This is a genomic window from Allobosea sp. 05T439 (genome assembly GCF_056396005.1).
Map to the genome: position 1 here is coordinate 345,591 of NZ_JBFTKP010000001.1, position 57,671 is coordinate 403,261.

At 64.8% G+C, this 57,671-nt stretch carries 53 protein-coding genes (2 of these 53 cut by a window edge); 22 read left to right on the forward strand and 31 right to left on the reverse strand.

Annotation, left to right across the window (positions count from 1 at the left end; translation table 11 throughout):
* The 10 genes from AC1DIO_RS01530 to AC1DIO_RS01575 form a co-directional block, all read left to right on the forward strand.
* Positions 1-200, forward strand: the end of a protein-coding gene (locus tag AC1DIO_RS01530) for an RNA polymerase sigma factor (RefSeq protein WP_476853081.1). It extends 496 nt beyond the left edge of the window; only the last 200 of its 696 coding nucleotides appear in the window; its start codon lies off the left edge, out of view; it ends in the stop codon at positions 198-200.
* Positions 201-295: 95 nt separating this feature from the next.
* Positions 296-820 (forward strand): DUF4142 domain-containing protein, encoded by a 525-nt coding sequence (locus AC1DIO_RS01535; RefSeq protein WP_441504266.1) that lies wholly within the window; start codon positions 296-298, stop codon positions 818-820.
* 10 nt (positions 821-830) lie between these two features.
* Positions 831-1,151 carry a cupredoxin domain-containing protein gene (locus tag AC1DIO_RS01540; protein ID WP_441504501.1) on the forward strand — a complete coding sequence of 107 codons (321 nt, stop codon included), beginning with the start codon at positions 831-833 and terminating at the stop codon, positions 1,149-1,151.
* 73 nt (positions 1,152-1,224) lie between these two features.
* Positions 1,225-2,130: a patatin-like phospholipase family protein gene (locus AC1DIO_RS01545; protein ID WP_441504265.1), complete on the forward strand. Its 906-nt coding sequence runs from the start codon at positions 1,225-1,227 to the stop codon at positions 2,128-2,130.
* 154 nt (positions 2,131-2,284) lie between these two features.
* On the forward strand, positions 2,285-3,187 hold the full coding sequence (locus AC1DIO_RS01550; RefSeq protein WP_476853054.1) for an amino acid ABC transporter permease: 903 nt from the start codon (positions 2,285-2,287) through the stop codon (positions 3,185-3,187).
* Positions 3,188-3,197: 10 nt separating this feature from the next.
* Positions 3,198-3,962 carry an amino acid ABC transporter ATP-binding protein gene (locus AC1DIO_RS01555; RefSeq protein WP_441487809.1) on the forward strand — a complete coding sequence of 255 codons (765 nt, stop codon included), beginning with the start codon at positions 3,198-3,200 and terminating at the stop codon, positions 3,960-3,962.
* Positions 3,963-3,982: 20 nt separating this feature from the next.
* On the forward strand, positions 3,983-4,813 hold the full coding sequence (locus AC1DIO_RS01560; RefSeq protein WP_441504263.1) for an ABC transporter substrate-binding protein: 831 nt from the start codon (positions 3,983-3,985) through the stop codon (positions 4,811-4,813).
* A gap of 124 nt (positions 4,814-4,937) precedes the next feature.
* On the forward strand, positions 4,938-6,335 hold the full coding sequence (argH, locus tag AC1DIO_RS01565; RefSeq protein WP_476853055.1) for an argininosuccinate lyase: 1,398 nt from the start codon (positions 4,938-4,940) through the stop codon (positions 6,333-6,335).
* Positions 6,336-6,421: 86 nt separating this feature from the next.
* On the forward strand, positions 6,422-7,531 hold the full coding sequence (locus AC1DIO_RS01570; RefSeq protein ID WP_476853056.1) for an aminotransferase class I/II-fold pyridoxal phosphate-dependent enzyme: 1,110 nt from the start codon (positions 6,422-6,424) through the stop codon (positions 7,529-7,531).
* A 5-nt stretch (positions 7,532-7,536) separates the two neighbouring features.
* Positions 7,537-8,889: a M20/M25/M40 family metallo-hydrolase gene (locus tag AC1DIO_RS01575; RefSeq protein WP_441504261.1), complete on the forward strand. Its 1,353-nt coding sequence runs from the start codon at positions 7,537-7,539 to the stop codon at positions 8,887-8,889.
* 62 nt (positions 8,890-8,951) lie between these two features.
* Here AC1DIO_RS01575 and AC1DIO_RS01580 read toward each other — a convergent pair whose 3' ends face one another.
* The 4 genes from AC1DIO_RS01580 to AC1DIO_RS01595 form a co-directional block, all read right to left on the reverse strand.
* Positions 8,952-9,926: a Rossmann-fold NAD(P)-binding domain-containing protein gene (locus AC1DIO_RS01580; RefSeq protein WP_476853057.1), complete on the reverse strand. Its 975-nt coding sequence runs from the start codon at positions 9,924-9,926 to the stop codon at positions 8,952-8,954.
* Entirely contained in the window at positions 9,919-10,536 is a 618-nt protein-coding gene (locus AC1DIO_RS01585) for a helix-turn-helix transcriptional regulator (protein ID WP_441487803.1), read from the reverse strand. The genes AC1DIO_RS01580 and AC1DIO_RS01585 overlap by 8 nt, the downstream gene beginning before the upstream one ends.
* Positions 10,537-10,561: 25 nt before the next feature.
* Entirely contained in the window at positions 10,562-11,677 is a 1,116-nt protein-coding gene (locus AC1DIO_RS01590; protein ID WP_441504259.1) for an aminotransferase class I/II-fold pyridoxal phosphate-dependent enzyme, read from the reverse strand.
* 284 nt (positions 11,678-11,961) lie between these two features.
* Positions 11,962-15,012: an aminotransferase class III-fold pyridoxal phosphate-dependent enzyme gene (locus AC1DIO_RS01595; RefSeq protein WP_476853058.1), complete on the reverse strand. Its 3,051-nt coding sequence runs from the start codon at positions 15,010-15,012 to the stop codon at positions 11,962-11,964.
* A gap of 146 nt (positions 15,013-15,158) precedes the next feature.
* Here AC1DIO_RS01595 and AC1DIO_RS01600 point away from each other — a divergent pair, with 146 nt between their 5' ends.
* Positions 15,159-15,587, forward strand: a complete 429-nt coding sequence (locus AC1DIO_RS01600) for an Lrp/AsnC family transcriptional regulator (protein WP_441504257.1) — start codon at positions 15,159-15,161, stop codon at positions 15,585-15,587.
* 58 nt (positions 15,588-15,645) lie between these two features.
* Here the strand turns inward: AC1DIO_RS01600 and AC1DIO_RS01605 are convergent, their stop codons facing one another.
* Positions 15,646-16,185, reverse strand: coding sequence for a phosphatase domain-containing protein (locus AC1DIO_RS01605; protein ID WP_476832221.1), 540 nt, complete (start codon positions 16,183-16,185; stop codon positions 15,646-15,648).
* A 186-nt stretch (positions 16,186-16,371) separates the two neighbouring features.
* On the opposite strand from AC1DIO_RS01605, the gene AC1DIO_RS01610 reads away from it, so the two are divergent.
* The 3 genes from AC1DIO_RS01610 to AC1DIO_RS01620 are packed head-to-tail and all read left to right on the forward strand — an operon-like array spanning position 16,372 to position 19,278.
* Positions 16,372-17,466 carry an amino acid ABC transporter permease gene (locus tag AC1DIO_RS01610; protein WP_441504255.1) on the forward strand — a complete coding sequence of 365 codons (1,095 nt, stop codon included), beginning with the start codon at positions 16,372-16,374 and terminating at the stop codon, positions 17,464-17,466.
* Between the two features lie 2 nt (positions 17,467-17,468).
* Positions 17,469-18,566: an amino acid ABC transporter permease gene (locus AC1DIO_RS01615; protein ID WP_441487797.1), complete on the forward strand. Its 1,098-nt coding sequence runs from the start codon at positions 17,469-17,471 to the stop codon at positions 18,564-18,566.
* A gap of 25 nt (positions 18,567-18,591) precedes the next feature.
* The gene (locus AC1DIO_RS01620; protein ID WP_441487796.1) at positions 18,592-19,278 is read left to right on the forward strand and encodes a GntR family transcriptional regulator; all 687 of its coding nucleotides are present in this window, start codon (positions 18,592-18,594) and stop codon (positions 19,276-19,278) included.
* Here the strand turns inward: AC1DIO_RS01620 and AC1DIO_RS01625 are convergent.
* Both AC1DIO_RS01625 and AC1DIO_RS01630 read right to left on the reverse strand, forming a co-directional pair.
* Positions 19,254-19,718 (reverse strand): protein-tyrosine phosphatase family protein, encoded by a 465-nt coding sequence (locus AC1DIO_RS01625; protein ID WP_441504254.1) that lies wholly within the window; start codon positions 19,716-19,718, stop codon positions 19,254-19,256. The genes AC1DIO_RS01620 and AC1DIO_RS01625 overlap by 25 nt on opposite strands.
* Before the next feature lie 354 nt (positions 19,719-20,072).
* Positions 20,073-21,116: a transporter substrate-binding domain-containing protein gene (locus AC1DIO_RS01630; RefSeq protein ID WP_441504253.1), complete on the reverse strand. Its 1,044-nt coding sequence runs from the start codon at positions 21,114-21,116 to the stop codon at positions 20,073-20,075.
* 513 nt (positions 21,117-21,629) lie between these two features.
* Here AC1DIO_RS01630 and pepT point away from each other — a divergent pair.
* The 6 genes from pepT (at position 21,630) to AC1DIO_RS01660 (ending at position 29,610) form a co-directional block, all read left to right on the forward strand.
* Positions 21,630-22,886, forward strand: a complete 1,257-nt coding sequence (gene pepT, locus AC1DIO_RS01635; protein WP_476853059.1) for a peptidase T — start codon at positions 21,630-21,632, stop codon at positions 22,884-22,886.
* 282 nt (positions 22,887-23,168) lie between these two features.
* Complete coding sequence (locus tag AC1DIO_RS01640) at positions 23,169-24,035, forward strand: helix-turn-helix transcriptional regulator (protein WP_441504251.1); 867 nt, start codon at positions 23,169-23,171, stop codon at positions 24,033-24,035.
* A gap of 314 nt (positions 24,036-24,349) precedes the next feature.
* The gene (locus AC1DIO_RS01645) at positions 24,350-26,422 is read left to right on the forward strand and encodes a TonB-dependent siderophore receptor (RefSeq protein ID WP_441504250.1); all 2,073 of its coding nucleotides are present in this window, start codon (positions 24,350-24,352) and stop codon (positions 26,420-26,422) included.
* 11 nt (positions 26,423-26,433) lie between these two features.
* Positions 26,434-27,291, forward strand: a complete 858-nt coding sequence (locus tag AC1DIO_RS01650; RefSeq protein ID WP_441504249.1) for an alpha/beta hydrolase — start codon at positions 26,434-26,436, stop codon at positions 27,289-27,291.
* A complete protein-coding gene (locus tag AC1DIO_RS01655; RefSeq protein WP_476853060.1) occupies positions 27,288-28,469 on the forward strand; it encodes an ABC transporter substrate-binding protein in 1,182 nt (393 codons plus the stop codon). Before AC1DIO_RS01650 ends, AC1DIO_RS01655 begins: the two co-directional genes overlap by 4 nt.
* 52 nt (positions 28,470-28,521) lie before the next feature.
* The gene (locus tag AC1DIO_RS01660; protein WP_441504247.1) at positions 28,522-29,610 is read left to right on the forward strand and encodes a DUF2218 domain-containing protein; all 1,089 of its coding nucleotides are present in this window, start codon (positions 28,522-28,524) and stop codon (positions 29,608-29,610) included.
* Positions 29,611-29,710: 100 nt separating this feature from the next.
* On the opposite strand, the gene AC1DIO_RS01665 is transcribed toward AC1DIO_RS01660, so the two are convergent.
* The 12 genes from AC1DIO_RS01665 to AC1DIO_RS01720 form a co-directional block, all read right to left on the reverse strand.
* The gene (locus tag AC1DIO_RS01665; RefSeq protein WP_441504246.1) at positions 29,711-30,667 is read right to left on the reverse strand and encodes a VOC family protein; all 957 of its coding nucleotides are present in this window, start codon (positions 30,665-30,667) and stop codon (positions 29,711-29,713) included.
* The gene (locus AC1DIO_RS01670; protein ID WP_476853061.1) at positions 30,664-31,770 is read right to left on the reverse strand and encodes a 5-methyltetrahydropteroyltriglutamate--homocysteine S-methyltransferase; all 1,107 of its coding nucleotides are present in this window, start codon (positions 31,768-31,770) and stop codon (positions 30,664-30,666) included. Before AC1DIO_RS01670 ends, AC1DIO_RS01665 begins: the two co-directional genes overlap by 4 nt.
* Before the next feature lie 27 nt (positions 31,771-31,797).
* Positions 31,798-32,508: an ABC transporter ATP-binding protein gene (locus AC1DIO_RS01675; RefSeq protein ID WP_476853062.1), complete on the reverse strand. Its 711-nt coding sequence runs from the start codon at positions 32,506-32,508 to the stop codon at positions 31,798-31,800.
* On the reverse strand, positions 32,501-33,253 hold the full coding sequence (locus tag AC1DIO_RS01680; RefSeq protein ID WP_441504243.1) for an ABC transporter ATP-binding protein: 753 nt from the start codon (positions 33,251-33,253) through the stop codon (positions 32,501-32,503). Before AC1DIO_RS01680 ends, AC1DIO_RS01675 begins: the two co-directional genes overlap by 8 nt.
* Positions 33,250-34,251: a branched-chain amino acid ABC transporter permease gene (locus AC1DIO_RS01685; protein WP_441504242.1), complete on the reverse strand. Its 1,002-nt coding sequence runs from the start codon at positions 34,249-34,251 to the stop codon at positions 33,250-33,252. The genes AC1DIO_RS01680 and AC1DIO_RS01685 overlap by 4 nt, the downstream gene beginning before the upstream one ends.
* The gene (locus tag AC1DIO_RS01690; RefSeq protein ID WP_441504241.1) at positions 34,248-35,105 is read right to left on the reverse strand and encodes a branched-chain amino acid ABC transporter permease; all 858 of its coding nucleotides are present in this window, start codon (positions 35,103-35,105) and stop codon (positions 34,248-34,250) included. The genes AC1DIO_RS01685 and AC1DIO_RS01690 overlap by 4 nt, the downstream gene beginning before the upstream one ends.
* A 27-nt stretch (positions 35,106-35,132) precedes the next feature.
* Positions 35,133-36,308: an ABC transporter substrate-binding protein gene (locus tag AC1DIO_RS01695; RefSeq protein ID WP_441504240.1), complete on the reverse strand. Its 1,176-nt coding sequence runs from the start codon at positions 36,306-36,308 to the stop codon at positions 35,133-35,135.
* A 45-nt stretch (positions 36,309-36,353) separates the two neighbouring features.
* The gene (locus AC1DIO_RS01700) at positions 36,354-37,037 is read right to left on the reverse strand and encodes a 4-carboxy-4-hydroxy-2-oxoadipate aldolase/oxaloacetate decarboxylase (protein WP_476853063.1); all 684 of its coding nucleotides are present in this window, start codon (positions 37,035-37,037) and stop codon (positions 36,354-36,356) included.
* Positions 37,034-37,759 carry a PIG-L deacetylase family protein gene (locus tag AC1DIO_RS01705; protein ID WP_441504238.1) on the reverse strand — a complete coding sequence of 242 codons (726 nt, stop codon included), beginning with the start codon at positions 37,757-37,759 and terminating at the stop codon, positions 37,034-37,036. Before AC1DIO_RS01705 ends, AC1DIO_RS01700 begins: the two co-directional genes overlap by 4 nt.
* Positions 37,760-37,785: 26 nt before the next feature.
* Positions 37,786-38,901 (reverse strand): 4-oxalomesaconate tautomerase, encoded by a 1,116-nt coding sequence (locus AC1DIO_RS01710; protein ID WP_441504237.1) that lies wholly within the window; start codon positions 38,899-38,901, stop codon positions 37,786-37,788.
* 3 nt (positions 38,902-38,904) lie between these two features.
* Positions 38,905-39,891: a Bug family tripartite tricarboxylate transporter substrate binding protein gene (locus AC1DIO_RS01715; protein WP_476853064.1), complete on the reverse strand. Its 987-nt coding sequence runs from the start codon at positions 39,889-39,891 to the stop codon at positions 38,905-38,907.
* 182 nt (positions 39,892-40,073) lie between these two features.
* A complete protein-coding gene (locus AC1DIO_RS01720; RefSeq protein ID WP_441504236.1) occupies positions 40,074-40,985 on the reverse strand; it encodes a LysR family transcriptional regulator in 912 nt (303 codons plus the stop codon).
* Positions 40,986-41,488: 503 nt separating this feature from the next.
* Here AC1DIO_RS01720 and AC1DIO_RS01725 point away from each other — a divergent pair.
* Positions 41,489-42,652 (forward strand): MFS transporter, encoded by a 1,164-nt coding sequence (locus AC1DIO_RS01725; protein ID WP_441504500.1) that lies wholly within the window; start codon positions 41,489-41,491, stop codon positions 42,650-42,652.
* 273 nt (positions 42,653-42,925) lie between these two features.
* Here the strand turns inward: AC1DIO_RS01725 and AC1DIO_RS01730 are convergent, their stop codons facing one another.
* Positions 42,926-44,239, reverse strand: a complete 1,314-nt coding sequence (locus AC1DIO_RS01730; RefSeq protein WP_441504235.1) for an aspartate aminotransferase family protein — start codon at positions 44,237-44,239, stop codon at positions 42,926-42,928.
* Positions 44,240-44,374: 135 nt separating this feature from the next.
* On the opposite strand from AC1DIO_RS01730, the gene AC1DIO_RS01735 reads away from it, so the two are divergent.
* Positions 44,375-45,166 carry an IclR family transcriptional regulator gene (locus AC1DIO_RS01735; RefSeq protein ID WP_441492102.1) on the forward strand — a complete coding sequence of 264 codons (792 nt, stop codon included), beginning with the start codon at positions 44,375-44,377 and terminating at the stop codon, positions 45,164-45,166.
* Between the two features lie 65 nt (positions 45,167-45,231).
* Here the strand turns inward: AC1DIO_RS01735 and AC1DIO_RS01740 are convergent, their stop codons facing one another.
* The 11 genes from AC1DIO_RS01740 to AC1DIO_RS01790 all read right to left on the reverse strand — a co-directional run.
* Positions 45,232-46,179: an ABC transporter permease gene (locus AC1DIO_RS01740; protein ID WP_441504233.1), complete on the reverse strand. Its 948-nt coding sequence runs from the start codon at positions 46,177-46,179 to the stop codon at positions 45,232-45,234.
* Positions 46,176-47,045 carry an ABC transporter permease gene (locus AC1DIO_RS01745; RefSeq protein WP_441504232.1) on the reverse strand — a complete coding sequence of 290 codons (870 nt, stop codon included), beginning with the start codon at positions 47,043-47,045 and terminating at the stop codon, positions 46,176-46,178. The genes AC1DIO_RS01740 and AC1DIO_RS01745 overlap by 4 nt, the downstream gene beginning before the upstream one ends.
* A 79-nt stretch (positions 47,046-47,124) precedes the next feature.
* Positions 47,125-48,666, reverse strand: coding sequence for an ABC transporter substrate-binding protein (locus AC1DIO_RS01750; RefSeq protein ID WP_441504231.1), 1,542 nt, complete (start codon positions 48,664-48,666; stop codon positions 47,125-47,127).
* A gap of 33 nt (positions 48,667-48,699) precedes the next feature.
* On the reverse strand, positions 48,700-50,208 hold the full coding sequence (locus tag AC1DIO_RS01755; protein WP_441504230.1) for a M81 family metallopeptidase: 1,509 nt from the start codon (positions 50,206-50,208) through the stop codon (positions 48,700-48,702).
* Between the two features lie 191 nt (positions 50,209-50,399).
* On the reverse strand, positions 50,400-51,434 hold the full coding sequence (locus tag AC1DIO_RS01760) for an ABC transporter ATP-binding protein (protein WP_441504229.1): 1,035 nt from the start codon (positions 51,432-51,434) through the stop codon (positions 50,400-50,402).
* The gene (locus tag AC1DIO_RS01765; RefSeq protein ID WP_441504228.1) at positions 51,431-52,249 is read right to left on the reverse strand and encodes an ABC transporter ATP-binding protein; all 819 of its coding nucleotides are present in this window, start codon (positions 52,247-52,249) and stop codon (positions 51,431-51,433) included. Before AC1DIO_RS01765 ends, AC1DIO_RS01760 begins: the two co-directional genes overlap by 4 nt.
* The gene (locus tag AC1DIO_RS01770) at positions 52,246-53,115 is read right to left on the reverse strand and encodes an ABC transporter permease (protein ID WP_476853065.1); all 870 of its coding nucleotides are present in this window, start codon (positions 53,113-53,115) and stop codon (positions 52,246-52,248) included. The genes AC1DIO_RS01765 and AC1DIO_RS01770 overlap by 4 nt, the downstream gene beginning before the upstream one ends.
* 5 nt (positions 53,116-53,120) lie before the next feature.
* Positions 53,121-54,062, reverse strand: coding sequence for an ABC transporter permease (locus AC1DIO_RS01775; protein ID WP_441504226.1), 942 nt, complete (start codon positions 54,060-54,062; stop codon positions 53,121-53,123).
* A gap of 37 nt (positions 54,063-54,099) precedes the next feature.
* Positions 54,100-55,698 carry an ABC transporter substrate-binding protein gene (locus AC1DIO_RS01780; RefSeq protein ID WP_441504225.1) on the reverse strand — a complete coding sequence of 533 codons (1,599 nt, stop codon included), beginning with the start codon at positions 55,696-55,698 and terminating at the stop codon, positions 54,100-54,102.
* 222 nt (positions 55,699-55,920) lie between these two features.
* Positions 55,921-57,231 carry an alanine racemase gene (locus tag AC1DIO_RS01785; protein WP_441504224.1) on the reverse strand — a complete coding sequence of 437 codons (1,311 nt, stop codon included), beginning with the start codon at positions 57,229-57,231 and terminating at the stop codon, positions 55,921-55,923.
* Positions 57,222-57,671 carry the 3' portion of a M81 family metallopeptidase gene (locus AC1DIO_RS01790; RefSeq protein WP_476853066.1) on the reverse strand. The gene runs 1,014 nt beyond the window's last position, so only the last 450 of its 1,464 coding nucleotides appear in the window; its start codon lies beyond the right edge, outside the window; its stop codon occupies positions 57,222-57,224. The genes AC1DIO_RS01785 and AC1DIO_RS01790 overlap by 10 nt, the downstream gene beginning before the upstream one ends.

Here is a 57,671-nt window from a genome sequence, read left to right on the forward strand (position 1 = left end):
GCCTGAGCGTCGAAGAAACGGCGGAATTGCTCGGTCTGCGGCCCGAAACCGTCAAGACCCGTCTGCACCGGGCCAGACACCTCCTGCGCAAGCAGCTGGACGAACAGATCGGTCCCGTCCTGCTCGACGCCTTTCCATTTGCCGGCCGGCGCTGCGAGCGCCTGACCGGCGCGGTGATGAAACGGCTCGGCTTTCCCTGATCAATCCGGGAACGTTTTCGATCCCGCAGCATCCAATGATCGTCAATTGAAAGACAAAGCCTGAAGCAATTAAGCGATCAGGCAAAGGAGGTTCCATGTTCACGCGACAGAACACGGCATTGGCCGCACTTGGCCTTCTCGGTGCGATGTCCTTGGCGCAAGCCGCCGACACGCCGACCGATCCGCAGATCGCGCACATCGCCTATACCGCCGGCACGATCGACGTCGAGGCGGCAAAGCAAGCCATCGCGAAATCCAAGAACAAGACCGTCGTAGCCTTTGCCCATGACATGGTTCGAGACCATGAAGCGGTGAACAAGCAGGCGCTCGACCTGGTCAAGAAGCTGAAGGTCAGCCCTGAAGACAACGATACCAGCCGCGCCTTGTCTCAGGCCGCGACAGCGGAGCGGAGCAAGCTCTCGAAACTCCAGGGCGCAGCCTTCGACAAGGCCTATGTCGATAACGAAGTGGCCTACCACAAGCAGGTGAACGGCGCGCTCCAGACACTGCTGATCCCCTCGGCAAGCAACACCGAGCTGAAGGGCCTGCTCGAAACCGGCCTGAAGATTTTCCAGGGCCACGAGCAGCACGCCGCACATGTCGCAGCCGAACTCCGGTGAGGACAAGATCATGTCGTTGAAGCGGCGCCTCTGGGCCATTGCCGGACTGTCGCTGACTCTGGGCGCTGTTCCGGCACAAGCGGAAACCATTCAGGTCGGGATCGACCGGCTGGTGTTTTCGCCTGCGGAGATCACCATGAAGGTCGGGGACACCGTCGAGTGGCTCAACAAGGACATTCTCGCCCACACCGCGACCGTGAAGGGCGGGATGGACGTGATGATCCAGCCGAAGAAATCGGCGAGTCTGGTCCTGCAGAAGATGGAAACGGTCGAGTATTACTGCCGCTTCCACCCCAACATGAAGGGCCGCATCACGGTGTCGGCGCCATAGCCGCCGACATCCTGGCTTCGCGGTCGCGACAGCACCCGGCGTCACGACCGCGGAATCCGAGGAGGCCCTGCCCATGACCAGCGCCGCTGCCCGACCAGCAACCGCCTTCGTCCTTGCGGGAGGTGGCAGTTTCGGCGCCATCCAGGTCGGCATGCTGCGATCGCTCGCGAGCCAGGGCATTGCAGCCGATATGGTCGTTGGTTCAAGCGTCGGAGCGCTGAATGGCGCCTATTACGCGGGGAACCCCACGCTTGAAGGTGTCCAACGACTGGAGACGATCTGGCGCGGACTGCGCCGGCGCGACGTGTTCCCGTTGAGCTGGCGCACGATGCTCGGCTTCCTGTACCGGCGGGACTTCCTTATCGCCTCGGATCCGTTGCATCGGCTTGTTGAGCGCAATCTCTCTTACGCCAATCTGGAGGACGCAAAGATCCCGATGCATGTCGTCACGACCGACATTCTCTCGGGCGAGACGGTCGTGCTTTCGGAGGGCTCGGCTGCGCAGGCCATCATTGCGAGCGTGGCGATACCGGCAGCCTTCGCGCCGGTACGGTTCAACGGCCTCTATCTCGCCGATGGCGCGATATCGAGCAACACGCCGGTCAAGGTCGCAATCGCATGCGGCGCCAAGCGCCTGATCGTTCTCCCCACCGGCTACGCCTTTGCTCTTGACAAGCCACCGGTCGGGGCCGTCGCAAGCGCGCTGCATGCCTTGACGCTGCTGATCGTGCGGCAACTTTTCAGCGAGCTGCAAGGGCTCGACGGCAGCATCGATTTCTTCGTCCTGCCGCCGCTCTGCCCACTCGCCGGATCGCCCTATGATTTCTCGATGACCAGCGAGCTGATCGAACGGGCGGCGAAGAGCACCGACGCCTGGATTGCCGACGGCGGCCTCGACCGGCCGGGCGCTCTTGCCCATTTGAGCACACACAAGCACTCGGGATCACAGGGTGAATGCGGCAGCGTGCTCTCTCATTGAGGCCGCTCCTCTCGAAGAATCCTAGCGCGTCAAGCGCGAGGCAGCGCGCTTGACACCCATGCCTCAGATTAGACAAAAATATTTGATTTGGAATTTACAGTCCATCTACCGCCTGTTATGGCTCCCGCAACGATCGGGAAGATCGGGGGGATGAATGGCTGCCGACAGGGTTGTTTGCCGGAAKGGCGCGATTTACGGCGACGAGATCCTGGAGGTCGCGGCGCTTCCCACGATCCGCAGACGCCATTACGGCCGCGTCGTCGGCGTCGCCCTGATCGTCGTCGCCCTGGCCTTCATCGCCAAGGCCTTCTCCGAGGGCCAGATCGAATGGAAGATCGTTGGCCAGTTCTTCACGGCCCCGGCCATCCTCTTCGGCCTTCTCAACACGATCTGGATGACCTTGTACGCGATGGCGCTGGGCATCGTGCTCGGCGTGATCTTCGCGATCATGTACATGTCGCCCAATCCCGTGATCAGCCGCTGCGCGGTCGCCTATATCTGGTTCTTTCGCGGCACGCCGCTGCTGCTCCAGCTTCTGCTCTGGTTCAACCTCGCTCTGGTCTTCCCCACCATCTCGATCCCCGGACTCTTCGAAGCCCGCATGGTCGAGGTGATGACACCCTTCGTCGCGACGCTGCTTGGGCTCGGCCTGAATCAGGGCGCCTACACGGCGGAGGTCGTGCGCGGCGGCATTCTCTCGGTCGATACGGGCCAGGTCGAGGCGAGCAAGAGCATCGGCATGACGCCGCTGGCGACGCTGTTCTACATCGTGCTGCCGCAGGCGATGCGGGTCATCGTGCCGCCGGTCGGCAACGAGGTCATCAGCATGGTCAAGCTGACCTCGATCGCCAGCGTGATCGGCTATAGCGAAGTCCTGCGCAACTCACAGGACGTCTATTACGCGAATGGCCGCGTCATCGAGCTCCTGATCGTCACCGCGTGCTGGTATCTCGCGGTCGTGACCTTGCTCCAGATCGGCCAGCACTTCATCGAGCGCTATTTCTCCAAGGGTTATACCCGGCGCAACGGGGTGCCCGCTCCGGCCGCGTCGGCGTGAGGTGGCCATCATGAACGAGATGGTCCGCGCCGCCGGCGTCAACAAGGTCTTCGGAACATTCGCAGCACTGAAGGACGTCTCGCTTGCGGTCTCGCGCGGCGAGGTGACCTGCATCATCGGCCCCTCGGGCTCGGGCAAGAGCACGTTCCTGCGCTGCATCAACCAGCTTGAGCGCCCCGATTCCGGTGCGATCGTCATCGACGGCGAGCTCATCGGCTATCATCGCACCAAACAGCACCTGCTGGAGCTCGCCGACAAGGAGGTTGCCCGGCAAAGGCTGATGACCGGCATGGTCTTCCAGCGCTTCAACCTCTTCGCGCATCTGACGGCACTGCAAAACGTGATGCTCGGGCCGATCAAGGTCCAGGGCAGACCGCGGCGCGAGGTCGAGAAGGAAGCGGTGACGCTGCTTGAGCGGGTCGGTCTCGCCGATAAGCGTTTCAACTATCCCAGTGAACTCTCCGGCGGCCAGCAGCAGCGCGTCGCGATCGCCCGCGCGCTGGCAATCCAGCCGAAGCTGCTGCTTTTCGACGAACCGACATCGGCGCTCGACCCCGAACTGGTGGGTGAAGTCCTGAACGTCATGCGCGATCTGGCCCGCTCCGGAATGACCATGATCGTGGTGACGCATGAGCTCGCCTTCGCCCGCGAGGTCGCCGACCATGTCGTCTTCATGGATCAGGGCGCCATCGTCGAACGAGGTGCCCCCGGCGCTATCCTCGTCGATCCGCAGCACCCCCGGACACAGAACTTTATCAAAGCGGTCCTGAAGTGACCGAGCAGGAGGAAAGCCCCATGAAAAGATCGATTGCCCTTGGCGCCGGGTTGGCAGCGCTGCTCGCCTGCTCAGTTGCCCATGCCGACGACTCGCTCACGAAGGTCAAGCAGGCCGGCAAGCTCGTCATCGCGACGATGCCGAACTATCCGCCGATCACCTACAAGGATCCCGCCACGAGCAAGCTGACCGGCTTCGACATCGACCTCGGCGAGGCCATTGCCGCAGAGCTCGGCCTCAAGGTCGAGTGGCAGGAAATCGCCTTCGCCCAGATGCTCCCCTCGCTCCAGACCGAGCGCGTCGACACAGCTCTCGCCGGAATGAGCGACACCGTTCCGCGGCGCGAGATCGTCGACTTCGTCGACTATATGCGCTCCGGCACCCAGTTCTATACGGGCGCCCAGCAGGCAGCCAAGATCAAGACCCCGGCCGATCTGTGCGGCAAGAAGGTCGGCGCCAGCCGCAGCACCAACAACCCGCAGCGCATCGCCGAATGGAGCACCGCAAACTGCGAGTCCAAGGGAGCGCCTGCGATCACCGTGGTCGGCACCGAAGGCTCGGTCGACGCGCGCAACCAGCTCAAGACCCAGCGCATCGACGCCTCCGTGCAGGGCAATGAGACCCTGCCCTATTTCCAGGCAATGGAGCCGAACACCTATGTCCTGCTCGGCGAACCCTTGACCGAGGAGATCACCGGTCTGCCGGTGCTGAAGACGAAGCCGGCACTGCGCGATGCCATCAAGGATGCGCTCGACAGGCTGGTGAAGAACGGCACCTATGCCAAAATCCTGGACAAATACGGCCTCGCCCGGAACGGTATGAGCGAGATCAAGATCAACAGCGCCAAGTGACACCCAATAGGTGACACGCAAAGGGGCGGCGCCTGCCGCCCCTTTCACCTATCCCCCGCCTGAGCCTTGCCCTGTCTGTGCGGGGCTCAGGCCACCACGTTCTGAACAACAGGAAGCTGAAGAGATGTCGGAGCAGAAGAGTGGCGCCAACAAGATGTGGGGCGGACGCTTCACGACGGCGCCGGCGGAGATCATGAAGAAGATCAATCCGTCGATCGGCTTCGACTATCGCCTCTACCGGCAGGACATCGCCGCCTCGAAGGTCCATGCCCGGATGCTGGCGCGGCAGGGCATCATCGGCGAGACGGACAACGAGACAATCCAGGCAGGGCTCGACCAGATCCTCCGGGAGATCGAGGAGAGCCGCTTTACCTTCAGCGTCGATCTCGAGKACATTCACATGAATGTCGAGGCGCGGCTGAAGGAGATCGTCGGCGAGCCGGCGGGCCGGCTTCATACCGCTCGCAGCCGCAACGACCAGGCCGTCACCGACGTCCGCCTGTGGATGCGCGATGCGATCGACGGGCTCGATGCGGTCGTGCAGGAACTGCAGCGCGCCCTGATCGAACGCGCCGGCGAGCATGTCGAGACCCTGATGCCGGGCTTCACTCATATGCAGGTCGCGCAGCCCGTTACCTTCGGCCACCATCTCATGGCCTATGTCGAGATGTTCGGCCGCGACCGGCAGCGGCTGGCAGGTGCTCGCGAGCGCACCAATATCTGCCCGCTGGGCGCCGCCGCCCTGGCCGGAACCGCCTTCCCCATCGACCGGCATTTCACGGCCGAGCAACTCGGCTTCTCCGCCCCGACCGAGAACTCGATGGATTCGGTCGCCTCGCGCGATCACATCGTCGAGCTGCTGTTTTGCTGCTCGATGCTGGCCGTGCATCTCTCGCGCATCGCCGAGGAGATCACCTTGTGGTGCAGCGACGGCTTCCGATTCATCGCCCTGTCGGACGCCTTCACGACCGGCTCCTCGATCATGCCGCAGAAGCGCAATCCCGATGCGGCCGAACTCGTACGCGGCAAGACCGGGCGTGTCGTCGGCTCGCTGAATGCCCTGCTCATGACCGTCAAGGGTCTGCCCATGACATTCATGAAGGACATGCAGGAAGACAAGGAGCCCATGTTCGACGCATTGGAGACAGTCCAGCTCTGCGCCGAGGCCACGACCGGCATGATACGCGACCTGACCGTCCGCCCGGACCAGATGCGCAGCTTCCTGGAACGCGGCTTTCCGACCGCGACGGACCTCGCCGACTGGCTCGTTCGCGAGGGCGGCATCCCCTTCCGCGACGCCCATCACATCACCGCCAAGGTCGTCGCCAGGGCCGAGGCCAAGGGCTGCACCTTGAGCGCGCTTGATATCGAGAGCATGCGGGACGTCGATCCGCGCATCACCGAGAAGGTCTACTCGGTGCTTGCGCCGGAGCATTCGGTGAACAGCCGCCGCAGCTATGGCGGAACCTCGCCGGATGTCGTGCGGGAAGCGATCGCACGGGCAAACGCGCGCTGGCTGTGACGCCCGGCATCTGCGCGAAACCAGGGGGAAGTGCTGCCGTTCCGCAGTGAGCCTGCAGCCTTTCCGTTCGATGGAAGGAATGAGCCTTGAAATTCGATATCTTCCAGATGGAGCGCAATCAGACGCTCTTCGAGAACGAGGTGGAGATCAATCTCACCGAGAGCGGCGTTCATCCCTGGGCGATCGAGGACATCCTCCCGCCAAGCGAGATGCAGGACCTGCTCAAGCTGCCATTGGGCTATGGCTGGACCGATGGCCGGCCTGACCTGAGGGCGAATATCGCCTCATGGTATCCGGGAGCCGGGCCGTCCAACGTTCTCGTGACCAATGGCTCCTCCGAGGCGACGATGATCGCGCTGATGACGCTCGTCGAGCCCGGCGAGCGCATCGTCTTTGCCGTCCCCAATTTCATGCAGGTGGATGGTCTTGGCCGCGCACTCGGATTCGACGTCCAGCGACTTGAACTGAGCGGTGACAATGGCTGGCAGTTCGACCCCGCCAGCCTCGATGCGGCCGCGGCGGGAGCCAAGGTCATCGCCGTCACCAATCCGGCCAACCCGACCGGCAGCGTGCTGACGCAGGAAAGCCGCGACGCGCTTGTCGCTGCGGCAAGGCAGAGCGGTGCCTGGCTGCTGGTGGACGAGATCTATCGCGGAGGCGAGATCGACGGGCCTGAAACCCGGACGCTCTGGGGCACCTATCCGCGACTGGTGGTGACGAGCAGCCTGTCGAAATCCTTCGCCTGTCCGGGCCTGCGCCTCGGCTGGATCGTCGCACCAGTCGACGTGGTTGCCGGCGCCGCGGAACGTCAGGACTATACGACGATCGGCAGCGGCATCCTGAGCCAGATCCTTGCGGCAGCAGTCATGAAGCCCGATACGCGCAGCCGTCTCCTGTCGCGTGGCCGCGACCTGCTGCGAACCAATGCCAATCTCGTCGGCGACTGGATGTCGCGTCATCCCGGCTGGTCGTGGAAGCGGCCGGAGGCGGGCGGCATGGCCTTCCTGCGCTATCCTCTCAACCTGCCGTCCGAGGAATTCTCCCGCCTGCTTCGTGAGGAGGAGAGCRTCTTCGTCGTCGCCGGCAGCTGGTTCGGGATCGAACAGCACATCCGGATCGGCATCGGCGTGCCGACCGAAACGCTCGCCGAGGGGCTGAAGCGCCTCGACCGGTTTCTGGTCCATCACGCGGGGTGAATGCGGTGGATGACGCGGTCAGCCGTGGACGGGACGATCTGGCCCGTCTCGTTGCCATTCCCTCGGTCAGCGCCGAGGGACGCGGCCTGAACGAGGCGGCGACCCTCGTCCGGGATCTGCTCGACGACGCTGGCTTCGTCACCGAGATCCACCCTGGCTCGGTCGGTCCCTTCGTCGTCGGCACGGCTGGCGAGGGACCGCTGACCGTCGTGATCTACAATCACTCCGACGTGCAGCCGGAGGGTGACGCGGCGCTCTGGCTGAGCCCGCCCTACACCCTGACGGAACGCGATGGCCGCCTCTATGGCCGCGGCGCGGCCGACGACAAGGGCGAATTCGCCAGCCGTCTTGCCGGCTGGCGCCGCTTCCAGGCCCAGCAGGGCGGGCCGCTTCCGTTCCGGCTGATCTGGATCGTTGATGGCGAGGAGGAGATCGGCAGTCCTTCGCTCGATGGCTTCCTGGCGAAGCGCTTCGCCGGCGAGCGCGCCGATCTGTGCTGGTGGGAATTCGGCGAGATCGATGCCTCCGGCCGGCCTGTCATCCTGTGCGGCTTCAAGGGCATCACCGCGATCGAGCTGCGCTGCCGCACCGCGAGGGGCGACCTGCATTCGAGCTACGGGGCCGTCTACGATAACGCGCTCTGGCGCATCTGCGCCGCCGTCGCCTCGATGCGCGATTCTGCGGGGCGGATCACGATCGATGGCTTTTATGACGATGTGCGGGCGCCCTCGGCTGCGGAGCGCGCTACCGTACTGCCGCCGCCCTTCTCGCTTGCCAGCGTCAGTGCTGCGACGGGCGGGGAGCGTACGCTGAACGGCGTCGACGACCAGAACTTCTTCTCCGCGATGAATTTCGCTCCCTGCCTCAATGTCAATGGCATCGGCGGCGGCTATCAGGGCGAGGGAGCCAAGACCGTGCTGCCCGCGGAGGCTTTCGCCAAGCTCGATTTCCGACTTGTGCCAAATCAGGCTCCAACGCGCGTCGTCGAACTTGTGCGAGACCATCTCGAACGCATCGGCATGGCGGATATCGAGGTCATCGTTCACGACGCCATCGTCAGGCCGGTGCGCAGCGACGCCGGTCACTGGTTCGTCGCCGCCTGCTCGGAGATTCTTGAAACTGAGTTCGGCCGCCTCCCGATTGTCCAACCCAGCTCCCCGGCGTCGGGCACCGCCCATCCCTTCATCGACCATCTCCGCACGGATGTATTCGGGATCGGCCTCACCCACCACGGGGCGCAGTTGCACGCGCCGAACGAAAACATCGAGATCGATCATTTCGAACGGATGGTCGCGGCGTCCTGCGCCATCTTCAGGATGCTGGCGCGCCGTGCGAATGCGGACCAGGCCGCCATCTAGCGCGGCCTGTCATTCACCGGCTACCCTGGGTCGAGACACCTGATCTGCGGTGCCCGCAGACACTATCGGGCACCCGGCCTCAGCGAGGCGCCGCAGCCTTCGAGGACGACGCGCGCGATCGCGATGTCCTGAACGGCAAGCCCGGTCAGATCAGCAATCGTGATGTCGCGGGCGTCGTTGCGTCCGATCGCGTGCCCGGCAAGGACCGCACCAAGTTCAACGCAAGCCCTGCGCTCGATCAATCCCTCGCGGGCCGCGGCGGCAAATTCGCCATGGTCGAGGCACTGATCGAGGGAATCGGCGATTCTGATATCGGCTGCCGCGACCAGGCCGCTCTCGAGCTCCTGCTTGCCCGGCGCATCCGCCCCCATGGCCGTGATATGTGTGCCTKGCCGGATCCATGCCGCCTTGAGCAGGGGGCTCGTGGCCGGCGTCGTGGTGATGATGGCGTCCGTCTCGGCACACAGAGCCTMGGGCGATGTCGCGAGGGTAACAGCAATGCCTTCGGCCAGCAGCTCCGCCTGCACCGCCTCGGCGCGCTCCGCCGAGCGCGCCCAGATCGCGAATTGCGGCGCCCGTTCGCGCATCAGGTGGGCGGCGGCACGGATCTGAAAGCGGGCCTGCGTGCCGGCACCGACAACGCCGATGCGACGCGCGTCGCTGCGGGCTCCGGCTCTGGTCGCGATGGCACCGGCGAGCGCGGTGCGCAGATCGGTCAGCCACCCCTCGTCACGCAAGATCGCCACKACCGCACCGGTCTCGGCCGAGAGCGCGATCATCATGCCGCTGCTGGTCGGCAGGCCGCGCCTCGGATTGTCGTAGAAACCGGTCGCGATCTTCACCACGAAGATCGGATCCCCGGTGATGTGACCGAATTTGATATGGCAGTCGCCGTGATGCGCGGGAAAGCCGAGATAGCCGACGGGCGGCATCTGCACCCGTCCCGCCGAGGCGGCCTTGAACCCCTCCTCCAGCGCCACGACGGCCCGATCGAGATCAATGGCGGCTTCGATCTGGGCCCGCGCCAGATCAAGCATCGGTCGGTCCGTTCGCCTGGTTCAGATAGTTGTAGACGGTGGCGCGCGCGAGCCCGAGGACGCGCGAGATATAGGCTGCAGCATTGCGCCCGCCAAAGGCGCCGCTCGCGGCAAGATCGGCCACCAGTTGCCGCTTCTGCTCGCGGCTCAGCGCGGTCACGATCAGGCCGCGCTCCTGCGTCCATTGCTGGACATACTCGTTGATGCGCTCATGCCAATCCTCCTTGAACAGGACGGGCGGCTTGTCGGCTCCGGCGGGCACGGCCACGAGCGCGCCGAGCGTCTGCATCACGGCGTGGAAATGCGAGACGTCGACATTGATGCAGAGCACGCCGATCGCCGCGCCATTGGCGGTGAGGACGACGCTGATCGATTTGATCCGGCGGCCGTCCCAGTTGATCTTCTCGTAGGGACCGATCGTCGTCTCGGCCTCATCGAAACCGATCTCGTTCAGGAGCGATGGCTCGCCCAGGACGCGCTGCGAGAAGTTGCCGGCGATATGGACCACKGTCTGCGAGCCGAGATCGTGCAGCACGACCTCGGCATAGGGACGGAACAGCAGGGCGACGGCGTCGCAGATCGGCGCATAGGCCATGAGTTCGGTCGGCATGATCCAGGTCCTTGGCAGCCCCGGTCTAGCGCGGCTGCGACTTCAGATAGTCGCTCAGGCGTTCGAGACCGGCCTCCAGATGGTCGCCCGGAGCCCCGATTCCGATACGGATATAGCCGTCGAGACCGTAGACGTCTCCGGGCAGGAGCATGATGCCGCGTTCTTCGCGCAGCCGATGCACGAGTTCCGTCGAGTTCATCGAATGCGCATATTTCACGAAGGCCATGCCGCCGGCCTTGGGCGGAACGAAGGAGAAGAACTCGCTGTTGCGCTCGACCCAGCTCGTCAGGAGCGCCAGGTTCTGTCTCAGGATGGTCTTGCTGCGCTGGAGGATCTCGGCGCGCTTGGCCGGCTCGACGACGATGCGGGCGACATACTCGCTGATCGCGCTCGTGGTGATCGAGGTGTAGTCCTTGCGCTGCCAGGCGGCGTAGATATCGGCGGTGGGGCCGACCAGCCAGCCGATGCGCAGGCCCGGCAAGGCCATCGCCTTCGACAAGCCGCTGGTGATGATCGCCTTCTCGTAGAGATCGGCAAAGCTGGGCGGTTCCTCACCCTCGAGCTCGGCGCCCTTGTAGACCTCGTCGGCATGCAGATAGGTGCCGTTCTGGCGGGCAATGGCGACGAGCCCGTTCATCGTTTCGCGCGAGAGCAGGCTGCCGGTCGGGTTGTTCGGGTGACAGATCGTCATCAATTTGGTGCGTGGCGAAATGGCCTTGCGGACGTCGTCGAGATCCGGGGTCCAGCCCAGTTCCTCGCGCAGCGCGACTTCCTTCACCGTGACCCCGATGGCCCGGGCCCAACCCCAGATCTGCAGATAGTTGGGCACGAAGACGACGATCTCGTCGCCGGGCTCGAGCAGCGACATCACCATCAGGAAATTGGCCTCGGCCGAGCCATTGGTGACGATGACCTCGTCGGATGTCCGGCCGCGATAGAGCCGCGCCACCGCTTCGCGCAACTCGACGGCCCCGTTCGTCCAGCCATAGCCCAGTTCGACATCGAGCAACGCATTGCGCTGGCCTTCGTCGAGCAGCCCGTTCAGGCTGTAGGGGTGAACGCCGCTATCCGAGAGATTGAACTCGACGGTGTTCTCGTAAAGCGACTGGATCCGCTCCAGGCTGAATTCTTCGATCTTCATGACGCTCGTCCAAACGCGGGTTCGAGCTGTCTAGCATATGGGGCAAAGACAAAAAAGTCTAAATTAGAAGCGTTGTCTAATTTGATGGATCCTGGGCCGCTCGAGCCCCTCTTCGCGACGGAGCCGATACACCATCGTCGGCGTCGCGCGCAGGAATTCGCGTTTTCGTCATCGCAGCCGGGTTGCGTAGGCGCCCCCAAGATTGCCCCGGCGGAGGTTGCCCACCGCCGGGCCTGTTTCAGCGAGCGACGCGCCTCGCCTGCTCGGTGCGCCGATCAGTAGCTTCAGCCCAGCGTGTCGCGCATCGCCTCGTCGAGGGTCTCGAGCAGGATGTCTGCATGCTCGCGCCGGAAGGTCATGGGGGGGCGCAGCTTGATGACGTTGTCGAAGGGGCCGTCGGTCCCCATCAGCACGCCGAGCTCCCTGGCCCGATTGACGATGGCCGAAGCGGGTTCCCCGGCATGCTCCTTGGTTGCCCGGTCCCGCACGAGTTCAAGGCCGAGGAACAGGCCCCGCCCGCGCACGTCGCCAATGACCGAATGACGGTCCATCAACTTGCCCATGCCGGCGAGGAGATAGTCTCCCTGCTCCACGGCGTTTGGCAGAAGACGCTCGTCTTCGAGCACATCGAGGACAGCGAGCCCCGCCGCGCAGGACACGGGATTGCCGCCGAATGTATTGAAATACTCCATCCCGTTGGCGAAGCGTTCCGCGATCTCGCGGCGCATCGCGACAACGGCAAGGGGATGACCGTTGCCGATCGGCTTGCCCATCGTGACGATGTCCGGCACGACACCGTGCTCCTCGAAGGCCCACATCGATTGGCCCACGCGGCCGAAGCCCACCTGGACCTCATCCGCGATGCACAGGCCACCGGCGCGACGAACGGCATCGTAGATCGCACCGAGATATCCCGGCGGCAGGAAGACCTGCCCGGCGACGCTTGGGATCGTTTCGGCGATGAAGGCGGCGGGCGCATGCCCGCCCTTCACGAGCCGGTCGATGATCTCGCAGGCATGCTCGCCATAGCGCTTGCCGATCTCGCCCTCCGGCCACTCGGCCGGCGCGCGATATGGATCCGCGACAGGCAGCACATGCGTATGCTCGGGCCGCCCGCTGCCTCCCCCCTTGCGCTTGAACTTGTAGGGGCTGATGTCGATCAGGCCCTGTGTGTGGCCGTGATAGGCCCAGTCCAGGACGATCATGTCGCGTCGCCGCGTATAGGCTCGGGCCGCGCGCAGCGCGAGTTCGTTCGCCTCGCTCCCCGTGCACACCACGAAGAACGTATCAAGCTCACTTGGCAGCGTCTTCGCCAGGCGCTCCGTGTAGTCGATGATGTTGTCGTGGAGATAGCGCGTGTTGGTGTTGAGGCGCTGGGCCTGCCGCGTGATCGCATCCACCACGCGCGGGTGGCAATGCCCGATATGGGCGACGTTGTTGTAGCAATCGAGATGGGCCCGGCCGGTCTCGTCGATCAGCCAGACATCTTCGCCGCGAGCCATCTTGAGCGGCCTGCGATAGGACAGCGACAGATTTGGGCCCAGTCGCTTCTTGCGCGCCGCCTGCAGGGCATCCTTTTCCTGTCCGGTCCTGTCGAAGGTCTCCGGCGGCAGGCCCGCGAAATCATAGGGCGAAGGAAAGAGGTCGTTCCAGACGCCAGGAAAAGCCGACTCGCCAACGCCCGGAATGACGCCGACGTCATCATAATCCGCGGCGACGAGTTGCAGATGGAGATGCGGTATCCAGCCGCCATTCTCTGCATAGTCGCCAAGCCGCGCCACACAGGCGCCGGCCGGCAGTTCCTCGCCGACGCGGCGCTCGCGAACCGACGCATGATCCAGGTGACCCCAGAGGCTGCGGAAGCGCAGGCCGGGTTCCGGCTCATGCTCGAGCAGCAGGAGCCCGCCATAATCTTGCGGCGCAGGATTGATCGTGGCCGCCACCACCTTTGCCGGCAGCGGGGTAAAGAGCGGCGCACCCGCAGGCGCGAAGATATCGAGGCCGAGATGGATGTTCCGGCGCGCGCCGTCGATCAGGGTCGAGTCGAAAAAGGGCGCCGTATAGACGGTGCGCAGTTCGCCATACGGCCCGAGGCCGAGCGTAAAGCCGTGTTCCCTCTGCAGATCGGCATAGGCCCGGTCCGCGGCAGCATGATCCTGCGCCGCGCTCGCCCGCGCCAGCGGCGCCTCGGGATTGCCGAGATCGACCACATGCTTCTGCTGGCGCGCCGGATGCGGGTGCATGAGCGGCGCCAGCGTCCGGCGGTTTGCGGCCAGCCAGCCCCGCAGGCGCCCGGCCCCGGGCGTCGCCTCAAGGCCACAGGCGTTGCGCAGGATCGCCGTGGCGATACGGCGATCGACCTTGCCGAGCCGCTCCAGGAGAGTCCAGGCCGGCCTTTCGCTGACGAGGAGATAGGGATTCTCGATCGCTTCGGCATGACGCGTCGCCGAAATCGACACGCTCACCGCCAACCGTGCGGCGATCAGATCGAGCAGGATCTCGAACTCGGCGTCCTGCAGCGGCAGTTCCGCGTGATAGCCCGCAGTGATCATGGCGGCTGTTTCGATCGGGCTCTTCTCGTCGAGCATCGCATACGTGCAGGCGACGGCGAGCTCGGCGATAAGCGGCGAATGGGCCGCGTCACCAAAATCGATAAGACCCGCGATCGCGCCCTTCTCGGGATCGGCGACCAACAGGTTCCAGTCATTGGCGTCATTGTGGATGACACCATGGCGCAGGCGCCGGAGCGTCGGCGCGACCCGGGAATCATAGGTGTCGAGCACCTTCTCCAGGCAGCGCCGCTGTGCCGCATCGGACACATGGGACAGGCGCTGGCGCGCCCGCGGCGTCTCGCGGATCTCCCAATCGAAGGCGACATGCGCACCGGGATGACCGAAGCTGCCGAGCACCCGGTCGAGCTGCCCGAGGACACGGCCGATGTCGCGCAGCGTTTCCGGCGTCTTGGCAACCTCGGCCAGCGGCGTGCCGGGGAGATAGGAGACGAGACGGACACAATGACGCTCGCCGCCGCGGCCGGTCAAAAGGCCGAATTCCAGCCCATCGCGGGTCGGCACCACACGCGGCGTCGGCAAGCTCGGATCGTTGATTTCGACGTGCCGCAGCAGCGCGGTCTGGAATTCGATCGCCGTGAGCGGCTCGGCCCCATTGACGATCTTCAGGATGAAACGCTGCCCATCGTCCGCCCGCACGTCGAAATTCTGGTCGCGCTCACTGGGCAGGCCATCAAGGCGGCCGACAACGCCGAAGCGTTGCCGCAAGACCTCCGCCGCCTCGTCGAGGGAGAATGTCGGGCGTGGGTGGTTGACGAAGGTCATCGCAGGCTTTCCGAATTGTCGCTCTGCCATCAATCTGACATTGATGCGGTGGCGGCCGCGCTGCTCCAATCGGCKGTTTTGCCGCCATTGTGGCGGTAGCAACCTGCTATCGCCGCCACACGGATATCTGCGAGCCCTTGATGGCGATGGACGAGACGAACGCGAAGATTCTGCGGCTGCTCCAGGACAATGCGCGGCTGCCGATCAAGACGATTGCGGGAAGCGTCGGGCTCGCCCGCAGCTCCGTGCGCGAGCGCATCGCCAAGATGGAGACCGACGGCACCATCCGCGGCTACACGGCAACCGTCATGGAGGGCCGTTCGGGTGTTGACGCATTCCGCGCCTTCCTGATCATCCGCCTCACCAAGACGCCGGCACGCGACACGGTGGATCGGATTGCCGTGCTCCCGGCGGTCAGGCGGTGCTACTCGATCGGCGGCGAGATCGACGTCATCGCCGAAATCGAGGCGGAGACGACCCGGGCGTTGAACTCCGTGCGTGACGAGATTGCGTCGATGCCGCATGTCGCCGACCTGACGACGGCAATCGTGCTCGCAGACGAGAAGCCAGCCTGAGCGATCGACGGACGCCGGCGGTCAGCTCTTCGTCACGCCCGCGCCGCGACAGCCCGCATCACATGCGAGACCGCGCATGAGCGATCAGGTACTCGACCTGCGCGGGCGTCTCGATCGCGCCGGCTGCGTGTTCATGCCGGATTTTCGCGATCGCGGCCTCGGCTTCGAGGCCGCATTCGATGAGCAGCAGCGCTGCGACCGTCCCGGTGCGCCCAAGCCCCGCCTTGCAATGGATGGCCCAGTTCTCCCCCGCCGCGAGGCGACGCAACAGCGCAAGCTTCTGCCAGTCCTCGGCGAAGGCCGCAGTCGGCGCGCTGTAATCGGGAATGGCTGCATGGGCCCACTCCAGTCCGGTCTCCCGGACAGCCACGGAAAACAGCTTCTGCTCGCAAGGCAGCTCATGCGCCTCGACGAGACTGAGGAGCCCACCGGCTCCGAGCCTGGCGAGATGATCGAGATCCTGGGCGAGAGCCAGCACGGGATCGGCGCCTGGCAAGGGGCGCCCTCGCCACGATCCCGGACAAGGGGCCAGCACCAGCTTTCCGGCGATCCCGGGCAGCGCGATGATCGATGCTGGCTTCGAAGCTGACTTGTCCAAGCAGACCCCTCCGGGCCGCGCGCAAAGCGCGCAACGCCCATCAATTGACTCAGTGATATAGCTGTGTACAGCTATATCACTATGGAGTCCATGTCAGCCCCTCCGCCCAACACAGTGAGTTCCATGCCGCCTCCGCCACGGACGAGGCGTGAGCGGCTCGCGGCCGTGCTTTGGCCGGCGGCGACAATGCTCGGGATCGCCCTTCTCGGTCTCCTCGCGGCTCGCAACGTCTCTGCGAACCTTGCGGCTGCGGGAATGGAAATCGACTTCTCGTTCCTCTGGCAGGAAGCGGGTTTCGATGTCAGCGAAAGCCTGATCGGCTATTCGCCCCGCGACACCTACGCTCGTGTGCTGCTCGTCGGCATCTTGAATACCCTCGCCGCGGCGGCCCTCATCCTCGTCCTGGCAAGCGGCATCGGGCTGTTCGTCGGCATCGCCATGACCAGTTCCAACTGGCTCGTGCGCACGTTGGCGCGCACCTATGTCGAGTTGCTCCGCAATCTGCCGAAGCTCCTGATCGTGATCGCGCTCTATGTGGCGATGGTGCGCAACCTGCCCCATATCCGCTCGGCCTGGACCAGCCCCTTCGGCGCGATGCTGAGCAATCGCGGTCTCGTGCTGCCCTGGCCGATCATCGAGCAGGGCGGCCAAGCGCTTGCTATGGCAGCCTGCCTCTGGCTCGCAGGCGCGTTTCTGTGGCTCCGCGCCGCCCGGCTGCACCAGGACCGCACAGGCAAGCGCCGCCCGGTCTTCCTGCCTGTGCTCGCTGCCGCGGCGAGCCTCTACGCGGCGCTCGACCTGACAGGGACACTCCATGTCACCTGGTCTGTGCCGAAGCTGGCGGGCTTCAATGTCACCGGGGGCGTGAGCCTGTCCTTGCAGTTCACCGCGCTAGTGGTGGCCCTGTCGGTCTATCACGGCGGGCAGATCGGCGCGATCGTGCGCGGCGGCATCATCGCCACTTCGCACGGGCAGCGCGAGGCAGCACAGGCGCTCGGCCTCGACTGGTTGAAGACGATGCGGCTCATCGTGCTGCCCCAGGCACTGCGCGTGATCACGCCGCCGCTGGGTAATCAGTACTCCAACCTGCTGAAGAACACCTCGATCGCGCTGGCGATCGGATACTCCGATTTGCTCAGCGTCGTGAGCACATCGGTGAATCAGACATTCCGCCCGATCGAACTGATGGCGCTCGTGGCCGCCTTCTTCCTGATCGCGAACCTGCTGATCTCGGCCTTGGTGAACTGGTGCGACCATGCCTTCCGGCTGAAGGCGCGCTGAGAATGACGCTGACAGTCGAGACGATCGCCCGCGCGAATGCCCTTCCCCGGAAAGGGCTCGCGCCCATCCAGGGCTGGCTGCGCCAGAATCTGTTTTCGAGCTGGTGGAACACGGTGCTGACCGTCGTCACGCTCGCTCTTCTGGTCCTGTTCGCCTGGAGCGCGCTGACCTGGGTGGTGCTCGAGGCGGTCCCGTTTTCCGGCAACCGGGCCGAATGCCTGAATGCCTCGGGAGCCTGCTGGGCCTTTCTCAGCGAGAAGGCCAATCTCGTCCTGACCGGGACCTACCCGGCCGCCGAGCGCTGGCGCGCGCAACTCGCCAGCGGCCTGATCATCGTGACGATCCTCGTCTTTGCACTTGTTCCGATGAGGCTTGCGATCCGGGCAGCCATGGTCGTGGGCACTGCTGTGCTCTCCTACCTGCTTCTGCGCGGAGGTTTCGCTGGCCTGCCCTTCGTCGAATCCCACCGCTGGAACGGCCTCCCCCTCATCCTGTTCCTGTCTGCCTTCACGATGGCCGCAGCATTTCCGCTCGGCATCCTGCTGGCGCTGGCTCGCTGGTCGCAGCATCGCGCGCTGAACCTTGCCGCCGTCGCCTATATCGAGACGGTGCGCGCCATTCCGATGGTCGCGGTCTTGTTCGCCGGCATTTTCGTATTGCCGCTGCTGCTGACGCGCGGCGCGACCATAGAGCCCGTCGCCGCCATCCTGATCGTGCTGACCCTCTTCTATGCGGCCTATTTCGCCGAGGACATTCGCAGCGGGCTGCAGGCGCTGCCCAAGGGGCAGATCGAGGCGGGAGCCAGCCTCGGCCTCACCGCCGCGCAACGCATTCGCCTGATCGTGCTGCCCCAGGCCTTGCGGACGGCCATCCCCGGCATGACGAACACGATTATCGGCAGCTTCAAGGACACCTCGCTCGTCGCCATCGTCGGCATGCATGATTTGCTTTCGACAGCCCGCATGGCATATGCCGATCCTCTCTGGCAGGCCTATGCTTTGGAGGCGAACATTGCGATCGGGCTGTTCTATTTCCTCTGCTGCTGGATGATCTCCGAACGAGCTCGGCGGCTCGGGCACGGCGCCGGCAAGCTCGGCTGAGACCGGCCTTGCGACAGGGAGAGCTATGACGATCGAACTCACCAGCCCCGAGGCGCAGCAGCTTCGCCAGATGGTCCGCTCGCGCAACGACGTGATCTTCGAGATCGTGCGCGACCGCATCTGCCTGCGTGAATATGACGAAGGGCATGTCATCCACGAAGCAGCACTCGCCGCGGAGTTCCACGTCAGCCGCACGCCGATCCGGCAGGTCCTGCAGCGCCTTGTCTACGAACAGCTCGCGGAGACGCGAAACGGCGTCGGCACCATCGTTTCCTATGTCGATCATCACGCTGTCGACATGCTGCGTTTCCGCATCGGCCTGACGGGTCTGATCGCCGATCTCGTGCCGCTGCAGCTCCCGACTTCGCTCCGGTCCGACTATGCGCGGTTGCGCTCATTGGCCGAGGGGCTGCGTGACACCTCCCCCGTCAAGGATGTCTGGGGCGTCTGGCGCGCCCATCACGAGGCGCGCAACGCCTTGATCGGCGACGAGGCGCTGCGCCAGATGGACGACATGATTTTCTTCCGCATCGCGCGAAGCTGGGTCAGCTGGCTGAAATGCGATCCGGAGCTCGTGCGCGCCCTGCTCGTGCAGGAAATCGCGGCGACGGCCGAGAAGACCGAAAGCCTGCCGGCATCGGAGCTGTTTCGCCTGCATGCGGCGCATCTCGAATTGCTGCTCGCACGCTATGGCGAGGACGATAGCAAGTAGGAGACCTGGGCCTCGCTTTCGATTGCGCCCGGCCGAGCCGAGCGCACCGCGGCGATCGCGTCCTGCGGCGGCATTCCGGTCTCGATCAGCACGCGCGCGGCCATCATGCCGCTGCGGCCATATCCAGCGAGACAACAGAAGGCGGCACCCCGGCCGAGGCTTAGCTCGCCAAGGATCGCCTGGGCCAAACGCGGCCAGTCCAATGTCTCGTCCGGCGCGGAAAAATCCAGGATAGGCGCACAAACGAGGCGGATCCCGCGCAGCTCCGCAGCGCGTTGCAGATGTTCGCTGTCATCGGCATCGCATTCCGTCTGGTCCAGGAGGCTCACCAGGAGCGTCGTTCCCCTCGACTTCAGAACATCGAGAACCTGCTCCTGCTGATCCGCGTCGATGGTCCGTTCGCCCCGCCGGAGGATGACGAGCCCCGGCAGCGGCAACATGCCCACGGCTCCGGCATGCCCGCGGACCGTAACCCATACCGGCCCTTCCTCCATGCCCGCCCCCTGCAAACCTTGCCGGATCCAGTGTTCCGATCGGTGCCGACTAGAGGCAGATCAGGCGGAACTGTCCAGAACAATGGCATCGGCCGTCTCGGAAGAGCAGGCGACGGCGGTGCCGGAACGCATTCCGGCTCGCCGAGCGGTCGGCGAGCCGGAAGAAGGACACGCAGTCGCACTGCGGTTGAACGACGGCCTAGAGCATCGGCCCGAAAAGTGGATTGCGGTTTTCGGGAAAGCCGATGCAAAGACAAAGGGTTAGATCATCGGACTGGATACGATATCCGGTCCGATGATCTAGCGGACGGGGAACGCGAAGATCAGTCCGCCATCCCTGGCCAGGCGGTTCGGAGACGCTGAGCGGTCCATGGCGAGGGGCGAGCCCTTGCCGATATGCTTTTCGAAAACCTCGCCGTAATTGCCGACCTGCTTGATGATCTGCGCACTCCAGTCGGGACGCAGGCCAAGCTTCTTCGCCATGTCGGCAGTTGGCCCGGTCGGGGAGATCAACCGTTGCTCGTCGACTGGCAGATCCTTGAGCGAGGCGAGCTTGGCATCGATATTCTGCGAGGTGACACCGAATTCCTCGGCGGCGATCATGATCTGGACGCCCCAGAACAGCGTCTTCTCCAGCTCCGTATCCGGGCGCGACACAAGGGCGAGCGGCTCGGTGGCTGAACGTTGGGGAACGATCACGTAATCGTCCGGCTTCGGTGCCAGCAGACGATCGGCGGCCAGGGCCGATACCGAGCTCGCCACCGCATCGCATTTTCCGGAGAAGAATGCCTGCAGGCGTGCGGTCTTGTCGGCGATGTTCTCGACCTTGTAGGGCAGCTTCGCGGTGCCGAACCAGTCGGCGAGATAAAGCAGCGTCGTCGAGCCTTCTTCGGCACAGACGGTCGCGCCGGACAGGTCAGCGAGCTTCGTCATGCCGAGGCTTTTCGGCACCATGAAGCCCTGCCCGTCATAGAAGGTGGTCGTCACGAAGGACACGCCGGGATCGGCGTCGCGGGTGCCGGTCGCGGTGATGCCGCGCGAGGCAATATGTGCGCTGCCGCTGATGATCGCCTTCAGGCTGTCGGAGAACCCGATGCCGCGCAGCTCGGCCTTGGCCCCATCGCCGAAGATCGCAGCCGCCGCCATGCGGCAGAAATCGACATTGAAGCCGCGGAATGCGCCCTGGCTGTCGGGGACGGAGAAGCCGGGTGAATTCGGATTGACCAGGCAGACGAACTTTCCGTCCTGCTTGATCTTGTCGAGGACCGGGCCAGCCTGTGCGCCCGGCGCAGCGGCAAGCAGAACGGCCGCGGACAAGGCCATGCGGAGCACGTGAAACGCCATATCAATCCCCCTCTTCCCTCTGGAAGCTTATAGCTATCTACCTGTATACAGCAACGCAGCAAACCGTCAAACCCACGGCATCGCTCGCGGCGCTTTCCGTCGCGATGCCTCCCCATTCTGAAGACCCAGATCGAAGAGCCCCTCCCGGGGGTTCCGGTATGGCGCCTGAATCGAGGGCGGCCAGACCGGGCCATGGCAGACCAACGATGGCCTGTGCCTCCTGGTCGGGCCTTGAAGAGGGCGGCAGTTGCGAGGACCGTTGCTGGCGCGTCGGGGCCTGCTCGTCCCGGTTCGGTGCACAATCGCGACGCCCCGCCACACCACCCGGATTGCGGCACACGAAGGGGAGACCAGCCGGGCCGCCCCTGTCCGGCAGCCGCCATTGCGCTTGGTTCGTCGCAGCGGGAGCAGCCAATGGCCGGCCGCGATCGCGCCGGTTGCTTTCGGGGAACGGAAACGCCGACATACCGCCTGACACGGCATCAGAGCCTCGAAGAGTCCAATGGAGCAGGAATGAGCATTCGCGAGCAACTGGTCGAACGATTCTTCCGCTATCTGGCGGTTGAGAGTCAGAGCGACGCCACAGCGACGACGCTGCCGACCACTCCGGGCCAGCAGCGGCTCGCCGCATTGCTTGCAGAAGAGCTGCGCGCACTTGGACTTGAAAGGGTCGTGCTTGACGACCACGCCACCGTCACCGCCATGAAGCCGGGCACGAGGCCGGGCGCGCCGAGGATCGGCTTCATCGCGCATCTCGACACGATCGACACCGGCCTCTCGCCGACGATCCGCCCGCGCATCCTGCGCTTCGAGGGCGAGGATCTTTGCCTGAACCCGGAAAGGGACGTCTGGCTGCGCGTGGCGGAGCATCCCGAGATCCGCTCCTGGGTCGAGCAGGACATCATCGTCGGTGACGGAACGAGTGTGCTCGGAGCCGACAACAAGGCCGCGATTGCCGTAATCATGACGCTGCTCGAGCAGCTCGGCGCCGGGAGCCAGCATGGCGACATCCTGGTCGCCTTCGTTCCTGACGAGGAGATTGGCCTGCGCGGCGCGAAGGCACTCGACCTCGCCCGCTTCGACTGCGATTTCGCCTATACGATCGATTGCTGCGAACTTGGCGAGGTCGTGATCGAGAATTTCAACGCCGCTGCAGGCGAGATCGTCTTCACTGGCGTTACCGCCCACCCGATGTCGGCGAAGGACATCCTCGTGAACCCGCTGCTGATGGCGCTCGACTTCATCAGCCAGTTCGACCGCGCGGAAACGCCCGAGCACACCGAGGGCCGCGAAGGCTATTTCTGGTTCAACGACATCGTCGCCAATGCCAGCGAGGCGCGCCTGCGCGTCTTGATCCGCGACTTCGACAGGGAGCAGTTCGAGCGGCGCAAACGGCGCATCCGCAAGGTTGCCGACCTGATTGCCGCGCAATATCCCAAAGGCCGTGTCGACTGCCAGGTGACCGATACCTACAGCAACATCCATGACAGCCTGGGCGATGACCGCCGCTCGGTCGACCTGCTCTTTGCGGCGCTGAAGGCACTGCAGATCGAGCCGAAGCTGATCCCGATGCGCGGCGGAACAGACGGCGCAGCGCTCTCGGCCAAGGGATTGCCGACCCCCAACTTCTTCACGGGCGCGTACAACTTCCACTCGCGCTTCGAGTTCCTGCCTGTTCCCGCCTTCGAGAAATCATGGGAGGTCGCGCGCATGATCTGCACCTTGGCAGCGCAATCAAACGGCCCACTCGAGGTAACCCGCCCGGATTGAACGGGTCCGCGCTGAGCGTCGTCGGTAGCAAAAGGGTTCATGCTCCCGACGACACCAGCGGGCAGATCGGATCGGGCGCCCGGACGCGTCYTGGCAAGGGGACCTTCGCCGGACGTCAGCGGCGCGCCTCGTCGCGCTCGACATCTACGCTGCCACGGCCGCCCGAACGGCAGACCGCGTGTAAGTCCAGGATCATTAGAATTCTTACAAACTATTGATATTGAAGAGATTTACGTTTCTCGTCTATGACGGATCCCAGGGTACGGATGCCATGGGGCAGGAATGGACGATAGGCTCGATCAGGATCGGTCGTCGGCTTCGATGCAGTTGTTCTCGAAGCGGCTGAAGGTGTCCGCCGGAACGTTTCGGCACGGGCGGGGCGAACAGGTCGTCGGGCCGATGAAGCGGGGGCTCAAGGTCGTCGTCATGCTGCAGGGACATCAGTCCTATGAGCTCGACGACAGGCCGCCTCTGACCATCAACAGCCCGATGCTGCTGGTCGCCGCCAATGACGGCGATCATGTCCAGAAACGGACCTGCCTGTCGGGCGAGGGCGTGCGCTGCGCGATCGTGCAGCTCGATGCCGACTTCGCGCAGGACGAACTCGGCGCCAGCTTCTCAGGTCTGATGGGACAGATGCAGGGCAGCGGGATCGGCCCGGGACTATGGGCGCGCGCTGCCGGCGCCGATCTGCGCGGGATCGCGCTGCAGATGGCGGAGTGCCGGATCGAAGGCGCGATGCGCAATCTCTACATGGCCGGGAAGGCGCTCGAACTCGCGGCCACAGTTGTGGACCAGATCGTCAACGAGCGGCCGCAGCGAGCCGCGCGGCTGTCGCCGCGAACGATCGAGCAACTGCGTGCGGCGCACGCTCTGCTTCTTCAATCGGCCCGCAATCCCCCGACACTGGGGGAACTCGCCAGGAATACCGGCCTCAATGTCACCAAGCTGACGGCTGGATTTCGTCAGCTCTACGGAGCGAGCGTTTTCGACTATCTCCAGGCCCATCGCCTGCAACAGGCCTACGACCTGATCCGCAGCGGCGAGAAGAGCGTCGCCGAGGCGGCCTACCACGTCGGATACAACCCTGCGCATTTCTCGGGGATTTTCCGGAAGCGCTTCGGCATTCTGCCCAGCACCTTGCGTTGACGCCGCTCTGCTGAAGTTCTGGCAACCGATTGGAAGGCTTCGAAACTCATTCGAAAGAAATACTGCGGGCAGCCAAAGTCKATCCGATTGCCCCGATTGTTGTGCTGGTCGAGAAGAAACCCGCAATACGGCGGGGCATCTCGATCATGAACACATGCAACTCGAACAAGGATGGATCTTGGTCGATCCGAGCAGCAGGCGCTCCTGTATGCTTCTGGCGTCGTGCCAGGACCGTGGCGCTCGCCAGCGTCGCTCTCAGTGTTCTTCCGGTCGCGCTCGCTGGTCCAGCCCTCGCTCAAAGCGAATCTCCCACCGTGTCGCTCGACACGATCGAAGTTCAAGGCGCGACGGAGAAGGCGAATGGGCCGGTCGACGGCTATATCGCGCGGCGCAGCGCCAGCGGCACCAAGACCGACACTCCCCTGATCGAGACGCCGCAATCGATCACGGTCATCCCGCGCGCCCAGATCGACGATCAGGCCGCGCAGAGCGTCGGCCAGGCGCTTCGCTATTCCGCCGGCGTCCTGGCGGAGACGCGCCTGTCCTCGGGTCGCTACGACAGCACCTTCATCCGAGGCTTTGGCGGTAGCGGTTCGAATGCAGGCTTCGTCAATTTCCAGGACGGCCTGCGTGTCCAACGCGGCGTCAATTTCCTCGTCCCGGCCATGGAAACCTACGGGCTGGAGCGGATCGAGGTGCTGCGCGGTCCGGCTTCCGTGATCTTCGGGCAGGTCAAGCCGGGCGGCCTAGTGAATCTGGTCAGCAAGCGCCCGACGGATCAAGCCTTTGGCGAGATCCAGGCTCAGATCGGCTCGCATCAGCGCCGCCAGCTCGCCTTCGACATCGGCGGGCCGGTGAACCCGGACAAGACGGTCCTCTACCGGATCGTCGGGCTCGGMAGGGCCGCAGATACGCAGGTCGATTTCACCAAGGAGGAGCGGGTCTTTATCGCGCCATCGCTGACCTTCCAGCCAAGCGCTGCGACGAGCCTGACCATCCTCACCTCCTTCCAGCGCGACCCGGAAACCGGCTTCTACGGCTTCATCCCGGCAGTCGGCAGCGCATTGCCTAACCGCTACGGCCGGATCCCCAGCAAGTTCTTCCCCGGCGAGCCCGCCTATGAGGGCTATAGCCGAAACCAGATCGCAGCAGGTTACGCGCTCGAGCACCGCTTCAACGATGTCTTCAGCTTCCGCCAGAATCTGCGGTTCACCGACCTCGAGTCGCGCTTCAGGACTGTCGCCGTGGCAAGCCTGGCCGCCGACCAGCGCACGCTCATGCGCCGCGTGACGGCGTCGAACGAGAAGGCCCGGACCTTCGGCATCGACAACCAGCTCCAGGCCGATTTCCGCACCGGTCCGCTGACTCACAAGGTCCTGCTCGGCGTCGACGGCTATTGGATGGACGGCACCGCCTTCACCGGCGCGGGTGGCACCGTCCAGACCCTCGATTGGGTCAACCCGGTCTATGGCCGCACGCCCTTTGCAACACCGGCCCTGCCCGGCACCACGCAGGAAACGACGCAGTTCGGCGTCTATCTCCAGGACCAGATCAAGCTCGACCGGCTCTCGCTCCTCATCGGCGGGCGCTTCGACAACGCCAGAAGCCGCACGCGCGCCCTCACCAATGGCGCACTGACGAAGCAGGACGACGACGCCACGACAGGCCGCGCCGCATTGATGTACAATTTCGACAATGGCCTGGCGCCCTATGCGAGCTATTCGACCTCGTTCGAACCGGTTGCGGGCACGACCTTTGGCGGCTCGCCCTTCAAACCGACCGATGGCGAGCAGTATGAGGTCGGCCTGAAATACGCGCCGCCCGGCTACGACGCCTTCATCCAGGCAGCCGTGTATCAACTGACCCAGAGCAATGTGCCGACGGCCGACCCCGCCAATGCGGGCTTCCAGATCCAGACGGGCGAGGTACGGGCGCGTGGTTTCGAGGTCGAGGGTCGGGCGAAGCTGTTCGACAGTCTCGAGCTGATCGCGGCCTATGCCTATACCGACGCCGAGGTGACGAAGAGCACCGGCGTCGACCTCGGCAAGAGGCCGACGGTGGTCCCCCGCAACATGGCTTCACTCTGGGGCCACTATACCTTCAAGACGGGCCTGTTTGCGGGCTTCGCCCTGGGCGGCGGCGTGCGTTATGTCGGCGAGGGCGCAGGTGATCCCGGCAACACCTTCAAGACGCCGGACTACACCCTGCTCGATGCGGCCATCAGCTATGATTTCGGTGTCCGGGCCCAGGCGCTGAAGGGCTGGAAGGTTCAGGTCAATGCCCAGAACCTGCTCGACAAGGACTATGTCGCGGGTTGCTACGCGCTGACCCAGTGCTCGTTCGGCCTTCGCCGAACGGTGCTTGCGACCCTGTCCTACAAATGGTGAGCCGCGACGGCATGGACGCCACGAGATTTCGCAACACAGCCGGCCCCGAGCTCCCGTCAGCGGAGCCCGCGACTCTGGCGCAGGCGCGTCAGCTGGACATCGTGGCAGGCCATGGCGAGATCTATCGGCTGCTGATCGCGATCCCGCCGGGTCCGGCACCGGCGGCCGGGTTTCCGGTGATCTATCTGGTCGACGGCAATGCTCTCTTTGCCACGGCCGTCGAGACGGCACAGCTCCAGGGTCGGCGGCAGGATGTGACAGGGGTCGACCCGGCGATCATCGTGGGCATCGGTTACCCCATCGACGCTCCGTTCGATGGTGCGCGCCGACAAGGCGATCTCCTGCCGGACGAGGGAGGTGCGGACCGGTTCCTCGACTTCATCGAGGAGAGCGTAAAGCCGGCGGTCGCAGCGCTCGCCGCCATCGACCCCAGCCGCCAGGCTCTGGTGGGGCATTCCTTCGGTGGCTTGTTCGCACTGCATGCGCTGTTCACGCGGCCTGAGCAGTTCAGGTCCTATGTCGCCGGCAGCCCTTCGATATGGTGGAACGATCGCGCGATCGAGGTCAGCGAGGCCAGTTTTGTCGCGCGCCGCCGCGATGGGCCCCTGCCGCGGCTGCTGATCACAGCTGGAGGCAGCGAGCAGGCACGCGACGCGCGCACCTCTCCGGAACGCGCTCAACGCCTGCATATGGCGCGCATGCTTGACAATGCTGCCGAAATGGCGCTGCGCCTGGCCTCGTCGCACCGCGTCGCGGTGGAGCATGTGATCTTCGACGGCGAGAACCACATCTCGGTCATCCCCGCGATGCTGGCCAGGGCGGTTTCGTTCGCGATCGCCGGCACCGCCGGCCGGGAGACGACGGCATGAGCCAGGTACGGATCTCGTCGCGCGAGCTGCGGCCATTTGCGTGGGTTCTGGGCCTCGTGCTGACGCTGTTTGCGTTGACGGCGGCCGGCCCGGCCCCGGCCGCTCCCGTGACGGTGACGGATGTGCTCGGTCGCACGGTGACCTTGCCGGGCCCGGCCAAGCGCATCGTGCTGGGGCAGGGTCGCCAGCTCAATGCGCTGGGGCTCATTCATCCCGACCCGATCAGCCTGCTTGTCGGCTGGGGCAATGACTTCCAGCGCCAGATGGGCGAGGCCTATGCGCTGTACCGCGCGCKGTTCCCCGCGATCGAGACGCTGCCGACTGTCGGAGACGGCACCGCAGACGGGTTTTCCTTCGAGAAGGCGGTCGAACTTGCCCCGGACCTGGTCGTTCTGAGCCTGTCGATCGCCGGCACGCGCCGCGGCCCTGGCGATCTCGTCGCGAAATTCGAGGCGGCGGGCATCCCGGTGATCGTGGTGGATTTCTTCCTGCAGCCGTTCCGCGACACGATGCCCAGCCTGCGCATCCTCGGCAAGGCGATCGGCAGGGAGGCTGCGGCCGAAGAGTTCGTCACCTTCTACCAAGACCGGAGACAGCGCATCGCCCAGCGGCTTGGTCCGGTTGAGCGACCGTCCGTCTTCATGCATGCGCATGCCGGAAGCGCCGAATGCTGCTTCTCGCCGGGAAAGGGTACCTTCGACGACTACATCACGGCCGCGGGCGGAAGAAATATCGCGGCAGCGTTGCTGCCGGGAGCGACAGGCCAGATCAGCCTCGAGCAGGTTCTCGCTGTTGACCCGGCGATCTATATCGCGACAGGCGGCACCCATCTCGCAAAGAGCGGCGGGCTGGTGCTGGGTCTGGGCGTTCCCGCCGAGGTCGCGTCGCGCAGCCTTGCAGCCCAGCTCGCTCGTCCCGGCCTCAAGGCATTGACGGCGGTGAGGAACGGCCAGGCCTATGGTCTCTGGCATCTGTTCAACGACACCCCCACCCATATCGCGGCGATCGAGGCGATGGCGAAGTGGTTCCATCCGCAGCTGTTCGCCGATATCGACCCGCAGGCGACTCTGGACGAGATCTCCCGGCGCTTCTCGGCGATCCCGCTACAGGGAACGTTCTGGCTCGAGCCGCAAAGCGGAAAGCCGCAAGACTTGGCAAGCCCGCCGGCAAAGCCATGAATTTCGCTGCAAATCCCGCCTCCCCCGCCGCTGCCCGCGAGGTTGCCCTGCCATGACCGCTCTCGTTGCCCACGCGCGGATCGCTCTGGCCGATCCGGACGCCGTCATCGCTCCGCTCTGCGAACATCTCGTCGAGCATGGGGCTGAGATCACACAGGAGGAGGGCGCGACGATCATTGCGCTGGGCAGCTATCGCGGCCGGCTGCAGTCCAGCGACGGGCATCTCGTCGTGCGCGCCGAGGCCCCCGATTTGGCGAGCCTGCAGGGCGCCAAACAGGCGATCGCGAGCCATATCATCGAGTTTGCGCCGCGCGGCGAGGCCGTTCCCCTGATCGCCTGGACGGGAGCGGGCAGCGGCGTGGCGATCCCATCGAGTTTTCGCATCCTGACTGTGACTGGCGTTCGGGATATCTCGCCGCATATGCGCCGGATCAGCTTCCAGGGCGACGACCTTGCCAGGTTCGACAGCCTGGAGGCACTGCATGTCAGGTTGTTCCTGCCGCCGCCTGATCTGGCCGAGCCGGAATGGCCGACATTCGGAGAGGATGGGATCTTGCGTCTGCCGGAAGCAAACAAGGCGCCGGCGGTGCGCAAATACACGATCCGAGAGATCGATACGGTCGCGGGAACGGTCGCGCTCGATTTCGTGCTGCACGAGGATGCCGGTCCCGGCGCAGCCTTCGCGGCGCGGGCCCGGCCGGGCGATCGCATCGGCATGGCAGGCCCCGGCGGACGTGGCTTGCGCGAGGCCGACTGGTATCTGTTCATGGGCGACGAGACCGCGCTGCCTGCGATCGGTCGCATGCTCGCCCACCTGCCACTAACGGCACGGGGCCTCGCTTTCATCGAAGTCACCGATGCCGGTGAAGAGCAGGCCCTGGTCTGCCCCGCCGGTGTGGAGATTCGCTGGCTGCATCGCCAGGGCGCCGAGGCCGGCACCACGACACTGCTCCAGGACGTCTTTGACGCTGTCCTGTGGCCTTCGGACGAGGCGACCGTCTATCTCTGGGCCGCGCTCGAACATGCCGGCTTCAAGGCCCTTCGCATGGCCGCCCGCAAGCGTCTGCGGCCCGAGCGCGATCATCATCTGATCGTCAGCTATTGGCGTCGCGGCATCAGCGAAGACCGGCAAGCCGACTGAATTTGCGGCACTACGCCGGGCCTGACCGCCCTCCGTTTCGGGGCGCGACGGGGCTCGGGCCGCCAGCGGGTGATCGAACTCTCGCGGCCGCCTTCTCCACTCATCCGGCGGCCGGCGGGGTACCGTGCGTGTGGAAGCTCTCGATCGTCTTCAGCCCCCACGCCTGCCCCTTCTTCCGCTCGGTTTCGGTCCACGTCACCGTCTGCCAGTCCGGATCGAGAATGAGGCGTGCGCCGGCATTGGCGATCTCGATGCGATTGCCGGCGGGCTCGTAGACATAGAGAAAAAAGGTCTGCTGAACCGCGTGCTTATGGGGCCCGGTCTCGATGTGAATGCCGTTCTCGAGAAAGATGTCGGCGGCTTCGAGAATGTGTTCGCGCTGGTCGGCCGCATAGGTGAGGTGGTGGAAGCGCCCGAGAGCCGCGGTGTGGTCGCGCGTATAGGCGATGTCGTAGCTCTTGTTGTTGACGGTGAACCAGCAGCCGCCAACCTCGCCGGAATCGAGCACGATCTGTTCCGTGATGCGGCTGCCCAGGGCCTTCGGCATGAAATCGCGGATCACCGCGACGTCCTGCGCCAGCAGATTGAGATGGTCGAGACGGCGTACAGCACAGCCGCGACCGTGATTGCGTTGCGCCTGGTTCTTCAGCGCCGGCCGTTCGTGCGGCGGCGCCGCGTATTTTTGGGTGTCGAAATAGATCTCGAACACATGATTGTCGGGATCGCGGAACCGGTAGGCCTTGCCATGGCCGAGATCGCCGTCGTTCCAGCCGATGCCGGCCCCCATGGCCTCGATCGCGTTGACCCGGCGCATCAGGCCAGTCTCGCTTGTCGCCCGATAGCCGATATGGCCGACCCCCGTCGTGGTCGAGGCCGTGAGTTTCAGCGTGTGGAACTCATAGTCGTCCCAGGCGCGCAGATAGACGCTGTCGCCCTCCCGTCCGCTCTCGGTCAGCCCGAGGATATTGACGAAGAAGTCGAGGCTGGCCTCCGGCTTGTTCGTGAACAGCTCGACATGGGCGAGATGAGCGATATCGAAACAGGGTTCCTGGCTCATCCCCACACCTCCTGCGCCACCTCGACGATGCGCGCCAGCTTGGCCCATTGCTCGTCCTCCGCCAGCACATTGCCCTCTTCGGTGGAGGCGAAGCCGCATTGGGGCGAGAGGCAGAGCTGATCCAGGGGCGCGAAGGCCGAGGCCTGCTCGATCCGCCGCTTCAGGTTGTCCTTGCTCTCGACGCTGCCGAACTTCGAGGTGACGAGGCCCAGCACGACCTGCTTGCCCTTCGGCAGGAAGCGCAGCGGCTCGAAGCCGCCGGAGCGGTCATCGTCCCATTCCATGAAATAGCCGTCGACATTGATCTGGTTGAAGACCATGTCGGCGACGGGCTCATAGCCGCCGGAGGCGATGAAGGTCGATTTGAAGTTGCCGCGGCAGGTATGAGTGGTGATCGTCATGTCCGCCGGCTTGGCCGCCGTCGCCGTGTTGATGACGTCGCGATAGATATGGATCAGCTTGTCGGGGTCATCGCCACGATCGACCAGCATCTGGCGCTGCTCGGGATCGCAGAAATAGGAGAGGCTGGTATCGTCGAGCTGCAGGTAGCGGCAGCCGGCGTCGTAAAAGGCCTTCACCGCCTTGGCGTAGGCCTTGCCGAGATCGGTGTAGTAATCCTCCATCCTGAAATAGGCGGAGATATCGACGGCTTTCCGGCCGCCGCGATAGTGCAGCATGCTCGGGCTCGGGATCGTCATTTTCGGCACGCGATCGGTGACGGAGGCAAGAAACCTGAAATGGGCGAGATGCGGGTGGTMGTCGGGGAAATCGAGTTTGCCGGTCACGCGAAGGCCGCGGGCCTTGGTCGCGACGCCCTTGAACTGGATGCCTGAATCCGAGTCGTATCCCTGCACGCCGGAGAGATTCTCCAGGAAATCGAAATGCCAGAAGGCGCGGCGGAACTCGCCGTCCGTGACCGCCTGGAGCCCCACCTCCTCCTGCTTCTTCACCAGCGCCCTGATCTCGGCATCCTCGATCGCCGTCAGATCGGCGGCGGAGATTTCGCCGGTCACGAGCTTGGCGCGCGCGTCCTTGACGCGTGCGCTGCGCAACAGGCTTCCAACCATATCGGCTCGGAACGGCGGCTTGTGTCGGAGGGGCATGCGGTTTCCTTCCCTGATCATGGTCTTCTAGGCAGCGGCGCTGAGGCCGAGATGGCGCTCCAGCCGCGCCGGTTCGCGCAGCAGCGCGGCACTGTCGTCGGCGAGCACGACACGACCGCGCTCCAGCACGATCGCGGTGTCGGTCAGCTCCAGAATTGTCCTGGCATGCTGTTCGATGACGATGGCTGCCAGCCCTTCGTCCCGGAACAGCGTCTTCAACGCCGCGAGCAGTTCCTCGACGATGATCGGCGCCAGCCCCTCGGTCGGTTCGTCCAGAAGCAGCAGCCTGGGATTGAGCATCAGGGCGCGGCCAATGGCCAGCATCTGCTGTTCGCMGCCGGAGAGCTGGTTGCCAAGATTGCTCTTGCGTTCGGCGAGGCGCGGAAACATCCGGAAGACGCGTTCCGTCGTCCATGGGCCGGGGCGCGCAACCGCAGTCAGGTTCTCGACAACGGTCAGCGACTTGAAGATGTTGCGCTCCTGCGGCACCCAGCCGATGCCGGCATGGGCACGCTGCTCGGGCGTAGCCGTGGAGATGTCGACATCGGCAAGCGTGATCCGCCCGGCTCGCCGACGCGTCACGCCGATGATCGTGTTGACCAGCGTCGTCTTGCCGACGCCGTTGCGGCCCAGCAAGGCGAGCGAGCGCCCCTCGTCGAGCGAGAGCGCGACATCGAACAGGACGAGAGCGTCGCCGTAGCCGGCGTTCAGGCCTTCGATCCGCAGGAGCTCAGACATGGGCGGCCTCGCCGAGATAGGCCTGCTTGACGGCGGGGTCGCGCGCGACCACCGCAGGTTCGCCTTCCGTCAGCACGCGGCCATTGACGAGAACGGTGATCCGGGTCGCGAACCGGAAGATGATGTCCATGTCGTGTTCGATCAGCAGCACCGAGACATCGTCCGGCAATGCTGCGACCGTCTCCAGCAATTCGCGCCTCTCGGCTTCGGGAACGCCGGCGGCGGGCTCGTCGAGCAGGAGCACGCTCGGCCTGGCCGCAAAGGCCGCGGCGATCTCGATCTGGCGCTGCTTGCCATAGGGCAATGTCGCGATGCGCTGATCCATGATGTCCTCGAGCTTGAAGCGGGCGAGGATATCGGCCGTCTCGGCGATGGCCTCGTCATCGGCGTCGAGCCTTTGGAAAAGCCGCATGCCCCGGCCGAGCCGCTCTGCGGTGACGAGAGAGATCATCTCGAGCGGCGTCATTGTGCCGAAGAGCTGATTGATCTGGAAGGTTCGGGCGACACCGCGCTTGACCCGCGCCTCTCGCGACAGGCCGGTAATGTCCTGCCCCATCAGGCTCACACGCCCCGATGTCGGCCGCAGAACCCCTGTGAGCAGATTGACGAAGGTCGTCTTGCCCGCGCCGTTCGGGCCGATCAGCGCGTGGCGCGCGCCCTTTTCCAGCGAGAACGTCACGTCGTCGGTCGCAGTGATGCCGCCGAAGGTCTTGACGAGATCGAAGGTCTGCAGGACGGCGCTCACGACGAGGCCCCACGTTTCGGAAACCGCGCGACCAGCGCCTTGATCGCGCCATGGATCAGTTCACGACCACCAAGGACGAAGAGGACGAGGAAAAGCCCGATCCAGAACATCCAGTATTGCGGGGTGAAGGTCGCGATGGCGTCCTGCAGGAACTTGAACGCGATCGCACCGATCAGGCCGCCATAGAGATAGCCGGCCCCGCCGATGATCAGCACCAGCATCAGGTCGGCTGAACGGTGGAAGTCGAACACGTCCAGGGAGACGAATTGCGTGGTTTGGGCGAGCAATGCGCCCGCAGCCCCGGCATAGGCCGCCGACAAGGCATAGATGGCCGCAAGGCGCCAAGGGACAGGCACGCCGGATGCGGCGGCGCGCAGTTGATTGTCGCGGATGCCGCGAAGGGACAAGCCGAACGGCGAATTCACGATGCGCCGCGCGATCAGGAACAGGATGAACAGCACCGACAGCGAATAGAGGTAGGCCGTGCGGCCGAAGATATCGAAATCGAACGTCCCGAAGACCGGCGCCATCGTGATGCCCTGCAGGCCGTCGGCGCCACCGGTGAGCCATGCCAGCGAGTTTGCAACCTCGTAGAGGATCAATGCCACGCCGAGCGTGATCATGAGGCGGGTCAGATCCGTGCCGCGCAGGACGAGCGGACTGGTGAGCAGCCCGAGCAGCGCGGATGTCGCCATGCCGAATGCCAGGCCGGCCAGTGGATCGGCCGTGACATACTTGGCCAACAGCCCGGCCGAATAAGCCCCCATCCCCAGGAAGGCGGCGTGCCCCAGCGATACGATCCCGGCATAGCCGAGGATCAGATCGAGCGAGAGGGCGAACAGGGCAAGGATCGCGATCTCGTTGAGGATCAGAAAGCGCGTTGGAAACAGCACGAAGGACGCTGCGGCGAAGAGCCAGAATGCCAGTTCGCCTGGGTGCCAGCGCCGGGCGCGGTGCAGCGAGTGCCTGACGCGCTGTTCGAGAACCGTCCCGCTCATGTGCGAGCCCTCGCGAACAGGCCCTCGGGGCGAAGCAGCAGCAGGATGACCATCAGCGCGTAGATGATGAAGGCTCCGGCCTGCGGGACCAGATATTTGCCCATCACATCGGCAACGCCGAGCAGCATGGCCGCGAGGAAGGGGCCGGTGATCGTCGAGGTGCCGCCGACCGTGACGACGATCAGGAAGTAGATCATGAATTTCAGCGGGAAGGTCGGATCGAGCCCCATGAGCTCGATCCCGAGCGCGCCGCCGAGCCCCGCCAGTCCGGAACCGAGCGCAAAGGTCAGGGCGAACAACCGGTTCACAGGAATGCCCAGGCCACGCGCGACGCGGGCATCGTCCACGGCGGCCCGCAGCCGGCTGCCGAAACGTGTTTTTGCAAAGCCCCATTGCAGGGCGACCGCAAGCAGCCCGCAGATCCCGATCACGAACAGGCGGTAATAGCCGATGCCGATGCCGAGCACGTAGAAACGCCCCTGAAGCCAGGGCGGCAGCTGGATGATCTGCTGGCTCGAGCCGAGCAGCCAGTCGGTGCCCGCAACCGCCATGAAGACGAGACCGATCGAGAACATCACCTGATCGAGATGGCTCTTGGCATACATCGGTCGATAGACGAGCCGCTCGAGCACGATCCCCGCCAGCGCAGCGGCAAGGAAGGCGGCCGGAAGTGAAGCCAGGAACGGCAGGCCCAGCCGCTGCATCAGCAGCACGGTCACATAGCCGCCGAGCATGGCGAAGGCGCCATGGGCGAGATTGACGAAATTCATCAATCCCATCGTCACGGAAAGCCCGCAAGCGAGGACGAACAGCACCATCCCATAGGCGATGCCATCGAACAGGATGGTGAGCATGGCGTCGGTCCGGCCGCGTCAGACCGCCTATTTGCGCGCCTTCACGGGATCCTTGACCTGCGGGATCGTGGCAAACTCGACGTTGAACAGGTCGGAACCGACCTTCTCGGTGCGGCGGACATAGATGTTCTGGATGATGTCGCGCGTCGCCGGATCGATCGTGATCGGTCCGCGCGGGCTCTCCCAGGACGCGCCCTTCATCGCCGCGATGAGCTTTTCGCCGCCAGCGTCGCCATTTGTCGCCTTGAGCGCCTCGGCGATCAACCGCATGCCGTCATATCCGCCGACGGCCATGAAGTTCGGACGCACGCCTGGATTGGCGGCCTCGAACGCCTTCACGAAGGCCTGGTTGGCTGCGCTGTCGTGCTTGGCCGAATAATGATGCGTGGTGATGGCGCCGATCGCGACGTCCCCCATACCGTTGAGGATATCGTCATCGACCACGTCGCCTGGGCCGATCAGCTTGACGCCGGCCTTGTCGAGGCCGCGCTCGACGAACTGCTTCATGAACTGCGCGCCGATGCCCGACGGAACGAACACGAACAGGGCATCGGGCTTTGCCTCGGAGACGCGTTGCAGGAACGGCGCGAAATCCGGGTTGCGCAACGGCACGCGCACGCTTTCGACCGTGCCGCCGGCGGCCTTGAACTTGTTGGCGAAGGAGGTCTCGGCGTCGATCCCGGGGCCGTAATCGGTCACGACGGTGAAGACGCGCTTGATGCCGTTCGACCAGGCCCAGTCCGCCATCGGCTCGGACGCCTGCGGCAGGGTGAACGAGGTGCGCACGATGAAGGGCGAGGCCTCGGTGATCGACGCCGTCGCAGCCGCCATCACGATCTGCGGGATCTTGGCCTGGGTCGCGATCGGGGCCGTCGCCATGGCGAGCGGCGTCAGGCCGAAGCCAGCCAGAACCGCCACCTTGTCGTTGACCACGAGTTCCTGTGCGATCCGGCGCGTCGCATCGGCGTTGCCGGTATCGTCCTTGAGAATGACCTCCAGGCGCTTTCCGCCATGCATCGCGCCGTTCTGAGCCAGGAAGAGCTTCACGGCCGCTTCGATCTGGCGTCCCGTCGATGCGAAGGGGCCAGTCATCGGCAGGATCAGCCCGACCTTGACCACCTCCTGGGCCTGCGCCGTGGAGCCCAGTGTCGCCGCGAGCGCACCTGCCATGAAGGCCTTCAGAACCGTCCTGCGGAATGTCATCGTGATACCCCTCCCTGGGTCTGGCTCTTGTTTCCGAGCCGCCTTTTAGTTGTCGTCGCGATAGACGAGCCCGGCTTTCGCGAGCCCATCGCGCATTCCATACATGTCGAGCCCGAGCTCGCCGGCGGAGAGCCGGCGGCGCTTMTCATCTTCATTCGCTTCCCGCGCCCGCGCCGCGGCGGCAACCCTCTCCGCTTCGAGCCGTGCAACCACCACCACGCCATCATCGTCGGCGACGATCACGTCGCCAGGATTGATCATCGCACCGGCACAGACCACCGGCACGTTCACCGATCCGAGCGTCGCCTTGACGGTCCCCTTGGCCGAGATCGCGCGCGACCACACCGGGAACCCCATCTCCGTCAGGATGCGCACATCACGCACTCCGGCATCGATGACGAGGCCGATGCCGCCGCGCGCCCTGAGGGAGGTCGCGAGAAGGTCGCCGAACATGCCGTCAGTGTTATCTGCCGTGCAGGCGACCACAAGTACGTCGCCTGGCATGACCTGCTCGATCGCGACATGGATCATCCAGTTGTCGCCGGGCTGGGCGAGGACGGTGACGGCCCCACCGGCGATCGAGGCGCCGGCATAGATCGGGCGCATATAGGGCTTCATCAGGCCCGTCCGGCCCATGGCCTCATGGGTGGTCGAGACGCCAAGTTCCTGGAATGCCGCCATATCGGCGCTTGCAGCCCGTTTCTTCGTGCGGACGACGACGCCGGTCATGCCAGGGACTCCAGGGCTTCGGGGAACAGGCGCTGGTAGGCTTCACCGTAAGTCATCGCCTTGCCGGAGTTGCGCCCACCCTGCATGCCGCGGTTCAGCGCCACTCGGGTGTAATACTCCCAGAGATGCTTCTGCGCGGCCAGGATTTCGAATGCCTTGCGCTTCGTCTCCCAGACCTCGTCGATGTTGAGGATCAGGTTCGGCTTGAAGTTGCACTGCTCGGGCTGGTGCGGCTCGAACAGGAAGACCGGCGGCGCGGCATAGGGGCGTGCGGGGTCCGGCTTATGGCCGGCGGCCTGCGCGATGATCCGCGCTTCCTGCGCGAAGCGTGCTGCTTCGGGATGGTCGACATTGTAGGGGTCTTCAAGCGCATGGGTCAGCACGAAGCTGGGAGTGAGCTCATGGAAGAGGTCGATCGCCCGGTCGAGCATCGGCCCTGTCGTGCGCAGCGGATAGTCGCCGGCATCCATGAATTCGATCTCGGCCCCGAGGACCGCGGCGGCGCGCTCGGCTTCGTCGCGACGCTGCGCCTTGACGTCCTCCACCCGCACACCCGCCTGCTTCCAGGCGAACTGGCTTTCGCCGCGCTCGCCATAGGCCAGGCACAGGATCTTTACCCGCATGCCCTGCCTGGCGTGCAAGGCGATGGCACCGCCCGCACGCCAGACAAAATCGCCGGGGTGGGCGGTAATCACCAGACCCGTCTTCTGCAGGCTCGCCATTGAGCTGTAATCCTCTCTTCTCGGTCCTATTCGGGGGCACGACGTGCTTCGTCGCCGCTGCGCGCGAGCGCATGCGGTGGCACGTAGGCCTGGCCATCCATCAGAATGCGCGCGGTGCGCAGCAGGCCGGCGCGCTCGATGACGGGGCGCTCCGGCGTGCCACCCACGATGAGCTTCACCGTGAATTCCCCGGTCGGATGTTCGACGGAAATCGCGCGTTCGCGACCGGTAGGCATCGCGGCGACCGAAGCTGCCGGCGACCCCGGCAGGGCTGCGGCTGTCGCCACCGTCACCGCGGCAAAGACACCGATCGAAGCGTGGCACTCATGCGGGATGAAGCTGCGCGTCGCGATCGATCCTGCAACGGGCCGCGCGACAAGGGCGATCTTCGGGACCACCATCTTTGCCACATCGCCGAGATTCATCAGAGGTCCGGCCGCGAGGCGTATGCGCTCGATGCGCTGCTTCAGCTCCGTATCCTCTTGCAGCGCTTCGCGGGTTTCGTGGCCCGTGCGTCCAACATCGACCGCCCGGAGAACGATGACCGGCATGCCGTTATCGATCAGGGTACATTCGACACCGTCGATGATGTCGACCGGATTTCCCGTCGGCAACAGCGCGCCACAGACGGAGCCTTCCGTGCCGAGGAAGCTGATGTCGATGGGTGCGGAGGTTCCGGGCACCCCATCGATGCGGGCATCGCCCTCGACGCCTGCCTGACCGGCGTCGGTCCGCATCGCGAGATCGGCGATGGTGCCGGTGTTCAGCGTCCGGACCCGCACCGTCGTGCTGGCGCCCTCTGTTCGAACGAGGCCCCGCGCCAGCGCGAAGGGGCCGATACCGGCAAGGATGTTGCCGCAATTCGGCGTGGTGTCGACCGACGCGGTCTCGATGCCGACCTGCGCAAACAGGAAATCCACGTCGCAGCCTGGCTCGCTCGAGCGCGAAACGATCGCGACCTTGCTCGTCAACGGGTGAGCCCCACCAAGCCCGTCGACCTGACGCTTGTCGGGCGAGCCCATCACCGCGAGCAGGAACGCGTCACGCGCGCCCGTACCAACCGGCAGATCCTCGGCGAGGAAATAGGCGCCCTTCGACGTACCGCCCCGGATCAGCATGCATGGCACGGCAATCTGCGACATCGCTCAGCCCCCGCCCGTGATGCTGGCACGTGTGATGATATCGCGCCACAGCGTCCCCTCCGAGGCGATCAGCCGCCCGAAGCCTTCCGGCGTCTCGCGGCGTGCGATCGCGCCGTCGCGATCGAGCGCCGCGACAAATTCGGGCTGGTCGAGCAGCGCGTTGATCTCGCGGTTGAGGCGCTCGACAATTGCGGCCGGCGTGTGCGCGGGGGCAACGATGCCATACCACTGCACGGCTTCGAAACCCGGCAGCCCGCTTTCGGCGATGGTCGGGAGCTGAGGGGCAAAAGAGGTGCGCTCGGAGCTGGCGACGCCGAGCGCTCGCAACTGGCCCGCTGCGGCGAGCGGCAGAACCGCCGGACCGCCAGTCAGCGTGAATTGCACGGAACCGGCGACGAGATCCGTCACCGACGGTGCGGTGCCGCGATAGGGCACATGAATCGCCTCGAAACCGGCCCGATGCGCGAGATAGGCACCGGCAATATGCGCCGCGCTGCCTTGTCCGCCGGAGCTGTAGTTCAGCTTGCCCGGATTGGCCTTGGCATAGGCCACGAACTCCTGAAACGAGTTCGCCGGCAGGCTGGGATTGATGACGAGGATGTTCGGCACCATGGCGACCAGGGCCACCGGCTGGAAGTCCTTGACCGGATCATAGGGTACGTTGGGATAGAGCGCCGGGTTGAAGGCAAGCGTGCCGATATGCCCCATCATCAACGTATGGCCATCCGGATCGGACTTCGCGACCTGGCTCGCCGCGATMATGCCGCCGGCGCCGGGGCGGTTCTCGATGACGAAGCCCTTGCCGGGGATCGTGCGTTCCAATCGGTTGGCAATCAGACGCGCGAGGAGGTCGGTGCTGCCGCCAGGGGTGAACGGCACCACGAGCCGAATGATCTGCGTCGGCCACGCCGGCTGGACCTGCGCACGCGCCGCGTGCCCGAGGCCGGCCAGACCCAGCCCGGCAAGGAGTGATCGGCGGTCGATGTTCATCACGCGCCACGCCCTTGCCGCGCGCCGTACCCGGCCGCCTCGCCAAATCCGATGAACGCGATCGTCGCTGCTTTGGAGCCAGGCATGGGTCGTCCCTTGCTTGTGCGTTTCCTTGTCCMGCGAGGACCCTGACCCCAAGCTATTCTGCCATCAAATGAGAAGAATGCAGCGATTGATTACTTTCATGCATCTTTATCCGAGACACTGTTTCTCAGCGCCTCGCTGACCAGCGCCAGGAGGTCGCGCGCCGCCGGCCGCAGCAGCATATTCTTGCGGGTGACGATGCCGAGAGTGCGGCTGATGCTCGGTGAACGCAGCGGGATCGCAACCAATTCGCCGGCATCGACAGAGTCGAGCGCGAGCTGCGGCACGATCGCGTACCCGATCGCGGAACGGACAAGACTCACTGCGGTAATGACGCGCTGGACCTCGTAGCGCCAGGTCAGGGCCTCGCGCCGCGCACCCAGCGCATCGTCGATCAGGACGCGGTTTCCGGTCTCGGCACTGATCCGCACGAGCGGCAGCCCCTGCAACTGCGCCCAGGTCAGCGAGTCCGATCGCGCGAGCGGCATGCTGCGGTGACTGACGAGCACGAACGGCTCCTTGACCACCGGTTTGAGCTCGAGGTCCCAGCGATTGGCGGCGACGATGGTCACGCCGAATTCAGCCTGGCCCGACTGCACCTTGTCGGCGATCTCCGAAGCCGAGTTGTCGTGCACCCGGACGCGCACCGCCGGATATCGTCTGGCGAACTCTGCGATCACCGACGGCATGCAGTGGACCGCGACGGTTGGCAGACAGCCGACCGCAACCTCTTCCTCGGCATCCGCGGCATCGACCCGCGCCTCATCGATGGCCGCACCAAGCTCTTCAAAGATCTTGCGGGCGCGCGGCAGGAGCGCCGACCCCGCCGGGGTCAACGAGACCTGGCGCGTGGTGCGCAAGAGCAGCGTCGTTCCGAGGGATTCCTCGAGCTTCCGGATCCGATGGCTCAGCGCGGTCTGGGAGAGATTAAGATGCGAGGCCGCGGCATGAAAACTGCCCCGCTCGGCGATACTGACGAAGGCCTGCAGGCCCAGAACGTCGACCCTCACCCGCAAGATCCTCCAACCCGGTCCAATCGACGTCAGCACGACCTCAGGGTCGCATCAACCATGCGCAGTGAACCGGCATCAGACTCGTCGACCTACGCCGGCAGAGGCGAGTTCAGATCGGCAGAATCGAAAGACCGGCACGGCTCCAGCATCGCCGGGAGCGGTGACCGCTGACAACAGCCTCCAAAGCAATGGCTCCATTTTCGCCGGATCACCCATGTCGGCCTTACGGCAGAAGGAAGAAGCCGACTGTTGGTCCGGTTCTCCGGATTTGGAGAACAACCACGAAAGGCCGCGGCCCGGCGAACCGCATGCTTCTGCTGCAGCCCCCATAGCCGGGAAACGGCCTCGACCGGTCGCCGACATTGCCGGAAGACCAGTTCAACGCCGCAATCCCTGCATGCTCGTGCTGGAGCTGGAGGGGGAATGACGAGTGGCGACGCGACGGGAGATCTGCCTTGAAGCTGCCGGTATGGGCGAGCGCCTTGAGCGCGACTCTCCTTGTGCAAGTCATCAGCTCATTTGCCGCCGCGGCGATTCCTCTCCTGGGTCCGATTCTGACGCAACGCTGGGGCATGACGCCAGAAAGCATCGGCTATGTTTCGGCGGTCGTTTCGGTCGGCATATGCTGGTTCCTGGCGTGCGGCGGCCCGATGCTCGATCATCACGGCCCGATCCGAGCCTTGCAGCTCGGCCTGATCTTCGTCGCGGTGGGTCTCCTGCTCCTGTCGCAGTCCTTCGGCCTCGTCGGCCTTGTCGGTGCGCTCCTTGTGGGCCTGGGCCTGGCGCCCAATACGCCAGCTGGCAGCCAGTTGCTGATGCGCACGGCGCCGCCCAGGCACCGCACACTTGTGTTTTCGATCAAGCAGGCGGGCGTGCCTCTGGGCGGCACGATAGCCGGTCTCGTTGTCGCGCCTCTGGTCCTGGGGCTCGGCTTCGTCGGTGCGGTCTGGACGATTGTCGCGATCATCCTTCTCTGCATCGTGCTGGTTCAGCCCTTTCAAAGAAGTCTTGATGCCGAGAAGGGCCCACGGAACCGGGCCTGGGCCCGGCTGTTCCTCTCGCCGTCTTCGCTCAGCCGATCGGCCCGGGTTCTGAACTCGCACCCGTCCTTGCCGATGCTCACCGCGCTGGGTGTGTCGTTTTCCATAACGCAGGCCAGCATCACGGCCTTCACGGCAACCTACATGGTCACGCAGCACGGAAAGACCCTGGCGCAGGCCGGCCACTACATCGCCGTCTTGCTTGCAGCGAGCACGGTCGCGCGCATCTTCTTCGGATGGCTGGCGGATCGCATGGGCGGCGGGCTCCTGCTTCTCTCGCTTCTGGCCTTGGGCGCAGGCTCCGCGATCATGCTGCTTGTCTCTTCGACAACCGCCAGTCCCTGGATGGTCTATGGCTGCATGGCACTGGTCGGAGCCACCTCGATGGGGTGGAACGGTGTCCACATGGCCGAACTTGCGCGGGTCGCGCCGCCCACTCTGATTGGCGACGTAACGTCGGGCGCAAGCCTGTTCGGCTTCGTCGGCTCGATATGCGGGCCGTTGGTGTTTGCCATTGTCGCCAGCCGCACAGGAAGCTTTGAATGGCCTTTCCTGCTCGTCGCTGGCCAGCTGGCGGCATTCGGCTTGTTCGCTCTTGGGAGACAGTTCAAACGCCCCGCTTGAGGAGGCGCGTGCTCATTCCAACACTGCGGAAGCAAGGAAATCCGCAGCCATGGCTCACCTGCCGGCACCGGGCTTGCGTCTCAGGCTCAGGAAACGAAGTGCCAGCGGCGGCAAAGGGTCTTCAGGCTCGCTTGGCCGGCCATTCCGTCCCAAGAGAACCAAATCAGCTGCTCCCGAGAACGAGCGGACGGTGCGAACCGGCCGCCCGCTCGTGATTACTGCAAAGGAAGGAATGCCCAGGGCGACCTGGGTGTCCCAGGGGTATCCGTCCGATCAGATCTCGCGCACGGATCCGCGCACTGCTTCCAATGTGGCCTCGACGATTGCCGCATCGTGCTCCGACGAGACGAACCAGGCACCACGCTCCAGCACGCGAACGCCGCGTTTCAACAGCGCGAGCGCGAAACGGCTATAGGCCGCCTTGTCGGAGGCCGCGACCTCCCGGTAGTTGCGGGCCGGCGCGTCCAGCCCGAACGCAATGTGGAACATCAGTGGAAAGCCCGCGACCTGCGCCTTGATGCCCGCCTGAGCCAGGATCTCACGGATACCGTCCTGAAGGCGCTGGCCGTGAGCCGAGCTGCGCTCGTAATGCTCCGGCGTTAGCCCCTGCTGCGTCGCGACCATCGCCGCCATCGCGATCGGCTGCGCATTGAAGGTGCCGCCATGGAGCACACCATCCGCGAACATATCGATCAGCTCGCCCCGCCCCGCGATCGCTGCGACGGGAAAACCGTTGGCAATCGCCTTCGCCAGGATCGTCAGGTCCGGCGTGACGCCGAAGCGCTCCTGGGCACCACCGCGGCCGAGGCGGAAGCCGGTGATCACCTCGTCGAAGATCAGCAGGGCGCCATGGGCGCGACAGGTCGCGAGCGCACCTTCCAGATAGCCCGGTAGCGGCGCGATGGCGCCCTGGTTGCACATGGCCGGCTCCATCATCACCGCCGCGACGTCGCCGCGGGCAAGGCGAGTCTCGAGAGCAGCGAGGTCATTCCAGCCGAGGATCGACAGACCGTCGCCCGCGCTTGGGTCCTGCCCCCGGCTCCCGGCGACGGGCGTGGGCGCGTCGCTCGGACCAGCCGCATTGAGACCCGGCGCCGTTGACCACAGGACGTTGTCGAACCAGCCGTGATAATGCCCTTCGAACTTGACGATGGTGCGCCGCCCCGTCGCCGCACGGGCGAGGCGGATCGCGGCCTGCGCCACCTCGGAGCCCGAGGAACCGAAGCGAAGCCGCTCGGCACTGGGAACGCGCTCGCAGATCAGCTTCGCCGCCTCGTGCTCGATCGGTGCCTGGCCGGCAAACAGGATGCCACGCTCCGCCTGGCGCTGCACCGCCTCGATGACCCTGGCCGGGGTGTGGCCGAGCACCGTTGCCCCCATTCCGCAGTAATAATCGATGATGCGGTTGCCATCGACATCGATGAGATAGGCCCCTTCGCCTCGCTCGAAGACGAGTGGGCCCGGCGCCATGCCTAGTCTGAAGTTGCTGTTCACGCCGCCAGCGATGTAGCGCGCATTCGCAGCGATCTGCCGCGCCGATTCCTCAAAACGCAGTGTTGCTGCTGGTCCGCTTCCGTTCGCTCGCACGTGCCTGTTCTCCACTGCCGGTATTTTAAGCAGACCAGAGCCCTCATCCCATGTAAAGGAACAGGGGTTTCGTCTTGCGGAATTCAGAGGGACCCGCTATGCGAAGTCTCGCGACAGCGAGGATGCGGGGCGACCATGCCGAAGAAATCGGGCAACCCTTACGTCGTGCAGCCCGTGATGAAGGCGCTCAAGGTGCTGGAATTCGTCGCGCGCCATGGTCACGAGATCGCGCTCACGACCGTCGGACGTGAGCTGCGGATTCCGAAGACGACGACCTTCCGCTACCTGCAAACGCTGACGGAAGCCGGTTTCGTCAGCCACAACCGCGAGACCGACAAATACAATCTCGGGCCGCTGCTGCGCTCGATCGCGCGTGCCGATGCGAGCTTCAGCAAGATCCGTCAACTCGCACGCCCGGCGATGGTCGAACTGATGAACGAGTTCAATGAAACCGTGAATCTCGCGGTGAAGGGCAACGGCACGATCGTCTATATCGACCTCATCGAGGCCAATCGCTCGCTGCGCATGCAGGCGCGGATCGGCGACAGCCATCCGATGCATTCCACCGCGCTGGGCAAGGCGATCCTGGCCTTCCTCCCCGAAGCGGAAAAGCTGCGCCAGCTCGACCTGCCCTTGACCGAGCGAACCGGACGCACGCTGCTCGAGCGCGAAGAGATCGAGCGCCAGCTTCGACAGGTCGCAAAGCTCGGTTACGCGACGGAAATCGGCGAGAACGAAGACGGGGCGATGTGCGTCGGCGTGCCGATCTTCGACGACAATCATTACCCGGTGGCTGCCCTCAGTATCTCGGCGCCGTTGATGCGAATGCCGCGGCCACTCGCCGCGAAGGCGGGAATGCGGCTGCGCGAGGTCGCCGCGCATATCTCGAGCCATCTCGGCTCGCAGGACCCCATCGTTTCCGCCTGACAGGCATGGCCAGCGCGAGCCCTGCACATGCAGGCCCGTGCGGGACCTCGCGCTGCGGAGCGGTGTCAATGATATTCGATGCGTGGATCGATCCACGCATAGAGCAGGTCGATGATCAGGTTGACCAGCATATAGCCGACGAGGATCACCATGATGCAGCCCTGGATCAACGGGTAATCGCGGGTGCTGATCGCCTGGATGACCAGACGTCCGAGCCCCGGATAGGTGAAGACGGCTTCCGTCACCACCGCACCGCCGATGAAATTCGCCATCATCAAACCGACGATCGTGACGAAGGGCAGCAACGCGTTGCGCATGATGTGCAGGCCGACGACGCGGCTTTCCGGCAAACCCTTGGCCCGCGCCGTGCGGACATAATCCTGCTTCGCTTCGCCGATCAGCGACGCGCGCAGGAACCTCGCGAAGATGCCGGAGACATAGATGCCCAGTGTCAGCGCCGGCAGCATGAGACTGCGTAACGCATCCACCGGCGCCTCCCAGAACGGCACGTAGCGCGAGGCGGACGGCAACCAGCGGAGCTCGACGGCGAAGAGCAGGATCAGCAGGATGCCGAGCCAGAAGGTCGGCACACCCAGCGCCAGCGCGCTCCACCCGCTCAGCAGGCGGTCGAGCCAGGAATTGGGGCGCACGGCGCTGGCAATTGCGACGGGTATGCCGACGGCCAACGCCACCAGGATCGCGGCGACCGCCAGTTGCAGCGTTGCTGGCAGCCTCTCTCCGATCAACGCCAGGACGGGCTGGCGGCTGTGGAGCGAGAGACCGAAATCGCCGCGCACGGCCTGGCCGAGCCAGTCGAGATACTGGACCAGCATCGGTCGATCGAGGCCATAGCGCGCGATCGTGGCCGCGATCTCCTCCGGAGAGGCGTTCTCACCAACGAGCACCGCCACGGGGCCGCCCGGCACCGCGTAGATCATCGCGAAGATCGCGAAGGATGCGAGAAAGAGCACCGGCAGCATCTGAAACAGGCGGCGCAGCAGATAGCTCGTCATCGCCCCCTGCGCTCCGGCACACCGGGATCATGCCTGTCGAGCAGCGCGGTCAGGGCACGGCCAATCGTATCGAAGGAGAGGATCGTCAGCGTCAGCACGAGACCGGGCAGCACGGCGTAGGTCGGCGCCTCGTGCAGATAGGATTTCCCCGTTCGCAGCATTTCGCCCCAGCTCGGCGTCGGCGGCGGCACGCCGACGCCGAGAAAGGCGAGTGCAGCCTCCAGCAGGATCGCGACCGAGGCGAGCACGATCGCCTGCACGACGAGCGGGCTCAGCGCGTTGGGCAGAATGGTGCGGAACATGATGTAGGACGAGCCGCCGCCGAAGCTGCGCACCGCCGTGACGAAATCGAGCTGGCGCAAGGCCATGACCTGCGCTCGCGCGATCCGCGCGAAATTCGGTATCCCCGCAATGCCGACAGCGACCAGGGCCGCCGCCTGGCTGCGACCGAGTACAGCGATCAGCGCCATGGCGAACAGGATGTTCGGCAGCGCCAGCAAGACATCGATGCAGCGCATCAACACAGAATCGCGCCAATCACCGAAAAAGCCGGCGACGAGCCCGACCGGCACCCCGATCAGCGCCGCGATAACGACGGCACCGAAGGCGGTGACGAGCGACGTTCGCGCGCCATAGACCACGCGTGCCAGGATATCCCGCCCAAGCTCGTCGGTACCAAACCAGGCGGAAGCCGATGGCGGCATCAGCGAGTCCGCCAGGTTCTGCGTCAGCGGGTCGAGCGGGAGCAGATCGGCAAACACCGCCGCCAGTGCCACCAGCAACAGGAAGGCGAAACTCAACGACGTGCTGCGGCGGGCAGAAAGCCGGCGCAGCACGTACAGGGTCGATCCTGAGGTCGCGCTCATCGCGGGACGCCGCGCAACCGATGGCTGCGTGACGCCGCGACCTCGTCCCGGCGACGGCGTCCCGCCTCACCGCTCCGCATTACTTGAACCCGATCGTCCGCGCGACGAGGAGGTTGTCGATCTCGAGTGTCACCCCGCCAACCTTGTCGGAGGCGACGATCAGGCCGACCTCATAGGAATTGGTCGGTATCGCGAAGGCCTCGTCCACCAGCACCTTGTTCAGGTTGTCATAAGATGCCTTGACCTCGGCCGCTCCCCCCGCGGCGCCATCGACCTTGGCAATCGCCGCGACATAGGCCGGATGCGGGTGCGGGTCCTTGAGGATTGGGTTCTGGGAGGTCCGATAGATCGAGTTCGTCGTCACGCGCGACGGGAACTTCTGGACATTCCCGACTGCACCGAAGACCGCGGCGAAATCGCCGCCCAGCAGCGCACTGACGAATTCGGCCCCCTGGCGGATATCGAGCTCGATCGGGATCCCGGCCTTGCCCAGCGAGGCCTGTACGATCTGGCTGATCTGGACCGAGGCCTCGTCGCTGCCATTGACCAGCATCTTCCAGTCTTTCATCTCGGCCGCCGAGAGGCCGGATGCCACAAGCAAGGCCTTCGCCTTGTCGAGATCGTAGGCGTAGGCCTTGGTGAAGCTGGCGTCGAAGGCCGGGCTTGCCGGCGCCCAGGGCTGCGCGACGACCTCGCCCATGCCGGCATAGCCGACGCGTAGGATGCCCGCGCGATCCATCAGGTGGTTGAAGGCCTGGCGGTAGGATTTGTTGCGGAATGGGCCACGCGTCGAGTTGATGCGGAAGACCTGCACGAGCTTGCCGGGTCCGGAAAAGACCTGGTAGCCAGCGCTCTTGAGGCGCACGGCACTCCGCGAGGAGCCGTTATAGATGATGTCGACGGCGCCCGACTCGAGCGCCGCGCTCGCCGCCGCATCCTCGCTGAACACAGTGAAGACGAGATCCTGCACGATCGGCTGCTTCTCGCGCCAGTAGTTCGGATTGGCCTTGAGGCGCAAGCCCTGCCCGACTGCGCGGCTCACCAGGGTGAAGGGGCCGGTGCCGGCCGGAACCGTCTCGACCGTATCGATGCCCTTTGCCTCGATCGGGATCAGGAACTGCAGCAGGTCGAGGATCTGCCGTTCCGGAACCGGAGCCTTGAAGTTGATCACCACGGTCCGGTCATCGGGCGCCGACCAGTCCTTGACGATCGACATCGTGGAAAAGACGTTCTTGCCGCGCTTGGGATCGGCTCCCTTCTGCAGCGTCGCCAATACGGAATCGGCCTTGAACGGAGTGCCGCTATGGAAGGTCACGCCATCGCGCAGCTTCACGCTGACCGAGGTCTTGTCAGGCGCGATCGTCCACTCAGTCGCCAGGCTCGGCTCCGGCTTTCCCTCGGGCGTGTATTCGATCAGGCTGTCATAGAGGTTCTTGATGACGTGGAAATTGACGGTCGAGAGCTGCTGCGGATCGTAATTGGCGAGTTCGCTCAGCACGGCGACACGCAAGGTGCCGCCCTTCAGTTGCTGAGCGATGGCTGGGAGTGACATCGCCAGGGGAGCTGCTGCAGCCAGGGCGATGCCCCCCATGCAGAATTGACGTCGCGATACGGTGGTCATCCGGCACACTCCCCTTTTTGGTTGGTCTTCGTATCAGCTCGTCCCCGCGCCAGGCTGGGTCGAATGCGCCCGCCAGTCGCTTATTGTTTCAAGTGGATAGACGGGGCGCGGAATCCGCGCCCAGGGCAAGGTGAAGACGTCCGACTGCCCGGGCCCGCGCGTGTCGGCACGAATGACCTGCGAGGAGATCGGCGCGAAATACTGGAAATTCGACGCCGTCTTGAGGACAGCCATCTTGTAGTCCGCGAGATCGACGCCGAAAGCTTCGTAGACGCCCGGCACATTGCCAGCGACACCGCGCAACTCGCTGATCAGGAGCGTCACGGGCCCGACGTCGAAAACGACGACCCGGCCCATATCGACCTCGTTCTGGTGGTTGTAGATCAGCGGCACGGGCCCACCCCCGATACGCCGGACCGTGCCGGTGACCTCGAGCGGCGTAAAGAAGGCCGGCGCCGCATCGCCGCCCAGCGGCAGCGTCACCCGTGCACCCTCGCCGGCCGCGACCAGCGTCGCGACGGCCTGCGGCGAAATCAGCGGGATCAGCGCGCGGCTGCCGATGCCGAGCCTGAGGATCGATTCCAGGATCAGGTTGCTGTCGCCGGCGGAGCCACCGAAGACGGTATCGCCGGTGTCGCTGAGCACGACCATGCCGCGCTCGGCAGCGTCGGCCTTGCGCACGGCCTCGTCGACCGAGAGCGCCTCGCGGACCTGGAAATCATCGCGCATCGACCAGGCGAGGTCGGCGAGCTCATCCGCCAGAGTCTCGGCCAGGGACGGGTCGCCATCCGTGACGACGATCGTCGACCAGCCGCCCTCGGCGACATCTAGCCAGGGCTGCATCGGATAGTTCGATGCCTGCAGCACGCGCTCATCGGCCTCCAGCTCGCGGGCCCGATCGAACCAGCGCTTCATCGGCCCCTTCGACGTCAGGAACTGCTCTTGATGCGACAGCAGCGGAATCTTGCGCCAGGCCATCACCGGCCGCCGCTTCTCCGCGAGAATCTTGAGCAACAGAGCCGTCCCGATTTTGCCGGTATCGAAGACGTCATGCGGCTGCGTACGATGCCCGACGATCGCCGTGCAATTGGCCATGATCTTGCGCGTGATGTTGGCGTGGTGATCGAGGCCAAGCAGGATCGGGACCTCGGATCCGAGGATCGAACGGCAGAGCTCGGCCTGCTCGCCTTCGACATCGTCGATATCCTCGGCAGCAGCGGCGCCGTGGAGTTGCAGGACGAGCCCGTCGATCGGGCCGACAGCCGCGAGCCCGGTCCGGATCTTGTCCTGGAAGAAGTCGAACGCCGCGCGCGTGATCCGGCCGCCGGCGACGCTCCAGGCCCTGATGATCGGGATCGTCTCGACCGCAAGGCCGGATTCAGCCACCGCTGCATAGTGACCGCCGATCTGCCCGATCTCGCCAAACTGACGCGCGATCTCGGCCCCCTCATACAGGCCGAATGCCTCGAAATCCGCGAGCGTGGTCGGTACAGGATTGAAGTCGTTCGTTTCCTGCACAATGTGAATCAAGGCCAGGCGCACAGAATTCCTCCCGGAAAACGACGGTTCGCCAGCCGCAACGGCAAGGCGATCTCAATGGGTCGCACACCTCGTTATTGAGCGCTCACGCCGGTTGAACCTGTCGCAATGCGCGAAAACATGGGAAAAACGTACTGACGGCGCTATTTCGGGTCAAGGATTCTCTGTTTCGCAAGAAGAAACCGCTCCGATCTTCACAGGACCGGCAAACCTGTATTCCCGACCTCGCCTGGCTCACGAGACAGCGCTTCTCGGCGCGGCCAATAGCGGCACGAGACGCCGTGACCTGCCGCGACTTCGTGCCACTCCGCAGTGTTGCTGCTCGCGTGATCGTCGCCGTGGACACAGCCCCCGCCATCGCCTTCGAGAAAGCGCAGATCCGGCGGCGGCCGCTGGAGCCGTTCGCGCTGGCGGACGGGATCGGGCACCGGCACTGCATCCAGCAATACGCGCGTATAGGGGTGGGCGGGGCTGTCATAGACTTGAGCCGCGCTGCCCATTTCGACGACCCGGCCGCGATACATGACCGCTACGTGATGGGCGACTTCGCGAACGATCGCGAGATCATGCGCGATGAACAGATAGGACAGGCCGAGCTTCGCCTGAAGTGACTGCAACAGGTCCACGATCTGCGCCTGGGTGCGGACGTCGAGCGCCGAGACCGGCTCGTCGCAGACGATGAAATCCGGGCTGACCGCCAGGGCCCGGGCGATGACGACGCGCTGGCGCTGCCCGCCGGAAAATTCGTGCGGGTAGCGCTGCATCATGCCCGGGTCGAGGCTGACCAGGTCCAGAAGCTCAGCGACACGGTCCTGCAGCCGGGCAGGAGGCACCGAGCGATGCACCTGGAGCGGCTCGCGCAGGATCTGTCCGATCGTCATGCGCGGGTGCAAGCTCGAATACGGATTCTGCAGCACGAACTGCATATGGCGCCGCATCTGCCGCAATCGTGCGGCCAGCATCGTGGTCAATTCCTCGCCGAGCAGTTTCACCGAGCCCGAATATGTCTTCTGCAGCTGCAGGATCGCCCGGCCGGTCGTGGTCTTGCCCGACCCGGACTGGCCGACGAGCCCGAGCGTCTGGCCGGGTCCGATATCGAAGGAGACACGATCGACCGCCTTCAGCGCCTTGCCGTCGCCCCTGCCGGGAAAGCGCACCGACAGATCGCGGACCTGAAGCAGTGGCCGCGGCAGCGCCTCGGCGAGTGCGGCGGGATCATGAGCGGTCATCGCGTCGGCCCGGTGCTCTGGAGACGCGGCACGGCATCGAGCAGGGCGCGCGTATAGGCGTGCTGCGGCGCGGCGAAGACCCTCTCGATCGCTCCGGCTTCGACGATCTCGCCGCGGTACATCACATTGACCCGGTCGACCATGCCGGCCACGACGCCGAAATCATGGGTGATCAGCATCAACGCCATGCCGCGCTCCTCCTTCAGCCGCAGGAGCAAGCGCAGGATCTGCGCTTGCACGGTGACGTCGAGCGCCGTCGTCGGCTCATCGGCGATCAGCAGGTCCGGCTCGCAGGAGATGGCCATCGCGATCATGACGCGCTGGCGCATCCCGCCTGAGAACTGGTGCGGATGATCGTCCAGGCGCCGCGCCGCATCAGGTATCCCGACCTGATCGAGCAGTTCGATGCAGCGTTCGCGTGCCGCCTTGCCGGACAGCCCGGTGTGGTGGCGCAGCATGTCGGTCATTTGCGCGGCAATGCTCAGCACCGGATTGAGCGACGTCATCGGATCCTGGAAGACCATGGCGATGCGCCGCCCACGCAGAGCCCGCATATCGACTTCGCTCTTCGCCAGGATGTCCTGCCCCAGGAAGCTGACCTCGCCGCCAAGCGCGACTGAGGTGCCTTCGGGGGTGAGCCGCATCAGCGCCTTGGCCGTGACGCTCTTGCCGCAGCCGGATTCGCCGACGAAACCGACCGCTTCATCGGCAGCGATATCGAAGGAGATGCCGCGTACGGCCTGGATGACCTCCCGGCGCGTCGTGACGCTGGCGGTCAGGTTGCGGACGCTGAGGAGAGGGCCGGTGCGGATCATCGCACGCTCCMGACATCGAGCACGTCGCGCAGGCCATTGGCCAGGACGATAAAGGTCAGCGTCGCGAACACGATCGCGGCGGCGGGGCCGATCACGGTCAGCGGTGCCAGCTCCATGAATTGCCGCGCTTCGGACAGCATGCCACCCCAGTTCGGGTCTGGCGGCGGCGGCCCGAGCCCGAGGAAGGACAGGGCCGTGACCGTGAAGATCGTCTGAGACAGGGTCAGGCTGGTCGCGACAAGGATCGGCGAGACGACGAGCGGCAGGATATGGCGGAGAACCAGCCGCAATTCGCTCATGCCGATGCTGCGCGCCGCTTCGACATGGTCCCATTGCTTCACGCTGAGCACGGGCGCGCGCACCACTCTGGCCATTGCCGGCGTGTACACGATGGCGATGGTGAGGATCAGATTGGGAATGGTCGGTCCAAGCGCCGCAACGACCGCAATCGCGAGAAGGAGCACCGGGAAGGCGAAAACCACATCCAGGACGCGCATGATCACGTCATCGACCAGGCCGCCCAGATAGCCGGAGAGCAACCCGAGGACGAGACCTCCGACGAGGGCGATAAAGACGGCCGTGATCGTGATCAGCAGGGTCGTGCGGCCACCGACGATCAGCCGGCTGAGGACATCGCGACCGATCGAGTCCGTACCGAGCCAGTGGCGCGCACTGGCTCCGGCAAGAGAGTCGGGCGAGGTCGCGGACGGATCGAACGGCACGAGGAAGGGCGCGAAGATCGTGACGATCAACATCGTGGCCAGCATTGCCAGCCCGATCCCCAGCAGCAGGCCGCCTTGCGTGATCCGCAGCGCCTTGGGAGCGCACGCGCCAAGAGCCCGCTCCTGAACTCCCTCCTGCGACACGGCCCTCACAGCTTCACCCGCGCATCGACCCGTGCATAGGCGATGTCGATCATCGTATTCACCACGACCACGATCGCCGACGCCGTCAGGACGATGGCCTGGATCACCGGATAGTCGCGGCTATTGATGGAATCGAAGAGATATTGGCCCATTCCGGGAATGGCGAAGATGGTCTCGACCAGGATGCTGCCGCCAAGCAGGGCTGCGATCTTGAGACCGGTTGCGGTGATGACCGGCGTCAAGGCGTTGCGGACGAGGTAGTCGCGGAGGATCCTGCCCGGAGGCAGCCCTTTCGCGCGAGCGACCATGACGAAATCCTGGTTGGCCACCTCGAGGACGGCAGCGCGGGTGTTCTCGGAAATCGTGACCGAGACCGCCAGCGCCAGGGCGAGCGCCGGCAACAGCAGGCTACCGATATTGGCGAGCGGATCCTCGAGAAACGGCGTGTAGCCGAAGATCGAGATCTGCGGGAAATAGAGGCCGAAGAGCAGCACGATCAGCGTCGCGACCACATAATTCGGCACGGCCAGCATAACGCCATTGTAGAGCCGCACGATCCAGTCGATCGCGCCACGCATCCGCGCCGCTGCCAGCCCGGTCGCTACCCCCATCAGCATCGAGATGATCGCGGCAACCAGCGTCAGTTGGAAGGTCACCGCAAGCCGATTGAGCAATTCCGGCCGAACCGGCTGGCGCGTCACGAAGGACGTGCCGAGATCACCGAGGAGGGCATGCCCGAGCCAGACCCCATATTGCGCCAGCAGTGGTCGATCGAGCCCGAGCTCCTGCCGGATCGCCGCCAGAACCTCCGGTGCGACGCTCTGTGAGCCCGCTGCGGCAATGGCAAAATCGCCCGGCAAAGCCCGCATCATCGCGAAGGCAATGAAGGAGACCGCCAGCAGGATGACCAGCATCCAGGCGAGGCGGCCGAGGACAAAGCGCGTCATCGGCCGGCGCCCAATGTGCCGAGAGCGAACGGGGGAGTTATTTTTTCAGCCATGCCGTGCGCACGAAGGAGCGGATATTCGCAGCGATCGGAACGTAATCCTTGACGTAGTTCCACCAGATCTCCCAGCGGAGCGGGTACTGGTAGACTTGGATGATGTAGGCTTGGTCGGCGATATGGCGCTGGATCGCCATGTTCTTGGCCGCACGCAGGCCGAGGTCGAGTTCGGCGCGGGCTTCCAGGATCATTCTGTCGAGTGCGGCATCGTTCGATCCGGTGCCCTTGCCGGTAGCGCTGTCCGACTTGATGTATTGAAGGGTGGCGTCCGAGTCCGGCGTCCAGGACAGGGCGACCGAGAGCAGCGTCGGCCACGTACCGGTGTTCCACATGGTCAAGAGCGGTGCCGTCTCCATCGGCGTCAGTTTGACCGTGATTCCCGCCACCTGCCATTGCTGCTGCAGGATCTGCGCACAGGCGACGTCGAGCGGGTTGGCTGCGACGATGATGTAATTGCCGAGATCGATGCCCTCGGGATAACCGGCCTCGGCCAGCAGAACCTTCGCCGCTGCCGGATCATGCTTGTAGTAGGGCAGTTCCCCGGTGCCATCATAGCCGCCGACCTGGCTTTCCGGGATCATCGCGCCGATCTTGCCCGAACCGCCCAGGATCGTGTCGAGGCAGGCCTTGCGATCGGTCGCGAGGCTAAGCGCGCGGCGCACCCTGACATCGTTCAGGGGCTTGGCCTTCATGTTCAGCCAGATCGGGAAGGTCCGCGAGGTCTGACCGGGAGCGGACACGAGGTTGGGCGAGGTGCGCGCAATCGCAGCCGCGACTTTCGGGTCCTTCAGCCAGGTCATGTCGATCGCGCGCGACCGCAGCGCCGAGGTCAGCGTGGCCTGGTCCTTGTAGAACTTGAACACCACCCTGGAGAGATGCGGCTGCCCCTTCTCATAATAGCCCGCATGCGCGGTCAGCGAGAATTGCAGATTCGGCTGATAGGCCTCGAACACGAAGGGGCCGGTTCCGACGGGCTGGGTGTTGAGGTTCTCGACCCCGGCCGGGACGATCGCACCATTGGGGCTGGTCGCCAGATTGCTCAGGAAGGCCGCATCGGTCGCGTTCAGCTGGAATTTGACAGTGTAGGGGTCGATGACCGTAACCGCATCGACGCTGGAATAGAACGCCCGCAGGCGGCTGCCGGAAGCCGGGCTCAGGATACGATCGAAGGTGTGCTTCACATCATTGGCCGTGAAATCCTGGCCATTGTGGAATTTCACGCCCTGCCGCAGGCGGAAGACATAGGTCTTGGGATCGGGTTGATCGTAGCTCAGCGCGAGGTCGGGCTCGATCTTCATCTGCGCGGACCAGCGCAGCAGCCCCGTATAGATCAGGCTGGTGAAATCATAGGAGGAGAACGCCGTAAGCGTGACCGGATCCAGCCCGATCGGGTCGGCATCGGCGCCGATCGTCAGTGTTCCACCGGAAACCGGCGTCTCGGCCGCAGCATCCCCAACCATGATCGCGGGCGAAAGCGCCATGGCACTGCTGGCGAGCACAAGCCGCAGCAGGCTGCGGCGCGATAGCTCCTCTGCCATCTCCGGCTCGGGGGCGATCATCGGGAATGACGGAGGCTTCACGAACGATCCTTCCACATATGATCACAGGGCATGATCTCGGCCTGAAGCCTACAAGACGCTGATCTCCCATCAGCACCCGCCGCATGAAGCGAGACGCCTGTCGCCCTCGCCGATTCCCGCCCGCAGATCATCCCTCTCTCCGACGGAGGCTAGGAGTCGCCAGAATTCGCGTCAAGGATTCCTGGTTTCGCAACAAGAAACACGGTTTCCAAGTAGGGCCTCTCAGAAGAACGTTCTGACGGCCCCGCGCACGCCGTAATCGTCGTCGACCAGCATCAGCAGAGCCCATTTGTCGAAGGTCGTACAGGGATGACCGATGCCGAAGCCGACCATGTCTCCAACCTGGAGCGGGCTGTCCTCCGGCGTACCGAGATGGCAGTGCTGGTCGTTGAGTGCGAGAACCGTGTGCCCTGCCGGCATCGGCTCGGGATTGCTCATGCCCTGCCGGAACCAGCGCAGGGGAACGGGCATGCCTGCGTCGTAGCTGATGTCGCGCTTGCCGACGGTGAGCAGGCTACGACCTCGCTCGGGCCGCGATTGGACATAGGCCCAGACCTCAAGCGCCGGCTCGAGTCCGCCCGCCGGCAGGGTCAGGCTTGTTTCCATGACGATGCGCCGGAATGCACTGGCATAGGCTGTTGAATCGTGCGTCAGGTAACAACCCGAGCGCAGGACCTTCACGATGGATCGCGCAAAGGACGCCGCGTTCAGCTTTTCTCCGACGCGATCGAAAAGGGCGGTTCCGCCGGCACTCAGCACCATGGGATCGGGGCCGAGCAAACCCTCCGCTTCGGCGGCCAACGCCACGTCGATCATGTCGTCGAGGAGGCGGTCGGCACCTGCGGTGACACTATGTAACCCTTCGAAACACTCGAACCCGGCAAGTTGCAGCCCAGCCGCCCCACTGATGGCACGGGCGATCGCCATCGCCTCGGCCCGGCTGCGCGCACCCGTTCGGCCGCCCATGAAACCGATCTCGACGAGGATGCGCAGCGGATTGCCCGATGGCGGCGGCGCGCGCCGGGCGGCCTCCGCCAGCAATGCGACACCTTCGACGCTGTCGGCCAGGCAATACAACGCAAAGCCCTCATCCATCACGGCATCGAGGCAGGCGGTGATCTCCTGGCGTCCGACAGGCTGATTGGCGAGGATCACGCGTCTGACACCGAATTGGCGGCACACCTGAAGCTGCTGGATCGTCGCCACGGTAATGGCCCAGGCGCCGTCGGCGATCTGCAGGTCGAAGAGCTGCGGCGCCATGGTCGTCTTGCCATGGGGCGCGATCACCAGACCGTTCTCTGCGGTGAACGCGCTCATCCAGACGCTGTTTCGCCTCAGCACGCTCTCGCGGATCACCGCAATCGGGAGCGGCAAGTCGCCGGCCAGAACATTCCAGCCTTGCGTCCCGATATCGCCCAGTCGCAGGCCCGATATGCCTGGCGGCAGCCCCTTGCTCAGCCCATCGAGGCGTTGATCGTCGATATCGGCGAGTGACAGACGCGGCAGCGCGCCACCGGGGGCGATCAGAGCCATGGGTTCGGGTCCAGCGGCGAGAATGGGCGGCGGATCTTGGTGTAGGCGATCTTGCTGGCGTCCGGTGGGTATGGGCCGCCGCTGTCGAGATAGAGAACGCTGGCCGCGATCGGCGCAAAGGCCGCATGGAAATGGTTCGAGGATTTGACGACCACGACCCGCTTTGCAGCCAGATCAATGCCGAGATTGGTGAAGACCGGAGGGCTGAAGGTCTGAGCGCGGGTCGATGCGAGGACGATATCGAGAGCGCCGATGCGGATCGCCGCAGCCGGCCCGAGCGAAACCMAGCTCTGCGCAAAGGGCACCACAAGCTCGGACGTCGTGCCTGTCACCAGCACCGTGGCATCGATCGGCCGGCCCGACGACGGCGCAGCCTTGCCAGCGAAGCGCAGGGAAATCTCGGCTCCAACCCCGGCGGCGCGGCACAGGCTCACGGCGAC

What these genes read in the sequence shown, in the direction of transcription:
- AC1DIO_RS01785 (WP_441504224.1), bottom strand. Translation starts at nt 57,231, where the DNA reads ATGGCTCTGATCGCCCCCGGTGGCGCGCTGCCGCGTCTGTCACTCGCC.
- AC1DIO_RS01555 (WP_441487809.1), top strand. Translation starts at nt 3,198, where the DNA reads ATGAACGAGATGGTCCGCGCCGCCGGCGTCAACAAGGTCTTCGGAACA.
- AC1DIO_RS01660 (WP_441504247.1), top strand. Translation starts at nt 28,522, where the DNA reads ATGACCGCTCTCGTTGCCCACGCGCGGATCGCTCTGGCCGATCCGGAC.
- AC1DIO_RS01760 (WP_441504229.1), bottom strand. Translation starts at nt 51,434, where the DNA reads ATGACCGCTCATGATCCCGCCGCACTCGCCGAGGCGCTGCCGCGGCCA.
- AC1DIO_RS01695 (WP_441504240.1), bottom strand. Translation starts at nt 36,308, where the DNA reads ATGACATTCCGCAGGACGGTTCTGAAGGCCTTCATGGCAGGTGCGCTC.
- AC1DIO_RS01630 (WP_441504253.1), bottom strand. Translation starts at nt 21,116, where the DNA reads ATGGCGTTTCACGTGCTCCGCATGGCCTTGTCCGCGGCCGTTCTGCTT.
- AC1DIO_RS01685 (WP_441504242.1), bottom strand. Translation starts at nt 34,251, where the DNA reads ATGAGCGGGACGGTTCTCGAACAGCGCGTCAGGCACTCGCTGCACCGC.
- AC1DIO_RS01640 (WP_441504251.1), top strand. Translation starts at nt 23,169, where the DNA reads ATGGACGATAGGCTCGATCAGGATCGGTCGTCGGCTTCGATGCAGTTG.
- AC1DIO_RS01665 (WP_441504246.1), bottom strand. Translation starts at nt 30,667, where the DNA reads ATGAGCCAGGAACCCTGTTTCGATATCGCTCATCTCGCCCATGTCGAG.
- AC1DIO_RS01765 (WP_441504228.1), bottom strand. Translation starts at nt 52,249, where the DNA reads ATGATCCGCACCGGCCCTCTCCTCAGCGTCCGCAACCTGACCGCCAGC.
- AC1DIO_RS01735 (WP_441492102.1), top strand. Translation starts at nt 44,375, where the DNA reads ATGCCGAAGAAATCGGGCAACCCTTACGTCGTGCAGCCCGTGATGAAG.
- AC1DIO_RS01610 (WP_441504255.1), top strand. Translation starts at nt 16,372, where the DNA reads ATGCTCGGGATCGCCCTTCTCGGTCTCCTCGCGGCTCGCAACGTCTCT.
- pepT (WP_476853059.1), top strand. Translation starts at nt 21,630, where the DNA reads ATGAGCATTCGCGAGCAACTGGTCGAACGATTCTTCCGCTATCTGGCG.
- AC1DIO_RS01750 (WP_441504231.1), bottom strand. Translation starts at nt 48,666, where the DNA reads ATGACCACCGTATCGCGACGTCAATTCTGCATGGGGGGCATCGCCCTG.
- AC1DIO_RS01745 (WP_441504232.1), bottom strand. Translation starts at nt 47,045, where the DNA reads ATGAGCGCGACCTCAGGATCGACCCTGTACGTGCTGCGCCGGCTTTCT.
- AC1DIO_RS01600 (WP_441504257.1), top strand. Translation starts at nt 15,159, where the DNA reads ATGGACGAGACGAACGCGAAGATTCTGCGGCTGCTCCAGGACAATGCG.
- AC1DIO_RS01540 (WP_441504501.1), top strand. Translation starts at nt 831, where the DNA reads ATGTCGTTGAAGCGGCGCCTCTGGGCCATTGCCGGACTGTCGCTGACT.
- AC1DIO_RS01775 (WP_441504226.1), bottom strand. Translation starts at nt 54,062, where the DNA reads ATGACGCGCTTTGTCCTCGGCCGCCTCGCCTGGATGCTGGTCATCCTG.
- AC1DIO_RS01535 (WP_441504266.1), top strand. Translation starts at nt 296, where the DNA reads ATGTTCACGCGACAGAACACGGCATTGGCCGCACTTGGCCTTCTCGGT.
- AC1DIO_RS01690 (WP_441504241.1), bottom strand. Translation starts at nt 35,105, where the DNA reads ATGCTCACCATCCTGTTCGATGGCATCGCCTATGGGATGGTGCTGTTC.
- AC1DIO_RS01650 (WP_441504249.1), top strand. Translation starts at nt 26,434, where the DNA reads ATGGACGCCACGAGATTTCGCAACACAGCCGGCCCCGAGCTCCCGTCA.
- AC1DIO_RS01615 (WP_441487797.1), top strand. Translation starts at nt 17,469, where the DNA reads ATGACGCTGACAGTCGAGACGATCGCCCGCGCGAATGCCCTTCCCCGG.
- AC1DIO_RS01560 (WP_441504263.1), top strand. Translation starts at nt 3,983, where the DNA reads ATGAAAAGATCGATTGCCCTTGGCGCCGGGTTGGCAGCGCTGCTCGCC.
- AC1DIO_RS01590 (WP_441504259.1), bottom strand. Translation starts at nt 11,677, where the DNA reads ATGAAGATCGAAGAATTCAGCCTGGAGCGGATCCAGTCGCTTTACGAG.
- AC1DIO_RS01595 (WP_476853058.1), bottom strand. Translation starts at nt 15,012, where the DNA reads ATGACCTTCGTCAACCACCCACGCCCGACATTCTCCCTCGACGAGGCG.
- AC1DIO_RS01545 (WP_441504265.1), top strand. Translation starts at nt 1,225, where the DNA reads ATGACCAGCGCCGCTGCCCGACCAGCAACCGCCTTCGTCCTTGCGGGA.
- AC1DIO_RS01740 (WP_441504233.1), bottom strand. Translation starts at nt 46,179, where the DNA reads ATGACGAGCTATCTGCTGCGCCGCCTGTTTCAGATGCTGCCGGTGCTC.
- AC1DIO_RS01705 (WP_441504238.1), bottom strand. Translation starts at nt 37,759, where the DNA reads ATGGCGAGCCTGCAGAAGACGGGTCTGGTGATTACCGCCCACCCCGGC.
- AC1DIO_RS01710 (WP_441504237.1), bottom strand. Translation starts at nt 38,901, where the DNA reads ATGTCGCAGATTGCCGTGCCATGCATGCTGATCCGGGGCGGTACGTCG.
- AC1DIO_RS01625 (WP_441504254.1), bottom strand. Translation starts at nt 19,718, where the DNA reads ATGTTGCCGCTGCCGGGGCTCGTCATCCTCCGGCGGGGCGAACGGACC.
- AC1DIO_RS01620 (WP_441487796.1), top strand. Translation starts at nt 18,592, where the DNA reads ATGACGATCGAACTCACCAGCCCCGAGGCGCAGCAGCTTCGCCAGATG.